Genomic DNA, 57671 nt, shown 5'->3' with positions numbered 1-57671 from the left:
CTACATGGTATGCAAGCAATCATAAGGTTTATGATATGGTTAATAAGCAACATGCGGTTGGTGATATTCGCAAAGTAATTATTTGTGATGGGCACGAAGGACCTAAAGAAATTGGTTGTAATATAGAGTTTCTCGATTGGCTGACCGATCCTGTCTTGAATGGTGGAGGTGCAGTGGTGGACTTTGGTTGCTATGGCGCTAACCTTATGACATGGTTGATGAAAAACGAGCGTCCTCTTTCTGTATCGGCTACACTACAACAGATAAAACCGGATATTTATCCGAAGGTGGATGACGAAGCGACTATTGTTGTTGCGTACCCAAAATCACAGGCAATTATACAAGGTTCGTGGAATTGGCCTTTTGGTCGTAAAGATATGGAAGTGTATGGGGCGACAGGATATGTGAAGGCTCTCGATGCTGATAATATCTCATATCGTTTGTCTAAGGGAAAAGTAACTTCTGAAAAACTACCAGCCTTGCCGGCACCATACAATGACCCTTTTCAATATTTTGCAGCAGTAATTAGAGGAGATGTAAAGGTTAGTGCATATGATTTGTCGTCACTGGAGAATAACCTGATTGTCGTTGAAATATTGGATGCCGCACGTGAAAGTGCCAAAACAGGAACTATAGTAAATTTAAAACCAAATAAAGAATATTAAACTGATGAAAAGAAGTATATTTTTGGCTCTACTATTCTGCCTTGTGTCGTATATGCAGGCAGTATTTAAAAAAGATTTTAAAACTGTACGCATTACTTATGAGAGAAGTTTCAACAATCAGATAGATACCTCCTTTCATACTGTGATGGAAATATCTAATAATGTTGCGAAAATATTAACTCAAGGGGGACGCAGGAATGCAAATACGCCTGTTCAGCAGGCTTATCTCGATTTCAATTTGAATAAAGAGATTAAGGTCGCCCAACTGAATGGTGAGGAGATATTTACAACCCGCACCTTTGTTTTGAATGATAAGTTGACACCCCAGTCTGAAACCGAAGTGATTGCAGGCTATAATTGTAAAAAAGTAAAGACCATTATCAATTCGAATACATTGGAAGTATGGTATACTACCGAATTAGGGGTTAAAGGCTCTATGCAACCGGGGGTTGCTATTCCCGACGGTGTGGTGCTAAAGGTCGTTCGTAATGGTCAAAGTATTGAAAAAGCATCTAAGGTAGAATTACTTAAAAATGAAATAAGCTTGCTGCCTGTATTAGAAGGGGAAGACCTGAAAGCATCTGCATTCAATTATAAGATACAGCAAAGTGGGGTTATATCGGTTGATGTGTTTAATAACCAAAGTATTTATTTTAGAGATATTCCTAAACTTCAGGTATTAAATGATACAGAAGTAATGCAATTTGCCAATGGGTCTATTGTATTGAAAAAGGTAAAATTACCCGAAGATAATTCTGCCTACTCCATCCTTACAGAACTGGCACAACATTCCGAAGGTGATGCTTATGACCGTACGGGTACAGTATTCGTGATTCCGACTGATCGCAAACAATCATTTTTAGATGGTTTGCTGAAAGGGAAAGACGCATTGCCTAAGTATGCAGATAAGCATGGTGATACCTATGAAGGAATGGTTGCTACATCGGATTATTTTCCTCCTCTCGAATTAATGCGGTTTTATACCTCATTCGGTGTAAGAGGTTTTAATCATATAGAAGTTGCCGATTTTAATTGGCCCGATTCAATTGTTTTTAAACAAGAAGTTACGGATTATGCCAAGCAATTGAAAGGTGAAGTATGGGTTGGTGCATGGATTGGTAATTATTCGGAAAACGGACATAATGTGTCTTTAAAAATAAAATATTATCCTATAGGCAAAGGAGAAGCAGAGAAAGAGATTTATCCTCTTTTTACAACCGTTAATATATTGGAGATGGGAGGTCAGGCATATCCCGGCGGGATGTTTAGGGATGATTCTCTTACAGTTAATTTCAGAACCGATGTCGATTTAGAGAAAGCTTATATCCGCTATATCTCGACAGGGCATGGTGGCTGGAGTGGTGGCGATGAGTTCAATCCTAAACTAAACGAGATATTTATGGATGGTACACGTACTATGGCTTATACACCATGGCGCGAAGATTGCGCAAGTTATCGTGGTCTAAGTCCGGCATCCGGTAATTTTGCTAATGGTTTATCATCTTCCGACTTGAGCCGTTCTGGTTGGTGTCCCGGAGCTGTGAGTTGTCCTGTTTTCATTCATTTGGGAAATGTGAAAGCAGGTGAACATCAAGTTCGAGTTGCAATTCCTGTGGGAGATCCATCAGGTTCGAGCATTAGTTACTGGTGCACTTCCGGAGTTTTGGTCGGAGATCGTGCCAAATGATTATGTGATATGTAACTTATAATCTATTAATATAGCCTTGGGTTGATCTGCTAACCCAAGGCTATTTTGTTTTGATCTGATTTGTTAATTAAAAAATGCAATTATATTTTGGGTATTTCGAATAATATTACTTTCTTTGTTAATGTATATATGTATGTACATATAAATTGTGTATTTTATTAGTTATTGAAATGAGAAAATATTATCTGGGACTTGATATTGGAGGATCACATATTTCTGCAGCATTTGTTGATAGCATAACAGGACAGATTGCGGATGATAATGTATATGATCGTAGAATAGATTCGAAAGGCACAGCCGATGAAATTATTTCCGGTTGGCAATCAACTATACAGGATATGCTAAATACAGTGTCCGAAGAAGCAGTGCTCGGTATCGGAGTTGCTATTCCCGGTCCATTCGATTATCAAAATGGTATTTCTAAAATAGAAGGGGTTCAGAAATTTGAATCAATATTTGGTCTTAATGTAAAGCAAGCTTTCAGGAAGGTCTTCCCCGATGAAAGTAAACCGATAATATTCAACAACGATGCTACAGGTTTTGCTTTGGGTGAATATTTTTCGGGTGCTGCCAAGAATAGTAAGAAAACAATATTGTTAGCTTTAGGTACAGGTTTTGGTTCTACATTTTTAATAGATGGTATTCCTCAAACAGTTGCAGGTAATGGTATTCCCGAGAATGGATATTTATATAATATACCATTTGGGGATAAAATAGCAGACGATTGCTTTTCGACTCGTTGGTTTGCTTCTGCTTATAATCAGAAGTCAGGAATAGAAGTGAAAGGTGTAAAGGAGGTTGCAGTATCTGCCCGTAATAATGATAAACATGCACTCGCTATATTCGATGAATTTGCTAATAATTTAGCCGATTTTATGACTCCTTGGTTTTCCGATTTTCAACCTGATGTACTTATCATTGGAGGGAATATTGCTAAATCAGAAGATCTGTTTCTGGATAAATTGAAAACAAACTTAGCGAATAAAGGATTTAAACATATTGAAATTAAAATAGCTCAGCTTGAAGATAAAGCGCCAATTGTTGGTGCAGCCATGGCTATAAAACAACAAACAGATAATATTATAAAAGAGAAAGCGGACGTGAAAAGAAAGACAACACAATTTTTGATGCCTGAAAAGGCTACACCTACAACACAAGGTACATATGATATATATCCGGGATTTCCGATTGGAAACGGGAAGATAAAACAAGGTAGTGAAGGCCTTGCATCTTGGATAATGCTACATAAAACTGTGGTAATAGATGGCTATGTCGGTGTATTTTGGAATGATTTTGTGAAAAATATAGATGCAGAGCTCCGTGAAGCAGGAAAAAAAGCATCATGGTTTCATGTTGAGGCTGCGATGCACAGCCCGGAATATATCGCAGAAATGCTGAAACCTTACATGGGCGAAGAGGATTCTATCTTTGGTAAGGTAACAGATAAAAGTCTGATCGATTGGTTTGATGCAGATAAGCTAAAAGAGATAAAACCTGATAAGGATTCAGATATTAACATTGTTATTGGTTGCGGAGCCACACTCGCAGGATGGAATGGGCCTTTGATTTATGTAGACCTTCCTAAGAATGAATTACAATTCAGAATGAGGGCAGGAAAGGCATTCAATCTCGGTGCAGATAAAACGGAAGACAATAGAATAATGTACAAACGCTTCTATTTTGCAGATTGGATTGTACTTAATCATCATAAGTGTAGTGTTTTGCCATCTATCGACTTGATTGTCGATGAGCAACGTCCGGATGATTATTTATATATGTCGGGCGACGATTTGCGAAAGGGATTATCATCTATGGGGCAAAATCTGTTCCGCGTTCGTCCTTGGTTCGAGCCGGGAGCATGGGGCGGATCATTAATGAAGGAGAAAATCGAAGGATTGAATAAAGATGTTCCTAATCTGGCATGGTCTTTCGAACTGATGGTGCTCGAAAATGGCTTACTATTCGATAGTGACGGTTACCGTCTCGAAGTTTCATTCGACTTCCTTATGTTCAATAGTTACAAAGACGTTCTTGGTGACTGTGCCGAGAGATTTAAATATGACTTTCCTATCAGATTCGATTTCCTCGATACATTCGATGGCGGAAATCTATCTGTTCAATGCCATCCAAGACCCGAGTATATAAAAGAAGAATTTGGTATGCCTTTCACTCAGGATGAAACGTATTATATTCTTGATTGCAAAAATGAGCCGCATGTTTATCTTGGATTCCAAGAGGATATCGATCCCGAAGAATTTCATAATGCGCTTAAGACGAGTGAAGCAACAGCTAAGGAGATTGATATCGAGAAATATGTTCAGAAATTTGATGCGAAGAAGCATGACTTATATCTTATCCCTAACGGAACAATCCATGCATCGGGAAAAGATAACTTTGTGCTCGAAATAAGCAGTGCACCATATATATTTACCTTCAAGATGTATGATTGGGTACGTTTAGACCTCGATGGTCGTCCACGTCCTATCAATATCGATCATGGCATGAAGAATGTGAATTTCGAGCGTAAGGGTAAATTAGTAGAAGAAGAATTAATATCGCACCCAACCATAATACAGCAAACACAAGATTACACACTGGAGAAGCTGCCTACACATGCAGAGCATTTTTACGATATATATCGATATTCTTTTGATGAAGAAATTACGATGGAAAATAACAATAAATGTCATGTATGGATGATGGTGGAGGGTAATTCTGTAACAATAGAGACTAAAAATGGAATGGTTCATAATTTCAATTATGCCGAAACATTTGTGATCCCTGCTGCTGCAGAAAGCTATAGAATAAAGAATAATGGAAAAGAGAAAGCCATGATGGTTATGTCTTTGGTCCGATAAATATTCGTAATACAAGTGTTTTTAATATTATATTATTTGCTTGCAATTAATTGGATTTTCCAACCTTAATTGTTTGGCCTTAAATCAAAAACTATGAGAAATAAAATGAGTTTTTGTATTATTCTGTTCCTTAGCCTCGTTTTCGTAAACGAGGTTAAGGGACAAAATGCTTATCGTTCTGTCTGGCAGATAGGGAAAAATGATAAGAGCGCACAAGAATTTGCGCTGTATGATGCTAAGTATAGAGATTTTGCAACCACCTACAAAGATGGAGCAATAATCTATGAAGTGGGAACAAATAAGGATTCGGATTTTCCGTTTTTTCTTCCGGGTCTTAACGATTCGTGGGCTGGAAACACCAATCAGGTTTTTATTCGCTTTGGTCTCGGAGAAGTTCAGGAAAATACTACAGCAAAGCTTCGGATTAATATATTAGAAACCCATACATTGGCACCGTTGTTAGAGGTAAATGTAAATGGTTATTCGGTAAAGATTCAGACACCCAAAGGTAATAATAATGGCTTCTTGTTTGATAAGAAGATCAATTCAAAAGACTTGTTTGTAGAAGTCGCTATCCCTGCTAATGTCTTGAAGCAAGGCGATAATACGCTCGTTATCCGTAACGAATACGGTAGTTGGCTTGCTTTCGATAATATTGAATTGTCAGCCGATAAATCAGTCGTTTTAGCTAAACCAACGAAGAGTGTTACTCTTTTTGGTACAACAGCTATTCCGGCTTTGATATATGGTAAGAATAAAGAACTCCGTCAACCGTTGAAACTCTATGTAGTTAATTGGGATAATAAACCTCAGACTGTAAGTGTCAAAATGGAGGGTATCCCTACTACTAACTACAAACTGAATAAAGGTGTAAATACATTAGAGACGACAGTTCCGGAAGCAACTGCTGATAAAAATGTGTTGGCAGAAATTGTATCTAAATCGAAAGTTGTAGATGCTACCACAATTAAACTAGCACCTATTAAGAAGTGGACAATGTATCTTGTTCAGCATACACATACCGATATAGGTTATACCAAGCCTCAAACAGAAATATTAACGGAGCATCTCCGTTATATAGATTATGCTATCGAGTATTGCGAACTTACAGAGAATTATCCCGATGATGCTAAATTCCGTTGGACATGCGAAGCCGCTTGGGCTGTGCGTGAATATTTGCATAATCGTCCGCAGGAACAGATTAATAAGCTAAAGAAATATATAGATAACGGACAGATTGAGGTTGCGGCAATGTTCTTCAATATGTCGGAGATTGTTGATGAGAACTCTTTCAAAACATTCCTAGAGCCTATTCGTGAATTTAAGAAACGCGATATTCCTGTATATACGGCTATGCAAAACGATGTGAACGGTATTGCATGGTGTCTGGCTGATTATCTTCCCGATCTTGGTGTGAAATATGTATGGATGGGAGAGCATGGTCACAGGGCATTGATCCCATTCGATAAACCAACTGTATTCCGTTGGGAATCACCATCGGGAAAACCGATCTATACCTATCGTGCCGATCACTACAATACAGGTAATTTTTTTGGTATAGAGCATGGCGATGCGGACAAAATCGCTCCGCGTGTATTTTATTATTTGCAGAATCTGGATAATCGTGATTACCCGTTCGATGCGGTCGGTGTTCAATATTCGGGATACTTTACAGACAATTCGCCTCCTTCGATGGTCGAAAGCCGATTGATCCGTGATTGGAATGAAAAATACGCATATCCAAAGCTTAGAAGTTCATTAGCACATGAGTTTATGGATTATGTAACAGAAAATTATAAAGATAAAATAGAAACTCAACGTGTTGCATATCCCGACTGGTGGACGGATGGTTTCGGTTCGGCAGCCAGAGAAACAGGTGCATCCCGCAAAACTCATTCTGATTTAATCGCAGTCGAAGGCTTATTGTCCATGGCTCGTCTTAAAGGATTATTATTGCCTGCCCAAACACATGAGAAGATTCGTCGCATTCACGAAAATATACTGTTCTATGATGAGCATACATTTGGTGCAGCGGAAAGTATTAGCGATCCGATGGCTGAAAATAGTCAGGTGCAATGGGCCGAAAAATCGGCTTACGTATGGGATGCTTTGAAAAATACGCAGATGCTTTATGAAACATCAGGAGGTATACTTCAAGGTGATTTGATGAGAGGTAAAAACCCTACTATTACGTTCTTCAATACACTTAGCTGGGTGCGTTCGGAGATGATTGTTATGTATATCGATCATGAAGTTATTCCTCGCGATAAACCATTTAAATTGATAGATAAAGACGGAAAGGCTCTAAAAACGCAACCTATTCGTTCGCGTAACGAAGGAACATATTATGCTATTTATGCTGAAAATATTCCTGCGATGGGCTATAAAACGTATGAGATTGTAGAAGATAAAACTGTAGCACCTAAGTTATCTGCAGCTAAAAAACCATCTGTTATAGAAGATATTGCAATAGGTGTATTGGAAAATGAATTTTATAAATTGGTTGTTGATCCTGATAAAGGAGCTATCGTAAGCCTGTATGATAAGCAGCTTAATAAGGAAATGGTTGATACTGATTCCGAATGGGGCTTAGGTGAATTTATATACGAGAAACTCGATAACCGTCAGCAGATGGAGCGCTATGTAGTGACTGATTACAAACGTAATGGGTTAACTAATTGTGACGTAACAATGGGAGCAAACGGAGCTATTTATCAAACAATTAATATTAGTGGTAAATCGGGATGCTGTGAAGAAAAATTCGGAGTGAAAATTGAAGTTCGTCTGTTCCATAATACAAAACGTATCGAGTTGGCTTATGCAATGAAAAGACTACCCGAGACAGATCCTACAGCTATTTATGTTGCTTTCCCATTCAAACTGGATAATTCTAAATTGGCATTTGATGTGCAGGGTGGCATCTTGACTGCTGGCGAAAATCAATTGACTGGAACGTCTACAAGTTGGAACACTGTTCAGAACTTTGTGACTGCCCGAAATGATAAAGCGCAGTTTATAGTAGGTAGCGATATTGTTCCACTGGTTCAATTAGGTTCTATTTTAACCGGACCGTTTCAATATAAAAAAGAATATGAAAAACCGCATGTATTCTCGTATGTGATGAATAACTATTGGACTACAAATTTCCGTGCATCGCAAGAAGGCGAATTCCGCTGGAGTTATTACTTGACATCTTCTGACGATACATCGAATACCAAAGCGACTAAGTTTGGCTGGAGCTCCCGTGTTCCACTATATGCACGAGTGATGCCTGTGGGTAAAGATAATGGTAAGGCGGCAGACTATTCTGCATTCCATATCAACAAAGAAAACTTCTTGATGACATCTTCTACACCTTCTGTCGAGGATGGATATATTCTGATAAATGTTAGGGAGCTGGATGGAGTAGAAAGTAATTTTAGTATCTTGGATCGCAATGGAAATCCGCTGACATTTTCTATTGTTAATGCAATAGAAGAAATTGAACAAAGCGGGTTGAAAAAATTTAAATTCAAACCATTTGAAAATAAATTTATCAGATTGAAACTGTAATATCAGATAAGAATAATCGTACTAAATGTGTATTTATCATGAAAATCATAAAACTTAGTTTACTTCTTTTCGCATTTACCATACAGATGTGCTATGCACAGAAATCGAATGTTGTTTGGCAAATGGGAGTGAAAGACGGTAGTTCGAACGAATTTACCTTATCGCCCGATGCCTATAAAGACTTTCTGGCTCACGATTTCGGTTGGGAAGATCGTTTTTTCCTTATAGGTAAATCGACTCCGGCTAAAGACTGGCCTTACGTATTACCCGGACCCGACGACAAATGGGGTGGAACAAGTGGTACAGCCGGTATTCGTACCCATGTATTAAATATTCTATTTAGAATGGAGAATGCAACGAAAGGAGATTGGAAACTGGTTATTGATATTCTTGATACAAGTGACCAAAAACCGCCATTGTTTAGAGTAGGGGTAAATGGTAAATCGTGGAAATATGCATTGCCTAAAGGAAACGGTGAAGCGGCTTTGATTGGAAAATCGGATAAACATCTGAATCATACGATCGAAATTCCGCTTCCTGCTGATCTTATTCGTAAAGGCGGAAATGAAATCACACTAACGAATTTAGAAGGTTCTTGGCTGACATTCGATGATATACGTTTGGAAGGACCTGCTAATGCAAAAGTGCAAGCAGTGGATAACTCGGCTTATATCCGCAGTATAAAAACTGCTGATTATGAATTAGCAGACTTAAAAGCTCAACCGTTATTGATCGATATAGAACATCTTGAAGGAAACCCTACTGTAAGTGTGCTATTGGATGGTAAAAGTATTCTAGAACAAAAACTGGAGAAAGGGCGCTACATTCTTGAAGCTCCTATGCCTGCTGTTAAATCGAAAACAGATAGCAAATACGTTGTTTTGATAGATAAACGCCCTATCGAAAGTGGTACCGTTCAGCGAGCTCCTCAAAGAGCAATAACTCCTGCCGATTATATAGATACACGTATGGGTACAGCGCATTCACGTTGGATGATCGCTCCCGGTCCATGGATGCCATTTAGTATGGTGAAGCTAAGTCCTGACAATCAAAAAGCGGGATGGCAAGCAGGGTATGATCCTTCATTCGAAAGCATTGGTACATTCAGCCATATTCATGAGTGGACAATGGGCGGATTAGGTATAATGCCTACTAACGGACCATTGAAAACAAAGATAGGAGATCAGTCGAGCCTCGTGAAAAACGATGGTTACCGTTCGGCATTCGACAAAACAACCGAAGAAGCACCTGTAGGTTATTATAAAGTCGATCTGATCGATTCTAAAATAAAAGCAGAACTCACCGCTACAAACCGTTGTAGTTTTCAACGCTATACGTATCCTAAAGCTACCGATTCTCGTATAATGATTGATCTGCAAATACCATGCGAATACAATTTCAATATTCTGGAAGCAGAAATTCGTCAGGTCGGACCTCGTAAAGTAGAAGGATTTAGTAAACAACAGTCTAAAAATGTTTGGTCTGAAGATGCCGATCAGGATTATATTGTATTTTTTGTAATCGAATTCGATCAGGATATTAAGAAGTTCGGAGGATGGATTAACGATAATCTAACCGAAAACCAACCAATAATAGCTCAAAATCCTGAGCGTGTAGGTTCATATGTAGAATTTGATACACATACCAATCCTGTTGTCCAATCACGCACAGCTATTTCGTATGTCGATTTAGATGGAGCGAGAAAGAATCTAAAAGAAGAGGTTGCCGATCCGTTCGGATGGGATTTCGAAGCAGTCCGTAATAATCAGCGTAATGTATGGAATGATCTTCTGACTAGAATATCGGTAAAAAGTAACGATCAACGCGAAAAGATGCGTTTCTACACAAATATGTACCGTGCATATTGCCGCAATACATTTAGCGATGTGGATGGCAGATGGGTTGATGCTACTGAGAAAATACAAAAGTTTACTGATCCCGATGCTGTAGCTTTAGGTTGTGATGCATTCTGGAATACATTCTGGAATCTGAATCAACTTTGGAATCTGGTAACCCCTGAATGGTCGTCCCGTTGGGTTAAATCTCAATTGGCGATGTACGATGCTAATGGCTGGTTGGCTAAAGGTCCTGCGGGTATGGAGTATATTCCTGTAATGGTAGGTGAGCATGAAATCCCATTGCTGGTTAGTACATATCAAATGGGAATCCGCAATTATGATGCAGAGAAGATGTTCGAAGCAGTGAAGAAAATGCAAACAACGTTACCTCAAAGCGTAGGCGGTGGATTTGCCGGAAACAGAGATTTGGAAGTCTATCTTAAATATAAATTTGTGCCTGCCGACAAAGGACGTTTTTCTAATACACTGGAATATTCGTTCGACGACTGGACGGTTTCACAATTGGCGAAAGCATTGGGCAAAGATACCGATTATAAAGTATTTGCCGATAGAGGTAATTGGTGGCGTAATGCGATCGATCCTGAAACAGGCTATGCTCGCTTACGAAATAGTGATGGCAATTGGGTGAAAGATTTCGATCCGTTCAAATCGGGAGCCAATCATCATTATGTAGAAGGTAATGCGTGGCAGTTGACATTCTTTGTGCCGCAAGATGTTCCTGCATTGGCCGATATGATTGGTAAGAAAAACTTTATCGATCGTTTGACTTGGGGATTCGAAGCAAGTGAGCCTTGGCGCTACAATGCACCTGGCGACCAATATTGGGATTTTCCGGTAGTGCAAGGTAATCAGCAATCTATGCATTTTGCATTCTTGTTTAACTGGGTGGATCAACCTTGGCAAACACAGCGATGGAGCCGTTCTATAATGGATCGCTACTATGGGCATGATTTTGCAAATGCTTATTTGGGAGACGAAGATCAAGGTCAGATGAGTGCATGGTTTATAATGGCTGCAATAGGGTTGTTCCAAACAGATGGAGGTACAAACGTAGAGCCTGTATATGAAATAGCCAGCCCATTATTCGAAGAAACAGTAATTGATCTGGGTGAAAGATTTGGACGTGGAAAACAGTTTGTAATAAAAGCAAAAGATGCTTCACGCAACAATAAGTATATCCAATCTGCCAAACTGAATGGCGAGACATTAAATTCATTCAAATTTCCTGCAAAGGATTTATTGAATGGTGGTATTCTCGAATTACAAATGGGAGCAGAGCCGAATAAGAATTGGGGAATAGCTAAATAATCTAATAATAAGATTAAAATCTAATACTATGGAAATACAACAAACACAGAAAATATCGTACGCTAAAGTACTACCTGTTCTTTTCGGATTCTTCATCATGGGGTTCTGCGACTTGGTCGGTGTCTCGGTAACTTACGCGAAGGAACACTTCGGATGGACGGAAACGCAAGCAGGCTTTTTACCTTCGATGGTATTTATCTGGTTCTTTATATTGTCAGTTCCTACGGCATTGTTAACGAATAAGATAGGGCGTAAGAATACGGTGCTGATCAGTATGCTGTTTACTTTTATGGGAATGATTCTTCCTGTAATAGATTTTAGTGAAGTGACTTGCTATCTCGCATTTGCTCTGTTGGGGATAGGTAATACAATACTTCAGGTATCGCTGAATCCGTTATTGACGAATGTGGTAAAAGGAGATAAATTGACGAGCAGCCTCACTGCCGGACAGTTTATCAAAGCAATTTCTTCTTTTCTCGGGCCTATTATTGCGGGAGCGTGCTCTTTACATTTGGGTAGTTGGGAGATGATGTTCCCTATCTTTGCCGGGGTAACCTTGGTTTCGACTGTATGGTTATTCTTTATAAAGATAGATGAAGAAAAATCGGAGGAGAAACCATCTACACTTGGTCAGACGTTGGCATTGCTTGGCGATAAAAAGATTTTACTTCTGTTTTTTGGAATACTTGCGATCGTTGGTCTCGATGTAGGAATGAATATTGCAACACCCAAACTTTTGATCGAACGTTTAGGTATGGAAAAAGAAGCAGCGGGTTATGGCACAAGTTGGTATTTTGCAGCACGTACCATAGGTACACTTATTGGCGCATTCTTATTAAGTAAAGTACCTGAGAAAGCATACTTTCGTATAAATATGATAATTGCTTTGTTTGCAATGTGCGGATTGTTTGTCGCCGATTCACAACCATTCATACTGGCTATGGTCTGTCTCATCGCATTTGCATCTTCCAGTATATTTGCTGTTATATATTCGATGGCTATGCAGCATTATCCAAAGAAAGCGAATGAGGTATCGGGATTGATGATTACCGGTGTGGCCGGTGGCGCAATTATCCCACCTATTATGGGTATTTGTGCAGATGCATTCGGTAGCCAGAGAGGTTCGTTGCTAATTATCACAATATGTATGATCTACTTGCTTTATTGTGCATATGGAATAAAGATTAAGGTTAAAGGGTAAAATTTGCGATTGTTAGATTTTATTGTTTATTTTTACACTATATAAGCGGGACAAAAGATAGTTTATTTTCTTCCCGCTTTTTGTAAAAGATATAATTGTCTTTATTTCAAATTTAAAAACAACTATGAACAACAGGTTACTCCAAATTGCATTTTTAGTTTTAACTACACTACTCTTTTTTTCTTGTAAAAACAAGGAAGTTTTTGAGGAAAAGTCGGCTGACTTGTCACTCAATGCCTATGTTAATCCCTTTGTAGGGACATCGGGCTTTGGTAACGTATATCCGGGTACTCAATTACCTTTTGGCGGCATACAGATCAGTCCCGATACAGATAGAGATTACTACGATGCAGCATCGGGTTATAAATATAATCACATGACAATATTGGGATTCAGTCTTACTCATTTGAGTGGAACAGGTATTCCCGATCTTGGTGACTTCTTATTCATACCGGGAACAGGTACTAAGAAATTTGAGCCGGGAACTCATGATAAACCCGACGATGGCTATCGTTCGCGTTATAGCCACGATCAAGAATGGGCATCACCTAACTACTATGGTGTAGACTTATTGGACTATGGCGTAAAAGCCGAAATGACATCAGGTGAACACTCCGGTATCTTTAAATTTACATTCCCTAAGACAGACAGTGCTTTTGTGATGATTGATCTTGAGCATGTGTTGATGTTTAAAACAACATGGTCTCAAGTGAGAATAGAAAATGATTCGACTATTTGCGGTTTCAAACTGGTGAATGGTTGGGGTCCGGAGCGCTATGTCTATTTTGCAGCGACTTTCTCTAAACCGTTCCTCAATTCAGGTATTATGCAAGATGGCAAACCTGTAATTTATAATACAAAACGTTTCCGTAGCGACCGTGTAGCTTATGGCACTAAACTGATGGCATGGATGGATTTCGATGCTAAAGATGGTGCAGAAATAGAAGTTAAAGTCGCTATTTCGTCTACTGGAACAGCGGGGGCTTTCGGGAATATGAAAGAACTGAAAAATGAAAACTTCGGTACACTAAAAGAAAAAGGAGAACTGGCATGGGCTAAAGAGCTGAGTAAGTTCAAGGTGAAGGGCACTAAAGAGCAAATGGAAACTTTCTATACATCTGTTTACCATGCTTCGCTTCATCCGTTTATTTACGAAGATTTAGATAAAAAATACAGAGGTCACGATTCAAATATTCATACTTCTGAAAATTTTACAAATTATACTGTGTTTTCTCTTTGGGATACATATAGAGCTCATCACCCTTTACTTAATCTGATTAATCCGTCTCGTAATGCCGATATGATTAATTCGATGCTGGCACATTACGATCAAAGTGTGGAAAGTATGTTGCCTATCTGGTCGTTCTATGGAAATGAGACATGGTGCATGATTGGCTACCATGCCGTATCTGTTATTGCTGATGCTATTGTTAAAGATATACAAGGCTTTAACTACGAGCGTGCTTACGAAGCAATGAAAACGACAGCCATGAATCCTAATTATGACCGTTTACCCGAATATAGAACAATAGGATGGGTACCTTTCGATAAAGAGCCTGAATCCGTATCGAAAACCTTGGAATATGCTTACGACGATTATTGTATCGCCATGGCAGCTAAAAAACTGGGAAAAGAAGATGATTATAATTATTTCCTGAATCGTGCGTTATCATATCAGAATATTATAGATCCCGAATCTAAATTTATGCGCGGTCGCGATTCTGAAGGCAACTGGCGTACACCATTCGACCCGATTGCTTACACAGGACCGGGATCGATACATGGCTGGGGAGATATTACCGAAGGATTTACATATCAATATACATGGTATGTGCCGCAAGATGTTCAGGGATACATCAACGAAATGGGTGGCAATCAGATTTTTACACAGCGTTTAGATTCGATGTTTACGATGGTGCTTCCCGAAGATATTCCGGGTGCTCACGATATTCAAGGGCGCATAGGTGCTTACTGGCATGGTAATGAGCCTTGTCATCAGATTCTTTATTTGTACAATTACGTGAAACAACCGTGGAAAGGTCAGGAGAAGATTCGTTATGTATTAGATAACTTATACGGAAATACTCCCGAATCGTTGAGTGGTAATGACGATTGCGGACAAATGTCGGCTTGGTATATTTTCAACTCGATGGGCTTCTATCCTACATGTCCGTCAAGCAATATATATGCTATCGGATCGCCGGGCTTGGAATCAGTAGAAATGACGTTGGAAAACGGTAATAAAGTACTAATGACAACTGAGAATTACAGTAAAGAAAACGTGTATATCCAAGCGATGTATCTTAATGGAAAAGAATATAATAAAACATATATCACATATAACGATATAAGAAACGGAGCAGAGATTAAATTCGTGTTGGGCAATAAGCCAAACGAATCATGGGGTACTGCGGATGATTCTGTGGCTCCTTCTATCTCCGAACCCGGTAAGACTAAGTTGTATGTGAAAAACAAATAACAGACATAGTGTCACCATTAATCCGGAGCCTTTATTTATTGAAGGTTATGGTCTCTGAATCTCTTTTTAGTGATTTAGAAAAATAGGAGGAGAAAGAATGAAAATAGTATTAGATTACAACAGCCCTGTTCCTTTATATATTCAGATTGAGAATCAGATAAGAAAGGAAATTTTGAAACCCGAGTATAAGAGTGGAAAAATGCTTCCTAACGAAGTCGATCTGTCTCAACAGCTTGGCATTTCGCGAAGTACATTGCGTCAGGCTATCAATAAATTGGTCTATGATGGTTTGTTGATTAGAAAGAAGGGGGTTGGAACAGTAGTTGCCAATACGGCTATTACTTCTAATGCTAATAATTGGCTTAGTTTTTCGCAGGAGATGAAGATGATGGGTCTTGAGGTGAAAAATTACGATCTGCATGTCAGCTGGATTCATCCTGATGAAGATCTATGCAATTTTTTTCATATTACTGGTGAAACTAAGGTTATGAAGCTTGAACGTTTGAGAGGTAGCCTGGATAATCCATTTGTTTACTTTGTTTCTTATTTCAATCCTCGCATCGGATTAAAAGAAACTGAGGATTTTTCGAGAATGCTTTATGATATACTCAAAGAATACAATGTCATAGCCAAGCTCTCGAAAGAACAGGTGAGCGCTATGCTTGCCGACCGCTTTCTTGCCGATAAATTAGGATTGAAACAAGGCGAGCCTATCTTGAAAAGGAAACGTTTCGTTTACGATCCGGGAGGTCGGGCAGTAGAATGGAATGTTGGTTATTATCGTGCCGACAGTTTCGTTTATACAGTGGAATCCGAGAGGAAGGAATAAATAGGCCTAAAAAATATAAAGAAGAACTTGCTAAGAAATGGTTAAGTTCTTCTTTTATTTTATTGAGTTACCCGAATAATTGTAATTTTGTCGATTCTTATTGTGGGCAATATTCAACAATAAGTGCACTTTTAGTGTTTACAATTAGCTGTTACAACTAAAGTAGGTATTTACTTATTAAATTAATAATTAGGTCTGTGACCTCAAAATCCAAAAATGGAAGAGAAAAAACATTATTCAGGACTTACGGATGCTCAGGTAAAAGAGAGCAGGGAAAAATATGGAGTGAATCTCCTTACACCACCAAAGAAAGAACCCTTATGGAAGCTTTTCTTGGAAAAATTCAAAGACCCGATTATACGTGTGCTGCTTATAGCCGCATTTCTTTCTTTGGGTATATCTTTTATTCATAATGAATATGCCGAAACAGTAGGGATATTCTGTGCTATCCTTTTGGCTACAGGTGTTGCCTTTTGGTTCGAACGCGATGCAAGCAAAAAATTCGATGTTCTCAACCAAGTGAATGACGAAGAACTCGTGATGCTGATGCGTAACGGCAATGTATGTCAGGTTCCGAAGAAAGATGTTGTAGTAGGCGATATTGTATTGCTCGAAATAGGGAATGAAGTCGCTGCCGATGGTGAACTGCTTGAGGCTGTTTCACTTCAGATAGACGAGTCTTGCCTGACCGGAGAGTTGAGCATTGATAAAACAACAAATCCCGATCATTTCGAAGAAGGTGTTACCTATCCTTCTAATTGGGTGCTGAGAGGCACTAAAGCCATTAATGGGCATGGAATCTTTCGAGTAACAAAAGTAGGTGATGCAACCGAGTTTGGAAAAGTAGCAGAGAAATCTACGGAGAAGGTCGAAGGTCAGACACCATTGAATAAGCAATTGGAAAAACTGGCTCAATTTATCGGAGTAATAGGTTTGTCATTAGCGATGCTAACTTTTTCTGTTCTTTTTATAAAAAATATAATCTTAGACACTGAGAAAGTTCTGACATTTACCCAGTTGTCACTGTTGGGTGCTGCTATTATGGGTGCTGTTATAGCACTGTCTAAAGTATGGGTACCTATTGTATACGATGCATTCGAATTAGCAGGTAAAAAGAAAGCATTACCTAAAAGTATAGAAAAAGGAGGCTGGTTGAGATGGATAGCTTTAGGCTTTCTGTCTTTCGGTATAGTTGCTGCTATTAGTTATCTTTTTGGAGTGAACCCTCTTGACTCTACTTCTTGGGTTGATACTGACGTCGCAGGTGAAATCCTTCAATACTTTATGATTGCCGTTACTCTGGTCGTAGTAGCTGTACCCGAAGGTCTGCCGATGAGTGTTACACTGAGTCTGGCGCTTAGTATGCGCAGAATGCTGAAGATGAATAATCTGGTGCGTAAAATGCATGCGTGCGAAACAATGGGAGCAGCAACGGTTATCTGTACCGATAAAACGGGAACTCTTACACAGAATCAGATGCAGGTTTATAATACGAACTTTTATGGATTAAAAGATCAAATATTGACAGATGATGTTGCCAGTAAATTAGTTGTCGAAAATATGTCTGCCAATTCTACTGCGTATCTCGATTATTCTGTTGCTCATAAAGTAACCGCTCTGGGTAATCCTACCGAAGGTGCTTTATTGCTATGGCTGAACAGCAATAAGATTAAGTATACGAATATACGTGATAAAGTAGATGTAATAGATCAATTGCCGTTTTCTACCGAACGTAAGTATATGGCAACTTATGCTAATTCTCCGTTTCTAAAGAAAAAAATACTTTATGTGAAAGGTGCACCCGAAGTTATTTTAGCTAAGAGTGAAACTGTATTAACGGAAGAAGGGCAAGTTTCTATGGATGGCTACGTTGATGCGGTAAATGAGCAGTTGCTTCAATATCAGAATCAGGCAATGCGTACTTTGGGCTTTGCTTATAAGGTAGTGGAGGATAATGGAAATAGCACCGTTGATGAGCTTATCGGAGACGATCTTGTCTTCTTAGGTATTGCAGCTATCTCAGACCCAGTTCGTTCGGATGTGCCTGAGGCTGTAGATCGTTGCTTGAATGCAGGTATTGCAGTGAAGATCGTAACAGGCGATACATATGGTACAGCCAAAGAGATAGGTCGTCAGATCGGTATATGGCAAGACGAATCGGATACTGACCTGAATATAATAGCCGGTATTGATTTTGAAGCTTTATCAGACGAAGAGGCTTATGATCGGGTAAAAGATTTAAAGATAATGTGTCGTGCTCGTCCTACAGATAAGCAACGATTGGTGAATCTCTTGAAAAAAAGGGGAGAAGTTGTAGCTGTTACCGGTGATGGAACAAATGATGCGCCAGCCCTTAATTATGCCGATGTCGGGCTATCTATGGGTTCGGGTACATCGGTAGCAAAAGAAGCGAGTGATATTACGTTGTTGGACGACTCGTTTAGTAGTATTGCTACTGCTGTGATGTGGGGGCGTTCGCTTTATCAGAATATTCAGCGTTTCATCTTGTTCCAGTTGACAATAAATGTAGCTGCTCTGTTGATTGTTTTTCTTGGCTCTATATTCGGTCATGATCTGCCATTAACCGTTACACAGATGCTTTGGGTAAATTTGATAATGGATACTTTTGCCGCAGGAGCATTAGCTTCATTACCTCCTGATCCTAATGTAATGAATGTGAAGCCGCGTAAGAATAGCGATTTTATTGTTACACCGCCAATTGCAAAACGCATATTTATAGTAGGTATATTGTTTGTCGTTTTACTATTGAGTATGATGTATTATTTTGCAACACCCGAGCATTTGAATACAGTATTTCATTATATAGCTCCGGAGGATAGAGAGCGTTATTTCTTATCGTATTTCTTTACCGTATTCGTGTTGCTTCAATTCTGGAATATGTTTAATGCCAAGGCGTATGCTACAGGCAAATCGGCTTTAGCCGGAATGAATAAAAGCTTGGGCTTTGAATTGGTTGCATTAATCATACTTATAGGGCAAATTCTTATTGTGACATTCGGTGGCGATGTGTTCCGTACAATGCCACTAACAATACAGGATTGGCTGATAATAATAGGAGGAACGTCTTTTGTTTTATGGATAGGCGAAATCGTAAGATTGATCCAAAAGAAATGATTGCTACGAATATAATAAGAAAGAGCCGCTGGAATTCCAGCGGCTCTTTCTTATTTATCGCGATAATTCATTGATCATTGTCTTCGCTTTGTTGAGCATATCAACATAGGGTTCTTTAGGTTCTATTGTATTGAATTTTGCAACCTCGGTGTTGAGTTTATCCAATTTACTTAATGATTCTGCCGTATTAGCTTTCTCAAGGTCTTGTCGTAACATACGAATCTTTTCAAAATCCTGTATGCCTTCTATCAGACGTTCGAAACGAATAGAACTACGGGCATCAGGATATACTATATATGTATCACCTCCGGGCCATGTTCTGAAGCGTGAATCTGTTAATGGATTTTCCACCCACGAATTATATGCCCAGCGCAGAAAGCCGTCGTAGTCGGCTGCAATAGCGTACCAGCTAATGTAGACAGCCTCCGCAGGGTCGGAACATGTAAATACATTCGGGAATTTGTCAGAGCAGCATACATAGTAAGTAGTTATAAGCCCTTTTTCTCTGCGCATAGTTATATCGGCAGAATCGACTTTTGCTCCTGCGGCTACACACATATCTTTGATGAACGGATATTTTTTATAACTCTGATGGTTATCAGCTAATGATATGCCCAATTCGGGAGATACTTTTTGTAGAAGTTCTACTGTAGCCTTCATCGATTCGGGAGAGCGCTCGTCCATAGCTATATTTGTTATTTCTAACCAATTCTTATCTTTCAGGTGTTTTGTGAAATCGGTTAAGAATGGAGTCCACATGTCGACAAATATTTTTGTGCCGGGATCAGCTTTTACATCTATTACCTTTCCAGAGGCAGCATCAGTATAGTGAATCTCGTTATTCCAAGGAATCATCGAATAACAGTTTATCATCTTATTAATTCCTATATCCATCATCATTTGTACCCACCTATCAAATATAGTATAGTCGTAAGACCATGTTCCATCTGCATTTTTAGTCCATGTAATCATATCTGCATAAGGGTCGAAACATTGATTATTCCAAGGTTCTTTATTTATATTTGCAGTAATCACTTTTTGACCTGCATCAGCGAGCATTTTCATCAGAGGTTTTAACGCTTCGAAATGTTCGTCACTCCACACTTTCAGATTCTGAACACGTGCTACCGCTGACGGATGTTGCCACAAATCCAAATGATAAGCCCATTCGGATGGTGTAGGCAGCGTGCGGTCTTGTACTTCAAGGCTGATTTCAAATTCTTGTGTTTTCTGATCTCTGGCATAGACCTTCAGTTTACCTGTGTATATTCCTGCTTTAGCGGACTGAGGAATACTTACAGTGAGCCATACAGGGCGTGCAGTCTTCGCATCTATGTTGAAGCATTCAAGATTATCGAGCATGTCAGCAGTCAGTGATGCCGGAAAATCTTCAGGTTTACGATAACCACAGCCGGGCTCAAATATATCTGTCATTACATAACGTACAAACCGGGCTTGTGCTATATTGGAAAGAACTGTTCCGTCTGATGATTTAAAGTCGCCGAACTCGCATTCTACCTGTTGTATATTTTCGGCACTCCATAGCAACAGTTGGCCGGAGAGCTTTTCGCCTTTCCATCCTGTCAGTTTGCACGATTGATTTTTTTCGGGTTGCGGCATCACCGATTTAGGATATTTTGTGTCTATGCTAACAAAAGAAGCATTCAGTCCGGGGAGTGATTGACTCCAGTCTGATAGTGTGTCGGATGTCGGATCTGCCATTTCGGCGAATGTCTCGCAAGTCTTTAATGGTCTTTTCTGTTCACAGCTTGTCAGTACTCCACAAAAGATGGTCAGGGCGATAAGGCTCCTTACCAAAGTCAGGTAATTTTTCATAGTTATAAAATATTGGTTTTATAGTGTGTCTTTGTATGCTATATCTCAATAAATAAAAGAATATATTTAATGTCACATCTTGACATTATAACTACCACTCATTGTTATATCCGGATGGACAAATAAATAAGTCTGTGGCCTTAAAAGGTTATAAATGTAGTGAATAGTCGTTGTTTAAAAAAGTATTACACCGCCATATTAATTCGTTTCAAATTATTATTGTTATTTCTCTTACTTTTAATTATTTTTTCACCTATTCATGTGCTTGGATTCGCTAAAAATATGTATTTTTGCATGCAATAAAATTTAAAAGCTCTTTTTATGTCTTTTATTGCAGATAAAGTCGTTATGGACGGATTGACATTCGATGATGTATTGTTAATCCCCGCTTATTCAGAAGTTCTTCCCCGCGAAGTGGATTTATCCACAAATTTCTCACGCAATATCAAATTAAATATTCCAATCGTTTCGGCAGCTATGGACACTGTTACCGAGGCTAAGTTGGCTATTGCTATTGCGCGTGAAGGAGGTATTGGTGTTATCCACAAAAATATGCCGATAGAAGAACAGGCCAGACAGGTTCGATTTGTGAAACGTGCCGAAAATGGTATGATTTCAAATCCTGTAAGTATCCTTCGTGATAAAACAGTCGGTGAGGCTTTAGCCTTGATGGCCGAATATAAAATCGGAGGTATACCTGTTGTCGACAAAGATAATGTTCTGGTTGGTATTGTGACGAACCGCGACCTGCGTTTCCGTCGTAATATGAATGAGTTGATCGATGATGTGATGACGAAGGAAAATCTTATTACTACCCGTCAATCTACAGATCTCGAATCGGCGGCAGACACACTTCAGCACTACAAGATTGAAAAGCTTCCTGTTGTAGATGGAGACTATAAGCTTGTAGGGTTAGTTACCTATAAAGATATTACAAAAGCTAAAGATAAACCATTTGCATGCAAAGATGCACAAGGTCGCCTACGTGTGGCTGCAGGTGTTGGTGTAACTCACGATACAATGATCAGAGTTGCTGCTTTGGTAGAAGCGGGAGTTGATGCAATTGTGATAGATACGGCTCACGGGCATTCGCATGGTGTAGTCGAAATGCTGAAAAAAGTAAAGCAACAATATTCGGATATCGATGTAGTGGTGGGTAATGTTGCTACCGGCGAAGCGGCTAAATATCTTGCAGATGCAGGTGCAGACGGTGTGAAAGTGGGTATCGGGCCCGGTTCTATTTGTACTACACGCGTTGTCGCAGGCGTTGGTGTTCCTCAGTTGACTGCTATTTACGATGTGGCAAAAGCATTGAAAGGTACAGGAGTTCCTTTGATAGCCGATGGTGGATTGCGTTATTCGGGGGATATTGTAAAAGCATTGGCAGCAGGAGGATCATCGGTGATGATGGGTTCATTGTTGGCAGGAGTAGAAGAGTCTCCGGGCGAAACTATCATTTTCAATGGACGTAAGTTTAAATCATATCGTGGTATGGGTTCCTTAGAAGCTATGGAAAAAGGATCCAAAGACCGTTATTTCCAAGATATGGAAGCCGATATTAAAAAGCTCGTTCCCGAAGGTATTGCAGCTCGTGTTCCATTTAAAGGAACATTGTTCGAAGTTGTTTATCAAATGGTCGGTGGATTACGTGCCGGTATGGGGTATTGTGGTGCTAAAGATATAGAAGCATTGCACAGTGCCAAATTTACACGTATAACTAATGCCGGAGTGGCTGAAAGTCATCCTCATGATGTATCTATAACAAGCGAGGCTCCTAACTACAGTAGGGGAGAGTAAGCTTTTCGGATAAAATATATCTTAAAACTCTGCATACATGGATAAAATGTGTGCAGAGTTTTTTATTTTACAATATTTTAAAACTTTACCAACCTATATTTCTTGTATCTTTGCCCATTGGGTACCAGTCATTAATAATAGTGCTACTCATCGAACAAACTAAACAGGTATAAGGCTTTGAATAAAATGAAACAAAAGTTGTTTTTATCACTCATTCTAGTATTTATTAGCTTGAATAGTTCTGCGCAACAGAATGATCCGGTTGCTATTACTATAAATGGTAAACCTATTTATAAATCCGAAGTCGAGCGATCGTATTATAACAGCCTTCAAAGAGAACAAGAGAGTTTGGAGTCGTATCTTGATTCCTTTATTGATTTTAGACTTAATGTTGAGGAGGCTAAGGCTCAAAAATTAGATACAACTGCGAGTTATAAACGCGATTATTCTTCTTACAGAATACAATTGTCGGGCTCTTATTTAAGAGATACTGTGACAGAAGGTAGAGTTGTGAGGATGATTTATGATCGGCTGCTTGAAGATGTTGAAATAAATCATGTGCTGTTGCCATTTGATAAACAAAATATATTTCCTGCTGATACACTTGCTCTATATAATGAAGCTGTAAACCTTAGAAATAAATTGCTCAAGAACGGATTTTCGGGTGATGGTCTCATAGATAATACAAAGACGACAAGTATTGTAATGGATAGAGTAGCGCAAAACGGTTACTTGGGTTGGGTTACACCCTTTACAATGCCCATGCCTGTTGAGGATGCAATCTATTCGCTACCTGTTGGCGAAATAAGTATGCCTATCCGTTCGAACAGGGGATATCATATAATACAGGTTTTGGGTAAGCGACCTGCACGAGGAAAGGTTTCTCTTGAGCAGGTGGCGTTCAATTTCTCTCATATACCTCCCACAAAACAGCAGATAGATAGTGTGGGTAAGGTTGTAGATAAAGTATATAAAACATTAAAAACATCATCAGATTTTGATAAATTATGTCAGGCATACAATGATGTAAATCAAACAGGAATATCTGATTGTGATTTTGGAGCCTACGATTTAAATGCACAACTACCATCCAGTTTTATTACTGCAGCATTCGCTGTGGAGAATGTCGGTGATATGAGCAAACCGGTAATGACAGATTATGGTTATCATATAATACGGTTGAAAGATAAAATATCGATACCCCCATTGTCTGTGGTTGAAAAAGGACTTCGGCATAAAATAATGTATGGAGAAAGATCTGAATATTATACACAGATGTGGCAAAAACGACAGGCAGAAAAATATAACTTAGTAGTTAACACATCTGCATATAATAAGTTGGATGCTATTGCAAATAGATTTGAACCCCTTGACCCATTATTCATTCGTGAAATAACAAATCAGGATGAACTTCTTTTTACAATAGAAGGAGATAGAAAATATACGGTTGCCGATTTTGCGGAATATCTCGCATCTAAAATTGGCGTAGAGGAGGCTAAGAAGGATTTGGAATTGGATATGATCCAAACAATGCAGTTCGTAAACTTTAATCTCTCTACCGATAAGTTAAAAGACTTATTCGGTGTGTATTCATCTTTGGCTGTTTCTGCGTATGCTGATTCTATATTGGACGAACGATCTCCTGAATTTGCTAATTTAATGACTGATTATTCAGATGGACTTTTATTATTTGGAGTGAAAAATCGCAATATTTGGGAAAAGTCGGAAACAGACGAAATCGGCTTGGCTAAGTATTTCAATGAACATAAAGCAAAATATAAATGGGATGCCGCTAAGTATAAGGGTTTAGTCGTTTACTGTAAAGACGAATCAGTCTTGAATCAAGTGAAAATTTTAGCTGGCAAATATAAAAATACAGGTGAACTGGCACAGAAAATTAGCGCTACATTAAATACCGATTCGGTAGTTGCTCTGCTAGAACCCGGTTTGTGGGCTAAGGGAGACAATCCATTTGTCGATAATAAAGCGTTCGGGGATGTAGAACCTACCTTGCGTAAAGGTTATCCATTCTTTATTGTGGTGGGAAAGAAAATTAATTCGCCCGAAACATTCGAAGATGTTAGGAATCTGGTCGAATCAGATTATCAAGTTCTATTGGAATCGAAGTGGAATACGTATCTTCGTGGAAAATATAAGGTAGATATCGATCAATCTGTTTTAAAAACAATAAGATGACTAAAAACAGAATTTATATAACAATAATATTCATTTTCTTTATTGCCTACTCTTGTAAGCAGTCGGGTATAGGAGATGTCGATGCCAGTAAGCAACCTATTGTGACTGTTCAAAACAATACATTGTATAAGGCCGATCTCGACGATGCCTTACCTAAAAAACTATCGGCAGAGGATAGTGCAGCTACAGCACAGGCGTATATCAAGACATGGGTTAATGATCAGTTGATGTATGATAAGGCTAAGCAAAATATTCTGAATAAAGCAACAATAGATGAGCTGGTAGAAGATTATCGCAAATCACTGATAACAAATTCTTATCAGGAACAATTGTTCAAGGAGCGCTTTTCCAGAATAAGTTCCGATAGCGAGCTGAAAGCTTACTATGAGGAAAATAAAGAAATGTTCAAACTTGAAGGTAGTATAATAAAAGGCCTCTATCTTAAGATACCTGCGGGGTCGCCTCAGTTGAATAATTTTAAGAAATGGTATAAACAAACAACAGATGCAGCTATCGAAAATATCGAAAAAAATACATTGCAAAATGCTGTGAATTATGAGTATTTTTACGATAGATGGGTTAGTTTCGACGATGTTATGGATAATATACCTCTTCTTGTTACTGATAGGGACCAATTTCTTAAAACAAATAAAAGTATTGAGGTCAGTGATTCTTCTTTTGTATACTTGCTCAATATCAAAGAATATAAGTTAACAGGAAGTGAAGCTCCTTACGAATATATAAAGGGACAATTGTCGGATATATTCAAAGAAAAAAGGCGTGCCAGCTATTTGGAAGAAATACAAAAAGATTTGTATGATAAAGCGATATCGAATAATGAAATAAAGTTTTATGACAAATAGACTATAACTTCTTTTTTATCGTTAAGAGAAAAGTAATACATTATCACTATATTTACGCGATTTTAATAAACAGATGAAATGATAAAAAGTGCCGGAAAACTAATTATTCTAACTATATTGTTGAGTGTGAGCTTTGTAGCTAAGGCTCAGGATAATGTTATCGATCAAATAATTTGGGTAGTAGGAGATGAAGCCATCCTGAAATCGGATGTAGAGAAAGCCCGTATGGAAATGCAAGCCCGTGGGGAGCGTATCGAAGGAGATCCTTACTGCTTGATACCAGAACAGTTAGCTGTTCAAAAATTGTTTTTAGATCAGGCGAAAGCCGATAGTATAGAGGCACCTCCATCTGAAATAGCAAGAAGTGTAACACGTTATGAAAATAATGTAATTGCAAACTTAGGTTCAAAAGAAAAAGCCGAAGAATATTTGGGATCACCTATGACCGAATTACGGGAAGAGTGGCGCGAGCAGATTAGAAATAACTATTTGGTGCAGGAAGCACAGAAAAATATAATAGGTAAAAAGAATACACTGACTCCATCGGAGGTTCGTAGGTATTATAGCCAACTCTCGCAAGATAGTCTGCCCTATGTGCCAACAACTGTGGAGGCACAGATTATTACATTTGAACCGAAGATTCCTTTGACCGAAACGGATAAGATAAAAGAACGGTTAAGAGAATTCACAAATCGTATCAACTCAGGTGAAACAAGTTTTGCCACTATGGCGATTATGTACTCCGATGATAAAGGTTCCGCACCGGCAGGTGGTGAACTAGGTTTTATGGGACGTGCACAGTTATTGACCGAGTTTTCTAATGTTGCATTCTCACTTAATGACCCTAAGAAAATATCAAATATTGTTGAAACTGAATATGGATTTCACATTATTCAGCTAATAGAACGTAGAGGAGACAGAGCTAACTTCCGTCATATTTTGCTTCGCCCTCAAGTTCCGGCTGCAGATATGGAAAAAACAATGGCTGTAATGGACACGCTGGCTACAGAAATCAGAAGTAATAAGTATTCTTTTGACGAAGCGGCTTCACTTTCTTCCGATAAGGAAACTCGTAAGAATAATGGTCTGATGGTAAACCGTAAACAGGAAAGTTCAAACTATGGAACACCTCGTTTTACGATGGAAGAACTTCCTGCCGAAGTAGGTAAAGTAGTTAATACAATGAAAGTCGGTGAAATTTCGGCACCTTTTAAAATGACACAGGATAATGGTAAAGATGTTGTTGCAATTGTTAAATTGAAAGAAAAAGTAGAGGGTCATATTGCGAATGTCTCGGACGATTACCAATCTTTAAAAGGAATAGTAGAAGATAAGAAACAGCAAGAAATATTGAAGAAATGGATGCAGGCTAAAATCAAAGGAACGTATGTATCTATTGATAAGGATTGGGTGAACTGTGATTTTCAATATGAAGGGTGGATTAAATAATAAGAGATTAAATTATAAACGATTAGGTGTTTAATCAATTTATACAATACATAAAGCAAAGGCATAGAATACCGCTGGTCAGTATACTATGCCTGCTTGCTATTTATGCCTCTGCTCAAACGCTGTTTTATTCGGGGGTAGATTATTCTGTGACGCAAGTACCTCAGAAGCCACAAAGCCCTCAGAAGAAAGAGCCGGCAAAAGCAGCACCTAAACTTATCAAGTTAGAGTCTGCCGAGTCTGTGACTAAAGCACAAGGTTTCGATTATCAGGTGCTGATCGATAGTGTTGTTTTCTATCATGACGGTGCATATCTGTATTGCGATAGTGCTCATTATGATGAGAAATTAAATTCTTTCGAAGCATTCAGTAATGTTCGAATGGAACAAGGGGATACAATATTTCTGTATGGTAATTATATGTATTATGACGGAAATACAAAGTTGGTTATGGTACGCGAGAATGTTCGTCTCGAAAATGTGCCTCAAAATGTAACTCTCTTTACAGATAGTCTGAACTATGATCGTTTACAGAATTTAGGTTATTACTTTGATGGTGGAATGCTTGTGGATTCGCTTAACGAATTGACTTCTTATTGGGGGCAATACGAACCCGATTTGAAAATGGCTACTTTTATCGATAGTGTAATATTGCTAAATCCTAATTTCAAGCTCTATTCGGATACATTGAAATATAATACAGGAACTAAGATTGCAACTATATTGAGTCCATCTACTATCTTATCCGATAGTGGAACCATATATACAAGCAGAGGCTGGTATAACACAGTGACTGATAAATCTATGTTGCTTAACCAGTCTACGGTCGTGAATAAAGAGGGTAATCAGTATCTACGAGGCGACTCTATTTTCTACAATAAAGCCGAAGGTTATGGTGAAGTGTTTGGTAATATGTTTCTGCAAGACACTACGAAACATTTTATCCTTAGGGGACATTATGGGTTCTATAACGAACGTACCAATTATGCAATGGCTACCGACTCGGCCTTTGCCATCGACTATTCTCAAGGAGATAGTCTGTATATACATGCCGATACATTGAAGCTTATCACTGTGAGCGAGATGAAGCTAAGGGAGACACCTATTGATTCGACCCTTGCTCCTTCTGTAAAAGCAGATTCAATACAAACAGATTCTGTTAATACCGATCTCATAAAAATGGATTCTATCCATACAGATATGCAACCGGCTTTCGATAGCATATCTCCCGATTCGACAGCTTTAGCTCGTCGTTTGCCTTCTCTTCCTCCTCGCGTGCCAGACAAATCTGATTCTATAAAAGTAGATTATAGGGAGATAAAGGCATATCATGGAGTTCGTTTCTATCGGTCTGATATGCAGGGTGTTTGTGATTCTATGCAATTCAATTCGAAAGACTCGGTATTATACCTCTATCGGGATCCTGTATTATGGAATGAGCAAAATCAACTGTCGGGCGATACGATTGTTGTGTATATGAATGATAGTACGATAGACTATATTCATGTGAAAAGATATAGTTTTTCGATCGAAAAGAAAGATTCTCTAAATTATAATCAATTGAAAGGACGTTCTCTCAAAGCATTTTTCGAAGGGAAAAAGCTTAGGCGTATATTTGTAGAGGGAAATGCAGAGTCCATATTTTATCCACAGGAAAAAGATGGTGCTATGATTGGGCTCAACTGGCTCGAGGGTAGTTATCTTGAAATTTTCATGAATGATGGAAAGATGGAGAAATTGAAAGTCTGGCCTACGCCGGTCGGGAAAATGACTCCATTAGAGATGGTTGCGTCAGATCAGCGGCGACTCAAAGATTTCTACTGGTACGACTATCTGCGGCCTTTAGATAAAGACGATATATTCAGAAAAGTATCTAAGAAAGCAACTGATGTGCGACCGAAGCGGTCGGCTGTTTTCGATAGGGAAGAATAATTGAGAAGTATCTCTTCTCATTCAAATTAAAATACCCACATGAGCGATATAATACATCTTTTACCCGATTCTATAGCCAATCAGATTGCTGCAGGAGAGGTTATTCAGCGACCGGCTTCCGTTGTGAAAGAGTTGGTCGAGAATTCTATTGATGCAGGAGCTGATAGTATACAACTTATTATTAAAGATGCAGGGCGTACTCTCATTCAGGTAATAGATAATGGAAAGGGAATGTCGGGAACTGATGCCCGTATGGCTTTCGAGCGCCATGCTACTTCTAAAATTAGAGTGGCAGATGATTTGTTTGCTCTTCGTACCATGGGTTTTCGTGGAGAAGCACTTCCTTCTATTGCCGCAATTGCTCAAGTTGAACTAAGAACTAAGCAAAAGGACGATGAGGTTGGTACTTTACTGCAAATATCGGGATCGAAAGTAGAATTGCAGGAGACTGTAGCTTGCTCTTCGGGTAGTAATTTATCTGTAAAGAATATTTTTTTTAATGTTCCTGCCCGTCGTAAGTTTTTAAAGTCGAACGATACGGAACGAAGGAATATCCTCACGGAATTGGAGCGTATTGTCCTTGTTCATCCCGATATAGAATTCTCTTTTGTAGATAACGATGTGGAAATGCTTCGCTATCCTGCTTGTGGTCTACGTCAGCGGATTGTTAATGTAATAGGAAAGAATTTTAATCAGCAGCTGATCTCAATTGATGTTGATACCACATTAGCTAAAATATATGGATTTATCGGTAAACCCGAATCGGCTCGAAAAACCCGTGCTTTACAATATTTCTTTGTTAATGGGCGATATATGCGTCATCCATATTTTAATAAGGCTGTGACTAATGCCTTCGATCCGTTAATTCCATCGGGAGAGAATCCCAATTATTTCATATATCTTGAAGTAGATCCAAGTACTATCGATGTAAATATACATCCTACCAAGACCGAAATTAAATTCGAAAATGAACAGCCTATCTGGCAAATACTATCTGCAGCTGTAAAAGAAGCATTGGGTAAGTTCAATGAAGTTCCTACTATCGATTTCGATACGGATGGGGCTATCGATATTCCGATCCATGACCCGTCTAAGTTTGTGGAGCAACCACGTGTAAATGTAAATCCATCTTATAATCCATTTAAATCGCCATCGTCGGGTGGGGGTAGTGGATACAAGCGTCCGAATCTGGATTGGGAGAAGTTTTATGAAGGTTTTGAGAAAGAATCAGAAGTTGATTCTGTACTGCCTGGTACTACAAGCGATTTATTTCAACCAGAGTCTAAGGAGATAACCGGAAACGAGATTCTGCAAGAAATGGTAGTGCATTATCAATACAAGAACAGATATATTCTTACATCTGTCAAATCGGGATTAATGCTTATCGATCAGCATAGGGCACATATTCGCATATTGTTCGATCAATTTCTGAATCAGATTCAACAGAAAAAAGGTATATCACAGCGGACACTGTTTCCTGAGATAATAGAGCTGTCACCATCCGAAGCAGCAATGATTCCTTATCTGATGGATGATCTTGAAGCTGTAGGATTCGATTTAAGCCATTTAGGGAATAACGCCTATGCAATTAACGGTGTTCCATCTGAAATTACGAATGTGGACGCTGTGCAGCTTGTTCATGGCATGATATCCAAGAGTGTGGATAGCGGCAGTGATGTGAAAGACGAAATACGCGAAACACTAGCTCTTTCGATGGCAAATGCCGCGGCTATTCCATATGGTCATAGAATGGAGGGTGAAGAAATGGGTAAAATAGTAGACCATTTATTTGCCTCTCCTGCGCATAAGCATACGCCTGATGGGCGAACAATAATTTCTATGTTAGAAGATGCTACTATCGATAAAATGTTTCGATAGTAGCATCCTGATATTATTTTATAAACTTTCCAATATCCATTTCCTCATATTCTCAATACCCATGAACCCGACGCTTTTTTGTGTCTGTTTTCCTTCTCTGTCATATATGAAATAGGCGGGTATTCCCTGAATTCCATATTGCTTGCTCCACGAATCCCATATTTTATCATTTACGCGATAATGGTCTCCATGTATATCAGGAATCATTTGTTGCCATGTTTTCATCGGTGATGAGTAGTTCGTTAAATATAAAAATACTACATCCTTTCCTTCAAACTCGCTCTTTACCGGTTTCGCGGTTTTCATAGCCGATCGGCAAGGTCCGCACCATGTAGCCCAAAAATCGACAAAAACTACCTTACCTTTATATTTTTCTAAGATCGTATCGAATACTTTATCGTCTGCAACATCGGGGGTATCATATACATTGACACCTACCATTTTACTATTTTGGGCTATAAGTTCTACACTTTTGTCGTTCTCAGCAATTAGTTCGTCTATAATTGTTTGATTTGAGAATATTTTTCTGATCTCTGCTTTCTGATCAGCAATTAACGGCTTTAGTTCACTTATTTGCTTTTTATATTCATTTAGAGCTACCATTTCATAAAAAAGGCCGTTGGCGCTTCCTATATAATCTTTTAACTCATTTCCGACTTCTTTCAGCCATGTGATCATTGATGTTTTTTCTTTTGGAATATTGAAGATATCAAGCGTATATATTTCGGAAATTGTATACGGATATGCTCCGGAATATAAATAATAAGCATCGTTCAGGTTGAAATCATTCAGGAATGTATAATATGATTTATCCAATTCTTGCGGTTTATAGTCCATTTTGTCATATTCGCTATAATCCATTTTATTTTTGACTAGATATGCTAGTTTTAGTCTCCGCGTATATGATAGCAACTCTTGAAGCATAAATAATTTGGTGTCGTAAATAATTATTTGTCGCATGTTATCAGAAAGAGTTGGGTCTTCTTCCAACGCTGCAACATTCTCATTCGTCTTTTTCAGTAGATATTCTTTATATGCATCGGGGCTTAGGTTATAAATATCATCTAATAACTTTGTATGGTCAATCATACTGTATTTTCTATCCAAACCGTCCAGATCTGTTGTTGATAGACTGAATTTGTTGATTGTGAGGCTCGATGATGCTGACCCTTCTGATTTCTTTTGGTAGCGTGACTCTTGTCTGCTTTTAGCTTGTGGATTGATGTATAGTTTAAACTCTTCGTCAGGAAGAAGATAAATGTTTCCTGAATACAGCGGCGAATAGAGGCGGGCAATCGTGAATCCGGCAACAGGGATTTCCAGTTTAAATTCTCCATTTTTATCAATAGGTATTTCGTATTCAGGGTGTTCTCCGGTAATTATATTCGTAGAATAAAGTTTTAGTGGAGTAGCAAGCAGTTCAGCAGGTATATTTCCGAATATCTTGCCTGATAATCTTGCAATACCTTTCTTTATTATAGGAGTAGGTAAATTAGCTTCTGTTTGAGTAGTTTTTGCTTCTGAATCAGGAAGTTGGATCGGAGTAGGTTTGTCTCCATTCAAATAAATCCCCCATATTTTGAAACAAACATCACAGTCGCTTTCGATGAAGTCGATCTTAGTTGTATTTTTGTCTATTGGTGGGAATGTGAGTTTGAAAGAAGTTTCTCCCGACTCGGGCATGGTAAATTCAGTATTTAAATCTATACCTTCTGATTTTACAATTTTCAGTTTCTCATTTTTTCCATCTTCCCTTATATATGTTTCCGAATCAATCCTAATCCAACTATTCGGTGGATAAAATGCATCTATATAAAAAACCGTAGCAGTGTCACTAACTTCTATTTTGTCAATTTCGAGTGCCGTCGAATTCCAGATATCGAAGGCAGGGCGTTCTATAACTTTGGTTTGAGCCTGCAAAGCGAGGCTAACCAACATGGCTATCATCGTAGAAAGTAGCAATTGGATATTTTTCATACTTGTAGTTATTAGGTTTACACAAATGTAACAATTTTAACAACTTAACCTACAGATGTTTGTAAAATATAGAAAAGGTAGAGATCTCTATCCCTGCTTCTATATATTGCACATCTTAGAGTTATTTTGCTTACCTCTTTCACTGTCTTTAACCTCTATTGGTCTCCCAGAGCTAAATTCTATTGTGTCTTTATTGCTAATTTAAGTTTAAAATACTTAATATTCCGCAAATAGATTTTGCTTCATTTATTTTAAGTTTTGTTATGTACTATATTTACTTGAAGCAAACCATAACTTAAATACTATGAAACAAATTAACTTATTTTATCTGTGCTTGATTGTAACATTATCTTTTATGAGTTTTTCTTCTTGCAGCGATAATGACGAAGAACGTATCCAGCCATCTACAAGTTCTATTGCTATGGAAGGAGAAGGGGGCGAGACTAAGGTCGCTTTGAGTAATGGCGACTGGCATATTGCCGCTGTAATAAACAAAAATGGTAATACTCGTATTTATGGAGAAGCTTTATCATTGGATGGAAAAATAATTAGCGAAAATAGTTGTCTAGAGCTAGCTGGCTTGGGGGAACTTAATGCATTATGGAGTGAAAAGGGTTTTCGGATAATCCGTGACGAGCCTACTTCAATGAGAGTTATAGTAGAAGAGAATTATACGGAAGAAATTTTTAGTTTTGCTATAATACTACAATCCGGTGAAGAAACAAAAGAAATTATTGTAAAGCAGAAGGTTTCACAAGGATATAAGTTCGATAAAATAGAATATACCTTGAAAGAAGGTGACGGAGATTCTCTTTACGTAGTAAGAGGTGCCAGTTTCCATTTGGACCTTTTAGAACCTCGAGAAATTTCATTCCCGACTATTAATGATTTAATAAGTAGTGTTAATCAATCATATTTTGAAAGTAACCAAAGTAATGCTTTCCTATGGATGAAAAACGATTTAATTATGGTAGAAGTACCATCTAATATTTATGATGGTACTGTTTATTGTAATGGAGAAAAGAAGCCTTACAGCAATTCTGTTACAACTGTACCTTATGATTCTGGTGGGTTTACGAAAACAATTCAACTTCCTGCCGGACATTTGATAGTCAATACTGAAATTCAGTATCGTAGGCGTCGGATTTCTTATATTTTGACTTTGGTTAATAATCGGACAAAAGAGAAAAAAAGTATTGAGGGTAAGTGGATAGAAACTACACCTACAGAAGAATATACTATTAATTTAATAAATAATAACTAAGACTCTACCGGACAGTTGTATGATTGTATGATATTTATAATTGTCAGATTAAATCGTGACTATTTCAGACAATGTGATAGTAAAGATTCCAGATTATATTTTATCCAAAATAGTGTGGATGAAAACGAAAAGAGCACAGTATGTACATACTGTGCTCTTTCAAATTATTATATATGTTAGGTTTACTTGCTCAATAACTTCTTCACTGTTTCCGAAATCATCTTGCCTGCAGCTACCCCAGCTAACGCTTTTGTAGCAACTCCCATAACCTTGCCCATGTCGGCAGGAGATGAGGCTCCTGTTTGTGCAATGATTTCGGTAATCTTAGCGTCTAATTCGTCTTGAGACAATTGTTTCGGAAGATATTTTTCCAGAACAACCAGTTCGGCTAATTCTTTTTCAGCTAATTCGGGACGGGATTGCTCATTGTATATTTCAGCACTATCACGACGCTGTTTAGCCATCTTCTGTATGATCTGGATTGCTGCTTCGTCAGACAATTCATCATTTGCTCCTTTAGCTGTTTTAGCTTCGAGGAATTCTTTTTTTATACCACGCAATGCTTCTAAGCTGATTTTGTCTTTAGCACGCATTGCATCCTTTATATCTTCACTAACTTGATCAAATAAGTTCATGGTTTTATTTTTAAGTCTTATATTATATTACTTTATCTTTATTCGCCGAATAACCCTGTCGAATGTTTAGTATCTGTTTTATATTCGCTTGGATTAAAATTATCGTCGCGTTTAAATACAGGGGTATTTTCTATTGCTTCGACAATTTTATCGTCATCAAGCTCTTCACTCGAAAGAACAATCGGTTTTGGTGTAAAGAATGAAGTCTTTACATCCATTGTTTTCACGCCATCTTTACCATAATGTTGTTCTATCATAGCATTGATACGGCGCTTCTCGTCTTCTTCCTGCATAAAGCGTTCTTCTTCCTCACGCTCTTCCTCTTCGGTAAGTTCTCGCAAATGATCGTCAATGCCGGGAATGCTCGACATTCCAAATCCTGTGGCAAGTAGGGTAATCTTTACTCCTTCTCCAAGATTTTTTTCGGTGGCAGTACCCCAGATTACTTCTATCTCCGGACCAAACTGCTTCATGAAATTTGCAACAGCTTCCATTTCTTCCACAATAAGCGGATTTTGTTCGCCCGAATAAATATTGAATAATATTTTCTTTGCTGCGAATACATCATTGTTATTCAATAATGGAGAATGCAGAGCGTTGCGTATAGCATCTTCTACTCTGTTTTCACCTTCGCCGAATCCGCTACTCATGATGGCTACACCTCCGTCTTTGAGGATAGTTTTCACATCCGCAAAGTCGAGATTGATATGTCCGTGAACAGTAATGATCTCTGCAATACCCTTTGCTGCAATAGTCAATGTATCATCGGCTTTAGCAAAAGCATTAGGGATAGTAAGGTCTGCATAAATGTCTATCAATCGCTCATTATTAATAACGAGAAGTGCATCGACATTCTTTGCTATTTCTTCAACACCTTTCAGTGCTTGTATAATCTTTTTACGTCCTTCGAATACAAACGGAATAGTTACTATGCCTACCGTTAATATACCCATGTCTTTGGCAATACGAGCTACAGTTGGTGCAGCGCCTGTACCTGTTCCACCACCCATACCGGCAGTGATAAAAGCCATTCGCGTACCATCGTTCAGCAAGCGTTCAATGTCTTCTTTGCTTTCCAACGCAGCAGCAGCTGCAACTTCAGGGCGGTTACCTGCGCCCAGTCCCTCGGTGGTACGTTTTCCTAATTGAACACGCGTTTCGACCGGAGATTCGCAAAGGGCTTGATTGTCGGTATTACAAAGTGCAAACGATACATCATGTATCCCTTCGTTGTACATATGGTTTACGGCATTGCCGCCACCTCCACCCACACCAATTACTTTTATAATTGTTTGAGTTCTACGTGGAAACTGGAAGTCTAATATTTTATCGTCCATATTTTAAGGATGTTTATTTTGTATTAAATAGAATAACGGAGAAAATACCTGTCGATCAATCTTCTTCTTTGAACATAGTTCCGCCGAAGTTCTGTATCTTCTCAAAGAAATCAAACAAACTTTTTTGTTTCTTATCTTCTTTGTTTTTCTTATTTTTCTTAGGTTGAGGTGTTTCTTCTTCTTCCTCCTCTTCTTCTTCTTCCGGCTCTGTTACAACTGGTTTTTCTACTATTGGCGCTGTATAAACTGGTTGAGGTGCTATAACTTCTTTCTTTTCGCAATTTTCATTGGCGAATAATAACAAGCCCAAGGCTTGAGTATAGAATGGATTTTGAAGAAGCTCGGCAGCATTGTTTATATATACACGCTTGGCGATACCTTTTTTTACCGGTAATTGAGATTTTTCGGCTAAGTGTTCGGCCAAACCTGTTAGTTGCGAAGCTCCACCGATAATGATGATTCCGGCTTCTAGCTGATCACCGTAGCCTGATTCTTTAATCTGATTAATTACATTCAGAATAATCTCATCTTGTCGAAGTTGTATAACTTTATTAAGCTCTCTTAAATCGACATCGGGGCTAACGCCTTGAGTCGGTTTAGATCTGTCTTTACCTAATTTTCCGTATCTGATTTTATATGTTTCGGCCGAGTCGAAAACAAAGCCTAATTCTTGTACATCTTTTGATATTGTGCGTCCTCCAAATGGAACGACAGCCATATAGCGGAGCAATCCACTTTTGTAAATAGATAGAGTCGTAGTGCCTGCGCCAAAATCGATTAGAGCGCATCCGGCTTGTCTGTCGGCTTCATCAAGTATTGAAGCACCACTGGCAACAGGTCCTACAATGAAGCTCGCTATTTCTAGTTGAGCTTTATCTGTAATACTCTTTGTCAGATTATTTTTTATATTGGGTCTTCCTATTACCAGACGGTAACGTCCTTCAATTGTCGAAGCTGTTTTACCGATAGGGTCTTCCTCGTATTTGCCGTCCAGATAATATTCAGGAGCAAGTACGCTATAGTTTGTGAAAAAGTCAGGTTTATTTAACTTGGCTTGTTGTTCCATTTTGTCGATATCGAGAAATGTGATAGGAGTTTCATTATCCATCAGCTTAGTCTCGGTATGTTCTACTGCGCGTAGTGATTTTCCGGCAACAGAAACATATACTTTACCAATTTTCTTTCCCGTTTTGTTTTCGAGAAGGTTGATAAGTTTTTTTACTTTTCCTGCTGCTTCGTCTATATTATAAATGACACCGTATTTGACGCACGAATCGGAGGGAATACTTTCCGATGCAAGAATCGAAATAACACCTTGTTCGTTTTTGCGCCCCAATACACCTACTATCTTGGACGTACCTAAGTCGATGCCTACTATAAAACCTGATTGTTCCATATCTCTTCTTCCTTTATTTGTCGATTCGGATGATTCCGAATAACTCTATCTTACGTTTAACGTTTTGTACAGACAACTTGTTTGTTGTATTTCAAATTTATCACAGAATATTTGTTCCATCCGGTCTCATTAAGTCCTTTTTTGTAAAAAGTCATTAATTTATCCAGCTTTTCTTTATAGTCATTTAGTTGACCCATAAGTATTTGCTGGTCACCCACACGAGGAATTAATTTTATTTCATCATTAGGTAAGACAACTATCTGTTCAATCTGCGCATTCCAGAAATTATCATTACGTAAAAATAGTGTAAAATTATATAAATCACCCTTTGCAAAGTCTTCTTTTATTGCTCCACTTGCAATTGGGAGGTAAGCTGTGAAATTTTTAGACAGTGGCATTTTATTGCCATCGTTATCTATGTAGTAACTCTCACCTGTATTGGGTATGATTCTGAGTATTGGTTTACGTTCCTGTATTGTTACTCTTATTGCACCATTATTGGTTACATAAGCTTGTGCGGCTTTGATAAGCTGGTTGTTCAGAATTACGTGCTCCAACGAATCGGTATTGATATCTCTCAGTGGCTTACCTTTAGGATTAAGTCCTTTTTCGTTTACATATTTTACTATATCATTTGTATTTACGAATTGCATCCCATTTTCACTATTGCTTACAACAATGTCGAATTCAGTGCATAAGCCATCTTTGGGCTTCTCTTTGAAGTAGAAAGCCGAGAATGCAAGATATCCTATTAGGATACATAATCCTGTGATGACTAATACTTTTTTCATATCTTCTCTTCTAATATACCTTTTATCGGAAGTAACAATTGGTCGATGTCTCCTGCTCCGACAGTAAGCAATATTTCGATATCATTTTTCTTTTCCAATAAAGATAGTAATTCTTCTTTTTTACAAAGTATTTTAGGGCAGGTTACTTTATCAAATATGATTTGAGAGGTAACACCTTCTATCGGTTTTTCTCGTGCAGGATAAATATCCAAGAGGATAAGTTCATCCAATAGAGAGAGACTTTGTGCAAACTCGGGCGCGAAATCTTTTGTACGACTATATAAATGTGGTTGAAATATACCTGTCAATTTTTTGTCAGGATATAGTTCTTTCACCGATGTGATACTAGCTGCTAGTTCTTGTGGATGATGAGCATAATCGTCTATCATCACTATTTTATCTGTTTTTAGTAGAAAATCGAAACGGCGTTTTGCCCCCTGAAAAGTTGCCATTGCATGACGGAGTTCGTCCGCTGTTGCTCCGTTTAGATAAGCTATTGCCATCGATCCGATAGCATTTTCTATATTAATCTTGATGGGGACACCTAGTTCTATATTCCTGATTGTTTCTTTAGGAGTAATAAAGTCGAAATGGATTTCGCCGTTTTCTATCTTAATATTCTTGGCGTGGAAATCACCTCTATCCATCGAATAAGTATATACACGTACATCTTTACCCGTTTTAGGTGAAAGTTTTATATTGTGTTTTACAACCAATGCCCCACCCGGTAAAATAAGGCTGGTGAATTTCTCGAAGCTTTTCAGGTACTCTTCTTCTGTGCCGTAAATATCCAGATGATCGGGATCGACCGATGTAATCAGAGCCATATAGGGGTGTAGCCAATGGAACGAACGATCGTACTCGTCTGCTTCGATAACAGTAAACTCGCTTTTGTCAGATAGCATCAGATTGCTGTTGTAATTTTTCAATATACCGCCGAGAAAAGCATTACAATCGAGATGAGATTGTTTTAATATATGGGCCAACATGCTCGATGTTGTAGTTTTACCATGTGTGCCGGCACAGCAAAGTGCTTTACTCGCTTTGGTGATAATGCCTAGAACCTGTGCCCGCTTTTGGATGGAGAAATTATTCTTGACGAAATATTCCATTTCCTTGCTATCGGCAGGTATAGCGGGAGTGTATACAATCAGTGTAGTACTGCTTTCTTTGCAATAGTCGGGGATAAAATTGACATCATCTGTGTAATGTATTTCTGCTCCTTCCTTTACAAGTTCTTTGGTTAAGTGTGTTTCGGTACGGTCGTAGCCTGCTACTTTCTTACCTTTCGATAAGAAATAACGAGCAAGGTTGCTCATACCGATGCCACCTATCCCGAGAAAATATATTGATTGTATGTTATTCATATCTTATTTTCGTTCTATTATTTTTATCACTTCGTCTACAATTCTATTTGCAGAGTCATGTTGTGCCAATTGAGCTATATTGGTAGATAATGTCTTCAATCGACTTTCGTCTTCTACTGTTGCAATTGCAGTTTTGACCAGTTCTTCTTGTGCATCTTTATCGGTTATCATAATTGCCGCATCTTTTACAACGAGAGCCATGGCATTCATTGTCTGATGATCTTCGGCCACATTGGGCGATGGAACTAATATTACAGGCTTGCCGAGTAAGCTAAGTTCCGAAATAGAACTCGCTCCGGCACGGGATATAACTAAATCTGCTGCTTTATAAGCTAAGTCCATCCGGCTTATGAAGTCGTAAAGATGAATATCTTCTGTGTCTTGCTTGTCTAAAAGGGCATCTGTAAGTTTGAAGTAATAGCCCTCTCCGCATTGCCATACTATTTGCACATTTGCTTTTGCTAAATCATCTATATTATCAATGATACTTCTGTTAATCGTTCTTGCACCTAAACTGCCACCCACAACAAGGATTGTTTTCTTGGCAGGGTTCAGATTGAAGAAATCGTATGCCTCCTCTTTTGTTATGTGAGGAGAAGATAAATCTTGCCGGCAAGGATTACCTGTTAGCACAATTTTGTCTTTTGGGAAAAACTTGTCCATACCTTCGTACGCCACGCATATTTTTGAGGCTTTTTTTGCCAGTAGTTTATTGGTTACACCTGCATATGAATTCTGTTCCTGTATAAGTGTCGGTATGCCTAGCGAATTAGCCATTTTCAATGTGGGGCCACTTGCATAACCTCCTACGCCTATAGCTATCTGAGGATTGAATCCTTTAAGTAGTTTTCTTGCTTTGCGAAGACTTTTTTGTAGTTTCCAGAGAACCGATATATTTTTAAGTAGTTTTTTGCGATTGAATCCTGATATTTCAAGTCCAACAATTTCGTAACCTGCCGCAGGTACTTTTCTCATTTCCATACGGTCTTGAGCTCCTACAAAAAGTATCTCAGCTTGTGGATAGCGTGCTTTTATAGCATTGGCAATAGCTATGGCAGGGAAGATATGCCCTCCTGTTCCGCCTCCACTTATTACTACTTTTATTTGTGTCATAGTTTTCTGGTTTTTATTCTCCGTCGGCAATTCCGAAATCTACATTTGCTATACTTTCGTCTACATCTTCATGTTCGTCATTCAACTTTGAAGAGCAGGCTAAAATGATCCCGAAGTAAGCACAGGTAATGATGGTCGATGTCCCCCCCCTGCTTATCAGTGGTAAAGGTTGCCCTGTTACAGGTATTAAATTAACCGCTACAGCCATATTGGCTAATGCCTGTATTGTGAGCATGAGAGCTGCACCTAGTATTAAATAGCGGGGGAATTTTTTCTCGCATTTGGATGCCAGTACTCCCGCTCGAATCATAAGTGCCACGTACAGCAATAATACAAATATACCTCCTATTAATCCTGTTTCTTCAATTATAATTGCGAAAATGAAGTCGGAATATGCTTGGGGCAGAAAATCACGTTCGATACTACTTCCCGGTAATCCGATAATACCACCCGGAAGAACAAAGCCGCCCGGTAATTTCATAGAATTATTATTTGCAATGGCTATTTTAGCATGCGATACCTGATAGTTTTCGTCTGTTATCTTATATGCCATTGATCCGTCTTCGTTAACATCATTAATCGAAAACTGGTTATCGTTGGAATGTCTTGCAATACGATTTTTCCATGTAGACAAACGATCGGGAAGGACACTGTCAGGGAGGAATGTCAAACTGCCGAGCAACAATATAACTGCGCTTGCTCCAACCAGAACAATTAGACCTAGCCTTTTTAAACTTACTTGTCCTATAAACATCATAAGGAAGCAGACCGCAAATAAGAGACAGGCCGTGGATAGGTTTTCTGGTGCTATAAGCAGACAAAGAATTCCGGCTCCTATTATCAGCGTTTTAAATATCCAGCTTTCGTTTTCGGGTCTCATCTTGCTCAGAAAGAATGCGACGAAGCCAATCGCTGATATTTTTGCGAACTCAGACGGTTGTATAGTAAATGCGCCGATACCTAACCAACGCTGCGCTCCATTGACATCGGCACCCATAAACATGGTGATAATGAGCAGCACAACCGAAATAGGCAGTCCTAATAGCAATAGTGAATAAAATCTACTTGGCACTCTCTGTAAGAACATTACTCCGGCAAAACCAATCAATAAAAAAGTGGCATGGCGAAGTATCGGGCCCCAATGGCTTTGCTGGCGATATGCAATTGTACTGGTAGCACTAAATACTTCCAATAGGGAGACAATACATAGTGCCATAAATATGCACCATATAACTTTATCGCCTCTAAATACTTTACCAAAGAAAGTTAAATCCATATCAGTAATTATAATTTTCTTACGTACTCTTTAAACTGATCTCCTCTGTCTTCGTAATTTTTAAACAAATCGAAGCTTGCGCAACAAGGTGATAGCAATACAGTATCTCCTTCGTTTGCCAATGCGTATCCTTTTTCAACGGCTTCTTTCATAGAACCGGCATCTTCAATTATCTCTGCCTTGCCATCAAAGAATTTGTGCAGTCTACTATTATCTACGCCCAGAAAGATGAGAGCATGAACTTTGTTTTTCACAAGTTCTTCTATTTCGCTATAATCATTTCCTTTATCTGTTCCGCCAAGTATGAGAACTACTTTCGTTTTCATACTTTGTAAAGCATACCAACACGAATTTACATTTGTTGCTTTCGAGTCGTTGATAAACTGAATGCCTCTTACTTTAGCCACTTTTTCCAAACGGTGTTCCACCCCTTGAAAATCGCTTAACGATTGACGGAGATTCTCGTCAGATATATCTAACAATTTAGCTGTAATGCCTGAGGCCAGCGAATTGTATAAATTGTGCGTGCCTGTCAGAGCGAGTAAATCTTGTTCCATATTAAAAACAGATTTAGGGGTTTTTATACTGATTTTATTATCCTCGAGATATGCGGCTACATGATCGGTTTTGTGATCGGCAAATTTATATTGCTTAGCTGCGGAGGTTAATTTTTCTATTTCTTTACTAATAATAGGGTCTTCTTCCCAAAAAATGAAAGCATCTTCTTCTGTTTGATTTTGTACGATACGCATTTTAGCGTCGATATATTTCTGCATATCGTGATCGTACCTGTCGAGATGATCAGGTGTAATGTTGAGTAAAATTGCTATATCAGCTTTGAAGGTGTACATGTTTTCGAGTTGAAAACTGCTTAATTCCAGTACGTAATAATCGAATTCGTCTTCTGCTACCTGACGGGCAAAACTTCTGCCTATATTTCCTCCTAGGCCGACATTTAATCCTGCCGATTTGAGAATGTGATAGATCAAACTAGTGGTAGTAGTTTTCCCATTACTACCTGTTATACAAATCATTTTGGCAGATGTATATCTTTTGGCAAACTCCATTTCTGAAAGGATGGGAATACCTTTTTCGATAGCTTGTTTTACCAGAGGGGAATAGTTCGGAATTCCCGGACTTTTTATTATTTCTGTGGCAGATAGTATTATATCTGTGGAGTGTTGCTTTTCTTCGTATGCAATACCATGCTGTTCAAGTTCAGTTTTGTATTTGTCTTGCAACACACCACTATCAGACAAAAAGACATCGAAGCCTTTTGCCTGTGCTAATATTGCCGACCCTACGCCGCTTTCTCCACCTCCTAATATTACTATCTTACTCATGTCGTAAATTATTATCGCATTTTAAGTGTAGCCAATGTCAACACTGCAAGAATGATTCCGATAATCCAGAATCGAACTACAATTTTAGATTCGGGTATTGGTCCTATTGGTTTTTGAAATCTGGCTTGTATTCCTGCATTACCCGCTTTCTGAAAATGGTGATGCAATGGTGTCATTTTAAATACACGACGACCTTCACCGTATTTCTTTTTTGTAAATTTAAAATATGCAACTTGTACCATTACCGAAAGACTTTCTACCATAAATACTCCACATAGTATAGGCAAAAGTAATTCTTTGTGAATGATAACAGCAAATACACCGATGATTCCCCCTAACGTTAGACTTCCGGTATCACCCATAAATACCTGTGCAGGGAATGAATTATACCAAAGAAATCCGATGGTTGCACCTATAAATGCGGCGGCAAAAATCACGAGTTCCTGACTCCCGGGAATAAACATAATGTTCAGATAGGATGCAAATTCCATATGTCCGGATACGTATGCTAATATTCCGAGGGTGACCCCTATAATGGCGGAACTTCCTGCGGCAAGTCCATCGAGCCCATCTGTCAGATTTGCTCCGTTAGATACTGCTGTGACAATGAATATTACTATGCAAACAAACAGTACCCATGCTGCCGGTTCGGCATAGTCGCCCATAAATGCAACAAGTTCTTCGTAATCGAGATTGTTATTTTTGACAAATGGAATAGATGTCTGAGTCGATTTTGCGCCTTCGGGGGTGAAGCTGACATGCTCTATTACATTCTCAGAATTACGAAATTCGACGTTCTCTTTTATAATAACATTGGGACTTAAGTATAAAGTAAGTCCGACGATCAGACCTAATCCAACCTGTGCTATTACTTTAAATTTGCCGTGCAGTCCTTCTTTATCTTTTTTGAATACTTTGATATAGTCGTCCATAAAGCCAAGTATTCCAAGCCAGATGGTGGTTATTATCATAAGAATGATATATATATTGTCTAATCGTGCAAATAATAGTACAGGGATAAGTATGGCAATGATGATAATGATACCCCCCATTGTGGGTGTTCCCTTTTTACTTAATTGTCCTTCAAGGCCCAGATCTCTGACAACTTCACCAATTTGTAATTTTCGCAATTTATCAATAATACGACTACCTATAATGGTCGAAATTACTAATGAGAAAATAACGGCTAAGGCTGCTCGGAATGAGACATACTTGAACATACCCGCTCCCGGGAAGTCAAGTCCATCTAGAAAATTAAATAGGTAGTATATCATTTTATCTTATTTTATTTATTCTGCAAAAATATTTCGAACTACTTCACGATCATCGAAATGATGTTTCATGCCTTTCACATCTTGATAGTCTTCATGTCCCTTCCCTGCAATGAGAATAACATCGCCTTCTTTGGCTAAGGCACAAGCTGTTTTTATCGCTTGTTCGCGTTCCACTATGCAAAGGGTTTTCTTCATTTGTTGACTATTTAGTCCATCAGCCATATCATTTATAATGGCTTGCGGTTCTTCGTAGCGTGGATTGTCGGATGTCAATATTACCTGATCGCTTAATCTTACAGCTTCGCGAGCCATGATAGGTCGTTTTGTTTTATCTCTGTTGCCCCCACAGCCTACAACCGTAATGACACGGCCGCTACCTTCCAGTACTTCGTGTATAGCTTCCAACACATTGGTTAGTGCATCCGGAGTATGTGCATAATCTACAATTGCAGTATATCCTTCAGGAGAGCGCAATGTTTCGAAGCGTCCTGATACAGGTTTCAGGGTACTTAGTATCAGTAATATTTTTTCGGGATCTTCTCCTAAAAGAATACTTGCTCCATATACAGCCAACAGATTGTAGGTATTGAATACACCGACAAACTGTACTTGTACTTCTCTATTGTTTATTTCGATAGCTGTGCCATCGAAATGTTTTTCTATAATTCTTCCTTTGAAATCAGCTAGCCCTCTTACCGAGTAAGTTTGCTTCTTTGCTTTTGTATTTTGAAGCATAACCAATCCGTTTTTATCATCTACGTTGGTAAGAGCAAAAGCAGTTTCGGGCAGATTATCGAAGAACATCTTTTTAGCTTTCAGATACTCGGCCATTGTTTTATGATAATCGAGGTGGTCTTGGGTGATATTTGTAAATATTCCTCCCACATATTTCAATCCGCTGATACGTTTCTGATGTATAGCGTGTGAACTGACTTCCATAAATGCGTATTCGCATCCGGCATCTACCATCTTAGCCAATAACTCATTCAGAGATAGGGGATCGGGTGTGGTATGTGTGGCATGAAATACAGTACCGTCTATATAGTTGGCAACAGTAGATAACAGACCTGCTTTATAACCTAAATGACGGAACATATCATATAGCAATGTTGCAGTAGTTGTTTTTCCATTAGTTCCGGTAACACCAACGAGTTTCAATTTACTTGACGGATCGCCGTACCAAAGGGTTGCTATTTTACCAGTTGCGTCTGCGCTATCTTTTACTTTTACATAAGTAATATTCGGTTTGAAGATTTCGATATCTTCTTCATATATGATGATGGTAGCGCCCAGACTAATAGCATTTTCTATATATTGATGTCCATCTACTTGTACCCCCTTAAGGGCGATGAAGATAGAATTCTCACTTGCTTTTCGCGAATCGGTTGAAATACCGGTTACCTGAGCATTACTATCACCTTTGATGTCTGTAACATCTATGTTTTTAAGTAAGTCCTGTAATTTCATTTCCTTTATTTTTTAATTTAGTTGTATCGTTATTGTCGATCCCTTCACGAGTTTATTCCCTGCCGGAATTGACTGATCTTTCACTTTTCCTGCTCCTTGCAGGTTAACTCTCAATCCTGCATTTTCGAGTACATATATAGCATCACGAGCCCCCATTCCTTTTACATTAGGTACAACTCCCGGCTTGATATCCGTATTGCCAAGTAATTTGATCTTCATACTGGTCGAGTCGATAGTATTTGCCATAATCCACTCCGCTTTTTCGGTCGGAGTTATATATTTTTGCTTCAACTTGTCAAGTACAATCTCTGTATTCTTGAACGAGCCGTTTTTTACGACCGGTATCAACGAGTTTACTGTGTCTTTCGGTGCATTTATAGGCTGTGCGACTAGGCTCTTGGTATAGATTCCTTCTGCTATATTTTTAAATACAGCTCCGGGCATCAATCCCCCCGAAGGAGAACCCACAGGGCGACGTATTCCTACAAAACATGTGTATTGTGGTTTATCTGCCGGGAAATATCCGCAGAATGATACGAAATATCCACTATATCCACCTTGCGATGCAATCATGGCTGTTCCTGTTTTTCCTGCTATAGGGAAAAATTCAGAGTTAACAGCCTTACCTGTTCCGTCAGTTACAACGCCTCTTAATATATCTTGCACTTGTTTCAATGTTTGTTCCGAGCATAATGAAGGATTGATTACTTCTGTTTCGAATTCATTTTCGATGGAACCATCTTTCATAAATGCTTTTGTGATAAATGGTTTTATCATTTTGCCGTTGTTGGCTATCCCATTGTAAAACATAAGCATATAAATAGGAGGTATTTGAGTCTCATATCCGAACGACATCCAAGGTAGTGTGGTCTTAGACCAAGGATTCGATGGATCATTAGGAAAACGGATAACTGCAGTACCTTCTTTCCCTTTCAACGGAACATCCCATTCTATTTTCTTAGTTATACCCAGATCATGAATGTGTTGCACGTATTTGGTTGGATTACCCTCATATCCTTTCAGTATCATTTTGGCTATTACAACATTCAGAGATGAATACATTCCTTGTGCAACAGTTTGATATGCTTTGTCTTTTCCTTTACGCCAGTCGTGGTCTTTCACAACCCTTCCTTTGTATTGGAATAATCCGTTTCCTACATATATCGAATCTTGTGGGGTAGCTACTCCATCTTCGAGGGCTACCATCAAAGATACCGTTTTGAATGTTGATCCGGGTTCAGACATGTATGAAAATGCATTCGGATTACCTTCAGCGTATACCCCTTCCGATACCCTGTCGAGATTGGTTATTGCTTTTATTTCGCCCGTGGCTACTTCCATAACAATAGCACAACCTGATTCGGCTCTTGTTTCTACCAGCTTGTTATACAGGGCTTTTTCAGCCATATCCTGTATCTCAATATTCAGTGTCGTCTTAATGTCCCATCCATCTTGTGGCTCTACCTCTACTACATCTATCCAGCGTCCTTGCACACGTTGGCGGCTTCTTACTCCGGGAACACCTTTTATAATAGAATCGTATTTAAGCTCTAGTCCGCTTGTTCCACCCATACTAAAATCTTTGTAGATAGAACCTACCGTTCTGCCGGCAAGACGGCCGAATGGTTTTAAGCGCATGGTTTTTTCTTCAGAGATCATTCCGCTCCTGTTGCTACGCTGGTTGAGGAATGGGAATGTCTGTAATTCTTTTAAATCAAGATAATTTATATCGGGACGTATAATTCTGACATAACGGCTCTTGATGTTTACTTTCTTATTAGAACCTTCTTTTCTATTTCTTTCTATTTGTGCTAATTCTCTACGGCTTAAGTCCCATCCGTCGAGAATAACTTTCTTGTACTGTCCTGCACTTCTGTCTGGGAATTTCTTAGCAAGAGCTTCGGATAGTGGCGTTACGTATTTCATAAGTGTATCAGGTCTGATACCTTCCGACATGAAATCGATATAAATCCCGTATAGAGGCTCACTTGTAGCTAGAAGTCGTCCGTCGTCCGAATATATATTACCACGGTTAGGTCTTATCTCTCTATCTTTTTTTACAGTTTCTATTCTGCCTAGCTCGCGCCACATACTGCCCTCCACATACTTGATCTTGATGATGCAAATAATGATGGCTACAAAAACGAAAGACATAAGCAGAACGATCCAGCCATAGCGGCTGACTGCTACATTTTTCATATTGCTTTCCGATTTCTTTGCCATAATTAATCTTTAATCTTGTATATAGGTTCTTTAGTTTGCTGTAAGTCTAATCCACTTTTCTCTACCAGTTCGTGTACTCTTGTTTCGCGGCTTACACTGATTAATCTTGCCGATATGGTAAGCGACTCGTATTTGGCATCTTTTAGTTCTCGTTGCAATTTCTCTATTTTTGCGGTTTTCTCTATGCAGCTGTATCTGTTGCTGATATATAAAACGATAATGATGAAAAGAGTTATTATGAATCGTGTATTTTTGAGAAAGAAATCCTCAGTCAGTACAGTACCACCGAGTATGTACATGACCCTTCTTTTGATATCTTTAGCACTCAGTTTCATATCTTATTTCTTTTCAACGATTCTTAATTTGGCACTTCGTGAACGTGGGTTTCTGGCTTCTTCTTCCTTCGACGGTATTATAACCTTATTGTTTATCAGTTTGAATGGCGTATTTATATTTCCGTAAAAATCTTTATCCACTCTTCCTTCAAAATTACCTGTTTTAAAGAAATTCTTAACTATTCTATCTTCCAGCGAATGATAGGTAATTACAGAAATTCGTCCTCCTACTTTTAATATATCAAGCGTTTGTTGAAGCATTTCTTTCAATGTCTCCATTTCCTCATTCACTTCTATACGCAAAGCTTGGAATGCTTGAGCTAATATCTTTTTTTCCTTTTCGCCTCTTCCCACAAATGAATCGAGAGTTGCCAGCAGATCGCTCGTTTTTTTATAGGGTTTCTCTTTTCTTGTTTTTACAATAACAGACGCTATGCGGCGCGATTGTTTTAATTCTCCGTAGAGATAGAATACATCCGCAAGCTCTTCTTCTGAATAAGTGTTTAATATCTGAGCAGCAGTTTTTCTTGCCTGCTGATTCATTCGCATATCTAAATCTCCTTCTTCAAATCGGAATGAGAAACCTCTCTCCGAATCGTCGAAATGATGAGACGATACACCAAGATCGGCAAGTACAGAATCTACTTCTTCTACTCCGTAATATCTGATAAAGTTTTTAAGGAAACGGAAGTTGCTGCGAACGAACGTAAACTTTTCACTTTTTTCTATATTCTTAATTGCATCCTCGTCTTGGTCGAAAGAGTAAAGATGTCCTTTTTTACCAAGGCGGGATAGTATTTCTCTGGAATGTCCACCTCCTCCGAAAGTGACATCTACACAAATGCTATCGGGTTGGATATTCATTCCATCCACGCTCTCTTTCAGTAATACTGGTATGTGGTATGCGTCAGTCATTTTCTTTATTGTTCATGAGGTTTTGTATTTGGTCGCTAAAGCTATCGGCAGAAATTAAAGTTTCTTCCAGAGCTTCTTTTGTCCATATTTCGATTGTGTTATCTACTCCTAAGAATGTTACATCCGACGTTATATTCATCATTTGTAGATAACGTTTAGGGATGAGAATTCGTCCATTTGTGTCCATCTCAAGATGTTCGGCGTCTACAACAAACTGGCGGAAGAGTTGTTGCTGGTTTTTGTCCCATCTGCTTAAGCGTGAACGAAGTGTTGCAAGTTCTTCTTCCCATACGTGAAGCGGATAGAGTACAAGGCAGTTTTGAAAAATGTCTTTTCTGAGTATTAATGCGCTTTGGTCGGAGGATTGGAGGATCTTCCGAAATGCAGCCGGTACAAAGACGCGAGCCTTGGCATCGATTTTAGCTTCAATATTTCCTAAAAATTGCAACATTAACAACTTGAATTTTAACAGTATATCCGATATATGTTGTAAAGATATGAAATTATACACTTCTCCCCACTTTTCCCCACTTAAAAAAATGAAAAAGTTTTCAACATACTTAAGTGTAGTGTAAACCAGAATGTTAAAAGATGTGTTTTGGGATAAAAAAAGCTTGTACAACATTAGTGTTGTACAAGCTTTTTTTATGTGGAGTATGTACCTTAATAGGTTATCTATTAATTAGTTCAATGCATTTATTGATATCGACCAGCTCTTGTTCACCAGTCGTCATATTTTTGAGATTAATTTTATTTTCATTCATCTCATTTTCACCGATGATAGCGACAAATGGAATTTTATTTGAATCGGCATACGACATTTGCTTTTTCATCTTCGCTGCTTCGGGGTAGATTTCAGTCGAGATCCCAGCTTGTCTCATTTTTGTAATGAGGGGTAATATGTGCGTTTCTTCTTTCTCTCCGAAATTGACGAATAGAACTTGCGTATTCTGTATAGAATCTTTAGGGTAAAGTTCCAATTGATTAAGCACATCAAAAATACGGTCTGCGCCGAATGATATACCTACTCCCGATACACCTTGCAGTCCGAATATTCCTGTGAGGTTATCGTAGCGACCGCCACCCGTGATACTTCCTATTTGTACATCCAATGCTTTCACTTCTATAATAGCACCCGTGTAGTAGCTAAGTCCGCGAGCGAGTGTAAGATCAAGATCAAGCTCGCAACGGATGCCCACTATGCTTAGTCTGCTGAGGATAAACTCGAGTTCTTCGACTCCTTTTATTCCTGTTTCAGAATTTTTCAGAACGGTTTTTAGTGTACCTAGTTTTTCCTGATTGCTACCTTGTAACAGAATGATTGGTTGCAGTTGATCGATAGCTTTTTGAGGTAGACCTTTTGATGCTAATTCTTCATTGACTTTCTCTAAGCCAATTTTATCTAACTTGTCGATTGCAACTGTTATGTCGACAATCTTATCCAGTTCGCCAATTGTTTCGGCAATACCCGATAATATTTTACGATTATTCAGTTTAATGGCTACACGGATACCAAAACGATTGAATACCTCATCTATAATTTGTACAAGTTCCACTTCGTTGATAAGTGAATCTGAACCTACTATATCGGCATCGCATTGGAAAAATTCACGATAGCGCCCTTTCTGTGGTCTGTCGGCACGCCAAACCGGTTGTATCTGATAACGTTTGAACGGGAATGTGATTTCGTTACGGTGCATTACTACATAGCGGGCAAAAGGTACAGTGAGGTCGTAGCGAAGACCTTTTTCACTGATCTTGTTGGTAAGACGAACCGAATTCTTTTCGGATAGTTCATCAGTTGAAATATCCTTAAGATAATCTCCCGAATTTAATATCTTGAATAATAGCTTATCACCTTCTTCTCCGTATTTGCCCATAAGGGTAGAGAGGTTCTCCATTGCAGGAGTTTCTATTTGACGAAAACCATATAGTTTATATACTTCACGTATGGTGTCAAAAATATAGTTGCGTTTCGCCATTTCTTCGGGCGAAAAGTCTCTTGTTCCTTTTGGTATAGAGGGTTGTGCCATAATCTTATTGTTCAAGTAAATTTTAATGACTGCAAAGGTAAAACTTTTAGCTTAAGGTCGTAGTCCTATTTGTTGTTTTCTTAAGTATAAATAGGGTAATCTGTGCTAATTTAGAAATATGATATTAAGTATTATTCTTTACTTTTGTTGTGGAAAAATATGATTACAGTTATGGATAATATAAGAAATGCACATTTGGATGATGCAGGTAAGATAAGGGAATTGTTGGAGCAACTCGGTTATCTGCATACGGTTGAATTTATAAGGACTAAACTGGCATGTTTGTTAGGCGACAATTCCTATCGTGTATTTGTCTACGAAATTGATGAGATAGTGGTCTCTTTTATCACATTGCATTTCTCTGTGCAGATTGCTTACGAAGGAGAATTTACCACCATCGGTTTCTTTGTTGTCGATGAAAATGTACGAAGTAAAGGTGTGGGCAAAGCCATGGAAGAATATTGTACAAACTTAGCAAAGCAACGAGGTTGTGCTTTAATGGAATTGTATAGCAACGAAAAAAGGGTAGATGCGCATCGTTTTTACGAAAGGCAAGGGTATCAGTCGTACAAGAGGTATTTTATGAAAATGCTGTAATCTTTAGGTTGCACATCCAATAGTAAGTATGCTGATTTTGGCACCTTCGCTTTTTAGAATCTCTTTTGCACATGCTTCTATTGTAGAGCCTGTTGTGATAACATCATCTATTAATAGTACATGCTTACCCTTGAAGGTATCAGTATTATTGATTGTGAATATATCTTCTACATTTTTCCAGCGTTCAAAACGTGAACTTTTCGTTTGCGAAGGATTGTTGATTGCCCTGATCAAGGTTGCTGAATCGATAGGTATTCCGGTCTGATTCGATATGCCTTTGGCTATTTCTAGCGATTGATTGTATCCTCGCTGTTTCTGACGTTTCGGGTGTAATGGTACAGGTACTAAATAATCTATGTCGGAGATAAACGAAATATCTTTTATATCTATCCCGTACAATTCGCCGATGAAATATCCTATGTCGGGATTATTCCTGTATTTCAATTCATGAATGACACGTTGTATACTTCCTCCTTTTACAAAATAAGCAAAAACTGTAATATGCTCGAACGGGAATCTTCCCGCAAAGAAATCTTCCAGTCTGTTGTTGGGCTGATTATGATAGTTTGTTTTTGGTAGTAGCGATAAACAATTCAGGCAGATGTGTTTTTCCGATTCGTTTAATCGACAGTTGCAGACAACACATAGATGGGGAAAGAAAAGGGTGAGGAAATTACGAAATATATTCCTCATAATCACCTCCCATGATTTTATTAATACACTTTATGGCTAAATCCATCGAAAACCCTCTGCCTAAAGCGAAACGGATAAGCTTAGTTTTTTTTTCATAATCATCTTTTGCTTTCACAGATTTTATCTTTACAGATAGAATGTGAATCAATTGCTGTTCAAAATCATCGTTCGATAATTCTTCCAATATGGGTTTATAGATAGATTCCGCTATTTTTCGCTTTTTTAGCTCAAATATTATTTTTGTTTTTCCCCATTTATTAAAACGCATTTTATCGTTGATAAAGCTATTGCAAAACCGTTCGTCGGATAGAAATTTCTCATCTTTCAATCTTTTTATTACACGACCGATCGCATCTTCTTCAAGTTCCCACAACATGAGTTTTTTTCGCACATCAAATTCACATCTTTCTGCTTTAGAACAATAAGATGCTGCACGATTGAGAGCTCGGGGTTCGGTTAGTTTCATAGAATTAATATTTTAATTCTGCATTTATCATACGGTCACGTTTGCTAAGGTCTTTATGTAAAGCTATATTAATAAATCCTTTTGCTTTAAGCATTTCGATAGTTTCTTTTCCCTTAGCCTGATTGATCTCAAAATAGAGTTTGCCTGTTGGCTTGAGAATATTTAATGCTATATCGGCAATGCGTTCATAGAATAGTAATGCTTTGTTGTCGGGTACGAATAATGCGGTGTGTGGCTCGTAGTCTAATACATTGTTATCCATAGCCGTTTTTTCACTTTCGAGTACATAAGGTGGATTACTTACGATGATGTCGAATTTTTTGTCAACGGGATATTCAGATAAAACGTCTACTCTTGCAAAATCCACATTGACCAAACTTTTATTTGTGTTCTTTCCAGCCATATCAAGAGCGCCTTGAGAGAAATCCCACGCAGATACCGATGCACTATTTAAATGTTTGGCTAATGCGATAGCAATACATCCGCTGCCTGTTCCAATATCTAGAACGGAAAGATTTGGCTCCTTGTTTTCATTTAGAATTAATTCTACAAGTTCCTCTGTTTCGGGGCGGGGTATAAGCGTATCGCTGTTTACTGAAAAGGGCAGTCCGAAAAATTCTGTTTCGCCCAAAATGTACTGAATGGGTTCATACGTCATTAGTCGTTCTACAATTCTATGGATGCTGTCTACTTGTTCTTGCGAGAATGTGGTCTTGTCTATTAAGGCTAGACGATAGTCACGACCTGTTGTATGCTCTATTATAATACGAGTAAATCCCGAAATTTCAGTTTCGGGATAAAGCTCTTTTAGTGATGTATGTATGTAATCAATTGCGGTTTGCATAGATGATTATTCCTCTTCTTCCTGATCGTATTTTTGAAATAGAAAGTCATTGTAAGGATAGCGTGCAATATGTATATCTTTTACACGACCATATATTTTCTCTTTCAAATTATCAAAATTGATCTTGTTTTTTGCTGAAATGAAAATGCAATCGTCAGCCATTTTATGCATCCACGATTTTTCCAGTTCTTCTAACGAGATGTTTTCTTTCGTACTTGGTGTTAAATCGTCTTCATCTTTAGGCTTGTAAGTAAAGGCATCCACTTTGTTGAAAACAAGAATAGTCGGTTTTTCCTCTTTATCTATATCGAGCAATGTCTTGTTTACAACCTCTATTTGCTCCTCGAAATTAGCATGTGAAATATCTACTACATGTATAAGTAGATCAGCTTCACGTACCTCATCCAGAGTCGATTTAAATGATTCGACCAAGTGTGTCGGCAACTTGCGGATAAATCCGACGGTATCGGAAAGCAGAAATGGTAGATTGTCGATAATAACCTTGCGCACAGTAGTATCTAATGTCGCAAAAAGTTTATTCTCTGCAAAAACATCCGATTTACTTAATAAGTTCATCAATGTCGATTTACCCACGTTGGTGTATCCAACAAGGGCAACACGTACCATCTTGCCTCTGTTCTTGCGTTGTGAAATCATTTGTCGGTCGATGTTTTTCAACTCCGCTTTCAAAAAGGATATTTTATCTAAGACAATACGACGGTCGGTTTCTAATTGGGTTTCACCCACACCACGCATCATAGCGCCTCCGCCTCGTTGACGGTCTAAGTGAGTCCACATACGTGTCAGTCGGGGTAACAGGTATTGATATTGAGCCAGTTCGACCTGAGTTTTTGCATAAGCAGTTTGAGCCCTCATGGCAAAAATATCGAGAATAAGGCTTGTTCTGTCTAATATCTTTGCTTGCAGTTCGGCTTCTATATTGCGAATTTGTTTCGGAGATAACTCGTCGTCGAATATCACAACGTCGATCTCGTGCTTTTCCATGTATTCCTTTATCTCTTGTAGCTTCCCTGTGCCCACAAATGTTACAGGATTGGCGTAGTCGAGTCTTTGCGTAAAACTTTTTACTGGAACCATGCCTGCTGTCTCTGTAAGAAATGCCAGTTCGTCCAGATATTCCTTAACCTGGTCTTCTTTCTGCCCCTGTGTGATTAAACCGACAAGAACAGCTTCTTTGTTTTTTGATTCTGATATAATAAAATCTTTCATATAATCTTTTAGATAATGAGATGTGTTGTGAGATGGTAGGTCTCAAAACAGCGTTTAAAGGTAAAAAATAATATTGGTATAAGGAGCAGATTATAGTGTGTATGTGATAATCACTGGAAAAAGAAGTGTTGTAAATTACATTTGGTTTACCTCCCGGTTTTATATTTTATATCAGTAAGGTACTGATTGATTCTATGTCTGTATGAGTACAAAAATATATGAAAAAGATGATGTGCACAATAGTTTATAATTAAAGCAAGTAGATTGCCTTAATTGATTATGGCTATATTCATTTTTATCAAAGTATCTTGCTGATTCACCGTTTATTGATTTTCAACATCAAGATTTGTTCTTATGTAGTAACAGATGGAAGAATAACTTTTGTTGTTAACATCAAAATATATTCTGATGTTTTTATCTTCGTCAATATGATAAAGTTTATCTATGAGTTCTTTATATACTGGGATGTTTAAGTTATCAGTCAGGGTTTCATCTCTCTTGGATATATAACTGATGTATTTTCAATAGTTATTTCTAATTGATTTATTTTTATGTATGAATACACGGTTTCATGCCAACTTACTTTTTGTAATTTAATGTTGCAGGTCTTTTTTGTAATTCTTCTATCAAGTTTTGTTGAGTTTCAACTGTTTTATTTAATTCAATAATGTAGAGAGTTAATTGTTCTATTTTTTGTAATAGTAATATTTGCATACTGCCTATATCTACACCATTTTCTTTCACATCTCTTTCAGAGGGAACGTCGGGTAGTCGATTGTACGTTTCAATGTGATTTTCGATTTCGGTTAAACTGGGTAGTTTGTACTCTTTATCAAATACAAAATCGGCCCAGCCTGTAGCTTCAATCTTTACTTCTGTTGCTCTGATGGTTCCATTGACATCAAGTTTCCCTTGTATAATACCTTTCGAGTCACCCATTATGATTTTATTCCATGAGTTCCATAGATTTTTAGCTTCGATTATATTGCCAGACCCGTTGTTTCCAACGTAGCCGATTCGGTGAAATAGACCATTGCCATTAAAAGCTAATTGAGAGTTCGGCGCACCAGAATCATCTATCCAAGGAGCGATGGTAAGTATGCCGGAGTAGTTATTATTGGGAGCATCAAAAAGTTTTAAAATTTGGTTTGTTTTAAAATCAAATCTAACATTTTTTTTATAATAAGAAGGTAAACTTTCTATGTTTCGAGTATCAAGTACTTTGAGGCTTTCGGCTTCTTGAGCTATTGATAGGAGCGCGTTCAAAAATAGGACAATAACTAGGATGTTTTTTTTCATAACTATGATTGTTAAATATTTAAGGATTCTAGGCCGTTCCAAATCTTTCTTAGTAGATTATGAATATCTTAGTAGGGTATATGTGGAAATAACTAAAAAAGTGTTTTTGATTAGATATTGTCTAACGGATCATGCCGTATTCTTGTGGACTAGGCATAAATATTGGTTAGTCTGAATAAAAAATAGGGAATGCATTTTACCCCTCTGAGTATTGTTCTAAAGGCTTTTATCTTTGCATTGAATGACTCCGCC

General features: G+C 38.3%; 39 protein-coding genes (1 of these 39 running past the window's edge). 17 read left to right on the top strand and 22 right to left on the bottom strand.

Features of this window, described 5'->3' with window-relative positions; translation table 11 throughout:
* The 9 genes from G7Y57_RS14370 to G7Y57_RS14330 form a co-directional block, all read left to right on the top strand.
* A protein-coding gene (locus G7Y57_RS14370; protein ID WP_165025582.1) for a Gfo/Idh/MocA family protein crosses the window boundary here: on the top strand, positions 1–665 show its 3' portion. It extends 460 nt beyond the left edge of the window; 665 of the gene's 1125 nt are visible here — the last part of the coding sequence; the start codon falls outside the window, past its left edge; it ends in the stop codon at positions 663–665.
* A 4-nt stretch (positions 666–669) separates the two neighbouring features.
* Positions 670–2352 carry a PNGase F N-terminal domain-containing protein gene (locus G7Y57_RS14365; protein WP_255491470.1) on the top strand — a complete coding sequence of 561 codons (1683 nt, stop codon included), beginning with the start codon at positions 670–672 and terminating at the stop codon, positions 2350–2352.
* Positions 2353–2543: 191 nt separating this feature from the next.
* Positions 2544–5231: an ROK family protein gene (locus G7Y57_RS14360; RefSeq protein ID WP_165025579.1), complete on the top strand. Its 2688-nt coding sequence runs from the start codon at positions 2544–2546 to the stop codon at positions 5229–5231.
* A gap of 93 nt (positions 5232–5324) precedes the next feature.
* Positions 5325–8783 (top strand): polysaccharide lyase family protein, encoded by a 3459-nt coding sequence (locus G7Y57_RS14355; RefSeq protein WP_255491469.1) that lies wholly within the window; start codon positions 5325–5327, stop codon positions 8781–8783.
* Between the two features lie 38 nt (positions 8784–8821).
* Positions 8822–11950, top strand: coding sequence for a GH92 family glycosyl hydrolase (locus tag G7Y57_RS14350; RefSeq protein ID WP_165025576.1), 3129 nt, complete (start codon positions 8822–8824; stop codon positions 11948–11950).
* A gap of 28 nt (positions 11951–11978) precedes the next feature.
* Positions 11979–13151 carry an MFS transporter gene (locus G7Y57_RS14345; RefSeq protein WP_165025573.1) on the top strand — a complete coding sequence of 391 codons (1173 nt, stop codon included), beginning with the start codon at positions 11979–11981 and terminating at the stop codon, positions 13149–13151.
* Positions 13152–13275: 124 nt separating this feature from the next.
* Positions 13276–15630, top strand: coding sequence for a GH92 family glycosyl hydrolase (locus G7Y57_RS14340; protein ID WP_165025570.1), 2355 nt, complete (start codon positions 13276–13278; stop codon positions 15628–15630).
* A gap of 103 nt (positions 15631–15733) precedes the next feature.
* A complete protein-coding gene (locus tag G7Y57_RS14335; protein ID WP_370457668.1) occupies positions 15734–16459 on the top strand; it encodes a GntR family transcriptional regulator in 726 nt (241 codons plus the stop codon).
* Between the two features lie 216 nt (positions 16460–16675).
* On the top strand, positions 16676–19594 hold the full coding sequence (locus G7Y57_RS14330; RefSeq protein WP_165025564.1) for a cation-translocating P-type ATPase: 2919 nt from the start codon (positions 16676–16678) through the stop codon (positions 19592–19594).
* Positions 19595–19648: 54 nt separating this feature from the next.
* Here the strand turns inward: G7Y57_RS14330 and G7Y57_RS14325 are convergent, their stop codons facing one another.
* Entirely contained in the window at positions 19649–21430 is a 1782-nt protein-coding gene (locus G7Y57_RS14325) for a DUF4091 domain-containing protein (RefSeq protein ID WP_255491468.1), read from the bottom strand.
* Positions 21431–21751: 321 nt separating this feature from the next.
* Here G7Y57_RS14325 and guaB point away from each other — a divergent pair, with 321 nt between their 5' ends.
* The 6 genes from guaB to mutL all read left to right on the top strand — a co-directional run bounded on the left by guaB (position 21752) and on the right by mutL (position 31544).
* The gene (gene guaB / locus G7Y57_RS14320; protein ID WP_165025562.1) at positions 21752–23227 is read left to right on the top strand and encodes an IMP dehydrogenase; all 1476 of its coding nucleotides are present in this window, start codon (positions 21752–21754) and stop codon (positions 23225–23227) included.
* Positions 23228–23413: 186 nt separating this feature from the next.
* Positions 23414–25423, top strand: a complete 2010-nt coding sequence (locus tag G7Y57_RS14315) for a peptidylprolyl isomerase (RefSeq protein WP_165025541.1) — start codon at positions 23414–23416, stop codon at positions 25421–25423.
* Positions 25420–26286 (top strand): peptidyl-prolyl cis-trans isomerase, encoded by an 867-nt coding sequence (locus G7Y57_RS14310; protein WP_165025538.1) that lies wholly within the window; start codon positions 25420–25422, stop codon positions 26284–26286. The genes G7Y57_RS14315 and G7Y57_RS14310 overlap by 4 nt, the downstream gene beginning before the upstream one ends.
* 78 nt (positions 26287–26364) lie before the next feature.
* Positions 26365–27735, top strand: coding sequence for a peptidylprolyl isomerase (locus G7Y57_RS14305; protein WP_165025535.1), 1371 nt, complete (start codon positions 26365–26367; stop codon positions 27733–27735).
* 149 nt (positions 27736–27884) lie between these two features.
* Complete coding sequence (locus G7Y57_RS14300; protein WP_255491471.1) at positions 27885–29666, top strand: OstA-like protein; 1782 nt, start codon at positions 27885–27887, stop codon at positions 29664–29666.
* A gap of 39 nt (positions 29667–29705) precedes the next feature.
* The gene (mutL, locus tag G7Y57_RS14295) at positions 29706–31544 is read left to right on the top strand and encodes a DNA mismatch repair endonuclease MutL (RefSeq protein WP_165025533.1); all 1839 of its coding nucleotides are present in this window, start codon (positions 29706–29708) and stop codon (positions 31542–31544) included.
* 18 nt (positions 31545–31562) lie between these two features.
* Here the strand turns inward: mutL and G7Y57_RS14290 are convergent, their stop codons facing one another.
* The gene (locus G7Y57_RS14290; protein WP_165025530.1) at positions 31563–33521 is read right to left on the bottom strand and encodes a TlpA family protein disulfide reductase; all 1959 of its coding nucleotides are present in this window, start codon (positions 33519–33521) and stop codon (positions 31563–31565) included.
* 304 nt (positions 33522–33825) lie between these two features.
* On the opposite strand from G7Y57_RS14290, the gene G7Y57_RS14285 reads away from it, so the two are divergent.
* Complete coding sequence (locus G7Y57_RS14285; protein ID WP_165025527.1) at positions 33826–34785, top strand: hypothetical protein; 960 nt, start codon at positions 33826–33828, stop codon at positions 34783–34785.
* Between the two features lie 182 nt (positions 34786–34967).
* Here the strand turns inward: G7Y57_RS14285 and G7Y57_RS14280 are convergent, their stop codons facing one another.
* The 15 genes from G7Y57_RS14280 to hisS form a co-directional block, all read right to left on the bottom strand.
* On the bottom strand, positions 34968–35420 hold the full coding sequence (locus G7Y57_RS14280; protein WP_165025524.1) for a GatB/YqeY domain-containing protein: 453 nt from the start codon (positions 35418–35420) through the stop codon (positions 34968–34970).
* 38 nt (positions 35421–35458) lie between these two features.
* Positions 35459–36757: a cell division protein FtsZ gene (gene ftsZ / locus G7Y57_RS14275; RefSeq protein ID WP_165025521.1), complete on the bottom strand. Its 1299-nt coding sequence runs from the start codon at positions 36755–36757 to the stop codon at positions 35459–35461.
* A gap of 55 nt (positions 36758–36812) precedes the next feature.
* Positions 36813–38153 (bottom strand): cell division protein FtsA, encoded by a 1341-nt coding sequence (gene ftsA / locus G7Y57_RS14270; protein WP_165025518.1) that lies wholly within the window; start codon positions 38151–38153, stop codon positions 36813–36815.
* Between the two features lie 56 nt (positions 38154–38209).
* Positions 38210–38944 carry a cell division protein FtsQ/DivIB gene (locus G7Y57_RS14265; RefSeq protein WP_165025515.1) on the bottom strand — a complete coding sequence of 245 codons (735 nt, stop codon included), beginning with the start codon at positions 38942–38944 and terminating at the stop codon, positions 38210–38212.
* Positions 38941–40311: a UDP-N-acetylmuramate--L-alanine ligase gene (murC, locus tag G7Y57_RS14260; RefSeq protein WP_165025512.1), complete on the bottom strand. Its 1371-nt coding sequence runs from the start codon at positions 40309–40311 to the stop codon at positions 38941–38943. The genes G7Y57_RS14265 and murC overlap by 4 nt, the downstream gene beginning before the upstream one ends.
* A 3-nt stretch (positions 40312–40314) precedes the next feature.
* Positions 40315–41424: an undecaprenyldiphospho-muramoylpentapeptide beta-N-acetylglucosaminyltransferase gene (murG, locus tag G7Y57_RS14255; RefSeq protein ID WP_165025509.1), complete on the bottom strand. Its 1110-nt coding sequence runs from the start codon at positions 41422–41424 to the stop codon at positions 40315–40317.
* A gap of 13 nt (positions 41425–41437) precedes the next feature.
* Positions 41438–42700 (bottom strand): FtsW/RodA/SpoVE family cell cycle protein, encoded by a 1263-nt coding sequence (locus tag G7Y57_RS14250; RefSeq protein WP_165025506.1) that lies wholly within the window; start codon positions 42698–42700, stop codon positions 41438–41440.
* Between the two features lie 8 nt (positions 42701–42708).
* Positions 42709–44043: a UDP-N-acetylmuramoyl-L-alanine--D-glutamate ligase gene (gene murD / locus G7Y57_RS14245; protein WP_165025504.1), complete on the bottom strand. Its 1335-nt coding sequence runs from the start codon at positions 44041–44043 to the stop codon at positions 42709–42711.
* 11 nt (positions 44044–44054) lie between these two features.
* Complete coding sequence (gene mraY / locus G7Y57_RS14240; RefSeq protein WP_165025501.1) at positions 44055–45317, bottom strand: phospho-N-acetylmuramoyl-pentapeptide-transferase; 1263 nt, start codon at positions 45315–45317, stop codon at positions 44055–44057.
* Positions 45318–45332: 15 nt separating this feature from the next.
* Positions 45333–46784 carry a UDP-N-acetylmuramoyl-L-alanyl-D-glutamate--2,6-diaminopimelate ligase gene (locus G7Y57_RS14235; protein ID WP_165025498.1) on the bottom strand — a complete coding sequence of 484 codons (1452 nt, stop codon included), beginning with the start codon at positions 46782–46784 and terminating at the stop codon, positions 45333–45335.
* A gap of 12 nt (positions 46785–46796) precedes the next feature.
* Positions 46797–49007 carry a penicillin-binding protein gene (locus G7Y57_RS14230; RefSeq protein ID WP_165025495.1) on the bottom strand — a complete coding sequence of 737 codons (2211 nt, stop codon included), beginning with the start codon at positions 49005–49007 and terminating at the stop codon, positions 46797–46799.
* Between the two features lie 2 nt (positions 49008–49009).
* Complete coding sequence (locus G7Y57_RS14225) at positions 49010–49342, bottom strand: FtsL-like putative cell division protein (protein ID WP_255491467.1); 333 nt, start codon at positions 49340–49342, stop codon at positions 49010–49012.
* A gap of 3 nt (positions 49343–49345) precedes the next feature.
* Complete coding sequence (gene rsmH / locus G7Y57_RS14220) at positions 49346–50266, bottom strand: 16S rRNA (cytosine(1402)-N(4))-methyltransferase RsmH (protein WP_410492652.1); 921 nt, start codon at positions 50264–50266, stop codon at positions 49346–49348.
* The gene (locus G7Y57_RS14215; RefSeq protein WP_165025489.1) at positions 50250–50708 is read right to left on the bottom strand and encodes a division/cell wall cluster transcriptional repressor MraZ; all 459 of its coding nucleotides are present in this window, start codon (positions 50706–50708) and stop codon (positions 50250–50252) included. Before G7Y57_RS14215 ends, rsmH begins: the two co-directional genes overlap by 17 nt.
* 220 nt (positions 50709–50928) lie before the next feature.
* Entirely contained in the window at positions 50929–52290 is a 1362-nt protein-coding gene (hisS, locus tag G7Y57_RS14210) for a histidine--tRNA ligase (RefSeq protein WP_165025486.1), read from the bottom strand.
* Positions 52291–52461: 171 nt separating this feature from the next.
* Between hisS and G7Y57_RS14205 the strand changes: the two genes are divergently transcribed.
* Positions 52462–52887: a GNAT family N-acetyltransferase gene (locus tag G7Y57_RS14205; RefSeq protein ID WP_165025483.1), complete on the top strand. Its 426-nt coding sequence runs from the start codon at positions 52462–52464 to the stop codon at positions 52885–52887.
* 3 nt (positions 52888–52890) lie between these two features.
* Here the strand turns inward: G7Y57_RS14205 and G7Y57_RS14200 are convergent, their stop codons facing one another.
* From G7Y57_RS14200 to G7Y57_RS14180, 5 genes are all read right to left on the bottom strand, one after another.
* Positions 52891–53580, bottom strand: a complete 690-nt coding sequence (locus G7Y57_RS14200; protein WP_165025478.1) for a ComF family protein — start codon at positions 53578–53580, stop codon at positions 52891–52893.
* Complete coding sequence (locus tag G7Y57_RS14195) at positions 53561–54046, bottom strand: regulatory protein RecX (protein WP_165025476.1); 486 nt, start codon at positions 54044–54046, stop codon at positions 53561–53563. The genes G7Y57_RS14200 and G7Y57_RS14195 overlap by 20 nt, the downstream gene beginning before the upstream one ends.
* A gap of 4 nt (positions 54047–54050) precedes the next feature.
* Positions 54051–54890, bottom strand: coding sequence for a peptide chain release factor N(5)-glutamine methyltransferase (gene prmC / locus G7Y57_RS14190; RefSeq protein ID WP_165025474.1), 840 nt, complete (start codon positions 54888–54890; stop codon positions 54051–54053).
* Between the two features lie 6 nt (positions 54891–54896).
* On the bottom strand, positions 54897–56120 hold the full coding sequence (gene hflX, locus G7Y57_RS14185) for a GTPase HflX (protein WP_165025472.1): 1224 nt from the start codon (positions 56118–56120) through the stop codon (positions 54897–54899).
* Between the two features lie 579 nt (positions 56121–56699).
* On the bottom strand, positions 56700–57419 hold the full coding sequence (locus G7Y57_RS14180) for a hypothetical protein (protein ID WP_165025457.1): 720 nt from the start codon (positions 57417–57419) through the stop codon (positions 56700–56702).
* Positions 57420–57671 lie beyond the last annotated feature (252 nt).

The organism is Dysgonomonas sp. ZJ279 (genome assembly GCF_011039205.1).
Taxonomy (GTDB): domain Bacteria; phylum Bacteroidota; class Bacteroidia; order Bacteroidales; family Dysgonomonadaceae; genus Dysgonomonas.
Note: the sequence above shows the minus strand (reverse complement) of the source record. Positions and strands in the feature narration are given on the sequence as shown.

Bases quoted from the DNA above. Each gene is read 5' to 3' on its own strand.
- G7Y57_RS14355 (WP_255491469.1), top strand. From the start codon at position 5,325: ATGAGAAATAAAATGAGTTTTTGTATTATTCTGTTCCTTAGCCTCGTT.
- G7Y57_RS14265 (WP_165025515.1), bottom strand. From the start codon at position 38,944: ATGAAAAAAGTATTAGTCATCACAGGATTATGTATCCTAATAGGATAT.
- G7Y57_RS14200 (WP_165025478.1), bottom strand. From the start codon at position 53,580: ATGAGGAATATATTTCGTAATTTCCTCACCCTTTTCTTTCCCCATCTA.
- G7Y57_RS14205 (WP_165025483.1), top strand. From the start codon at position 52,462: ATGGATAATATAAGAAATGCACATTTGGATGATGCAGGTAAGATAAGG.
- hflX (WP_165025472.1), bottom strand. From the start codon at position 56,120: ATGAAAGATTTTATTATATCAGAATCAAAAAACAAAGAAGCTGTTCTT.
- G7Y57_RS14360 (WP_165025579.1), top strand. From the start codon at position 2,544: ATGAGAAAATATTATCTGGGACTTGATATTGGAGGATCACATATTTCT.
- prmC (WP_165025474.1), bottom strand. From the start codon at position 54,890: ATGCAAACCGCAATTGATTACATACATACATCACTAAAAGAGCTTTAT.
- G7Y57_RS14310 (WP_165025538.1), top strand. From the start codon at position 25,420: ATGACTAAAAACAGAATTTATATAACAATAATATTCATTTTCTTTATT.
- G7Y57_RS14365 (WP_255491470.1), top strand. From the start codon at position 670: ATGAAAAGAAGTATATTTTTGGCTCTACTATTCTGCCTTGTGTCGTAT.
- G7Y57_RS14285 (WP_165025527.1), top strand. From the start codon at position 33,826: ATGAAACAAATTAACTTATTTTATCTGTGCTTGATTGTAACATTATCT.
- G7Y57_RS14350 (WP_165025576.1), top strand. From the start codon at position 8,822: ATGAAAATCATAAAACTTAGTTTACTTCTTTTCGCATTTACCATACAG.
- G7Y57_RS14195 (WP_165025476.1), bottom strand. From the start codon at position 54,046: ATGAAACTAACCGAACCCCGAGCTCTCAATCGTGCAGCATCTTATTGT.
- G7Y57_RS14235 (WP_165025498.1), bottom strand. From the start codon at position 46,784: ATGAAATTACAGGACTTACTTAAAAACATAGATGTTACAGACATCAAA.
- G7Y57_RS14180 (WP_165025457.1), bottom strand. From the start codon at position 57,419: ATGAAAAAAAACATCCTAGTTATTGTCCTATTTTTGAACGCGCTCCTA.
- G7Y57_RS14340 (WP_165025570.1), top strand. From the start codon at position 13,276: ATGAACAACAGGTTACTCCAAATTGCATTTTTAGTTTTAACTACACTA.
- guaB (WP_165025562.1), top strand. From the start codon at position 21,752: ATGTCTTTTATTGCAGATAAAGTCGTTATGGACGGATTGACATTCGAT.
- G7Y57_RS14305 (WP_165025535.1), top strand. From the start codon at position 26,365: ATGATAAAAAGTGCCGGAAAACTAATTATTCTAACTATATTGTTGAGT.
- murD (WP_165025504.1), bottom strand. From the start codon at position 44,043: ATGAGTAAGATAGTAATATTAGGAGGTGGAGAAAGCGGCGTAGGGTCG.
- murG (WP_165025509.1), bottom strand. From the start codon at position 41,424: ATGACACAAATAAAAGTAGTAATAAGTGGAGGCGGAACAGGAGGGCAT.
- G7Y57_RS14290 (WP_165025530.1), bottom strand. From the start codon at position 33,521: ATGAAAAATATCCAATTGCTACTTTCTACGATGATAGCCATGTTGGTT.
- G7Y57_RS14325 (WP_255491468.1), bottom strand. From the start codon at position 21,430: ATGAAAAATTACCTGACTTTGGTAAGGAGCCTTATCGCCCTGACCATC.
- mutL (WP_165025533.1), top strand. From the start codon at position 29,706: ATGAGCGATATAATACATCTTTTACCCGATTCTATAGCCAATCAGATT.
- ftsA (WP_165025518.1), bottom strand. From the start codon at position 38,153: ATGGAACAATCAGGTTTTATAGTAGGCATCGACTTAGGTACGTCCAAG.
- mraY (WP_165025501.1), bottom strand. From the start codon at position 45,317: ATGATATACTACCTATTTAATTTTCTAGATGGACTTGACTTCCCGGGA.
- G7Y57_RS14280 (WP_165025524.1), bottom strand. From the start codon at position 35,420: ATGAACTTATTTGATCAAGTTAGTGAAGATATAAAGGATGCAATGCGT.
- G7Y57_RS14225 (WP_255491467.1), bottom strand. From the start codon at position 49,342: ATGAAACTGAGTGCTAAAGATATCAAAAGAAGGGTCATGTACATACTC.
- ftsZ (WP_165025521.1), bottom strand. From the start codon at position 36,757: ATGGACGATAAAATATTAGACTTCCAGTTTCCACGTAGAACTCAAACA.
- G7Y57_RS14330 (WP_165025564.1), top strand. From the start codon at position 16,676: ATGGAAGAGAAAAAACATTATTCAGGACTTACGGATGCTCAGGTAAAA.
- G7Y57_RS14315 (WP_165025541.1), top strand. From the start codon at position 23,414: ATGAAACAAAAGTTGTTTTTATCACTCATTCTAGTATTTATTAGCTTG.
- G7Y57_RS14345 (WP_165025573.1), top strand. From the start codon at position 11,979: ATGGAAATACAACAAACACAGAAAATATCGTACGCTAAAGTACTACCT.
- G7Y57_RS14215 (WP_165025489.1), bottom strand. From the start codon at position 50,708: ATGTTGCAATTTTTAGGAAATATTGAAGCTAAAATCGATGCCAAGGCT.
- hisS (WP_165025486.1), bottom strand. From the start codon at position 52,290: ATGGCACAACCCTCTATACCAAAAGGAACAAGAGACTTTTCGCCCGAA.
- murC (WP_165025512.1), bottom strand. From the start codon at position 40,311: ATGAATAACATACAATCAATATATTTTCTCGGGATAGGTGGCATCGGT.
- G7Y57_RS14250 (WP_165025506.1), bottom strand. From the start codon at position 42,700: ATGGATTTAACTTTCTTTGGTAAAGTATTTAGAGGCGATAAAGTTATA.
- G7Y57_RS14230 (WP_165025495.1), bottom strand. From the start codon at position 49,007: ATGGCAAAGAAATCGGAAAGCAATATGAAAAATGTAGCAGTCAGCCGC.